Origin of the sequence: Bdellovibrio sp., from assembly GCF_036384735.1 — a bacterium.
In the GTDB taxonomy this organism is placed as follows: Bacteria; Bdellovibrionota; Bdellovibrionia; order Bdellovibrionales; family Bdellovibrionaceae; genus Bdellovibrio.
In genome coordinates this window covers 288,357-346,027 of record NZ_DASVLT010000007.1, presented here as the reverse complement: position 1 = coordinate 346,027, position 57,671 = coordinate 288,357, and the positions used below count along the sequence as shown (strand labels likewise).

50 protein-coding genes (1 of these 50 only partly in view) are annotated in these 57,671 nt (G+C 45.0%); 20 read left to right on the top strand and 30 right to left on the bottom strand.

Translation table 11 applies throughout. The features are described from left to right. The first annotated feature begins 60 nt into the window (after positions 1-60). The 5 genes from VF412_RS02215 (at position 61) to VF412_RS02195 (ending at position 4,153) form a co-directional block, all read left to right on the top strand. Positions 61-1,485 carry a S8 family peptidase gene (locus tag VF412_RS02215; protein WP_331337566.1) on the top strand — a complete coding sequence of 475 codons (1,425 nt, stop codon included), beginning with the start codon at positions 61-63 and terminating at the stop codon, positions 1,483-1,485. 185 nt (positions 1,486-1,670) lie between these two features. After that, entirely contained in the window at positions 1,671-2,258 is a 588-nt protein-coding gene (locus tag VF412_RS02210) for a YceI family protein (protein WP_331337565.1), read from the top strand. A 20-nt stretch (positions 2,259-2,278) separates the two neighbouring features. Continuing rightward, on the top strand, positions 2,279-2,563 hold the full coding sequence (locus tag VF412_RS02205; protein ID WP_331337564.1) for a hypothetical protein: 285 nt from the start codon (positions 2,279-2,281) through the stop codon (positions 2,561-2,563). Further along, the gene (locus VF412_RS02200) at positions 2,563-3,417 is read left to right on the top strand and encodes a DUF692 domain-containing protein (RefSeq protein ID WP_331337563.1); all 855 of its coding nucleotides are present in this window, start codon (positions 2,563-2,565) and stop codon (positions 3,415-3,417) included. The genes VF412_RS02205 and VF412_RS02200 overlap by 1 nt, the downstream gene beginning before the upstream one ends. Further along, positions 3,386-4,153: a DNA-binding domain-containing protein gene (locus tag VF412_RS02195; RefSeq protein WP_331337562.1), complete on the top strand. Its 768-nt coding sequence runs from the start codon at positions 3,386-3,388 to the stop codon at positions 4,151-4,153. Before VF412_RS02200 ends, VF412_RS02195 begins: the two co-directional genes overlap by 32 nt. Here the strand turns inward: VF412_RS02195 and VF412_RS02190 are convergent. From VF412_RS02190 to VF412_RS02170, 5 genes are all read right to left on the bottom strand, one after another. Further along, positions 4,148-4,546, bottom strand: coding sequence for a four-helix bundle copper-binding protein (locus VF412_RS02190; RefSeq protein ID WP_331337561.1), 399 nt, complete (start codon positions 4,544-4,546; stop codon positions 4,148-4,150). The two genes, VF412_RS02195 and VF412_RS02190, sit on opposite strands and share 6 nt — an antisense overlap. A 95-nt stretch (positions 4,547-4,641) precedes the next feature. After that, the gene (locus VF412_RS02185; RefSeq protein WP_331337560.1) at positions 4,642-5,166 is read right to left on the bottom strand and encodes a MarR family transcriptional regulator; all 525 of its coding nucleotides are present in this window, start codon (positions 5,164-5,166) and stop codon (positions 4,642-4,644) included. 133 nt (positions 5,167-5,299) lie between these two features. Further along, entirely contained in the window at positions 5,300-6,586 is a 1,287-nt protein-coding gene (locus VF412_RS02180) for an NAD(P)/FAD-dependent oxidoreductase (RefSeq protein ID WP_331337559.1), read from the bottom strand. Next, positions 6,558-9,794, bottom strand: a complete 3,237-nt coding sequence (locus VF412_RS02175) for an efflux RND transporter permease subunit (RefSeq protein WP_331337558.1) — start codon at positions 9,792-9,794, stop codon at positions 6,558-6,560. The genes VF412_RS02180 and VF412_RS02175 overlap by 29 nt, the downstream gene beginning before the upstream one ends. A 2-nt stretch (positions 9,795-9,796) precedes the next feature. Continuing rightward, positions 9,797-11,236, bottom strand: a complete 1,440-nt coding sequence (locus VF412_RS02170; RefSeq protein WP_331337557.1) for a TolC family protein — start codon at positions 11,234-11,236, stop codon at positions 9,797-9,799. A gap of 169 nt (positions 11,237-11,405) precedes the next feature. Here VF412_RS02170 and VF412_RS02165 point away from each other — a divergent pair, with 169 nt between their 5' ends. Next, a complete protein-coding gene (locus VF412_RS02165) occupies positions 11,406-12,056 on the top strand; it encodes a TetR/AcrR family transcriptional regulator (RefSeq protein WP_331337556.1) in 651 nt (216 codons plus the stop codon). Here the strand turns inward: VF412_RS02165 and VF412_RS02160 are convergent. Next, complete coding sequence (locus tag VF412_RS02160; protein ID WP_331337555.1) at positions 12,053-12,859, bottom strand: murein L,D-transpeptidase catalytic domain family protein; 807 nt, start codon at positions 12,857-12,859, stop codon at positions 12,053-12,055. The genes VF412_RS02165 and VF412_RS02160 overlap by 4 nt on opposite strands. A 66-nt stretch (positions 12,860-12,925) precedes the next feature. Further along, on the bottom strand, positions 12,926-13,663 hold the full coding sequence (locus tag VF412_RS02155) for a helix-turn-helix transcriptional regulator (RefSeq protein ID WP_331337554.1): 738 nt from the start codon (positions 13,661-13,663) through the stop codon (positions 12,926-12,928). 345 nt (positions 13,664-14,008) lie between these two features. On the opposite strand from VF412_RS02155, the gene VF412_RS02150 reads away from it, so the two are divergent. Beyond that, the gene (locus tag VF412_RS02150; protein ID WP_331337553.1) at positions 14,009-15,679 is read left to right on the top strand and encodes an ABC transporter ATP-binding protein; all 1,671 of its coding nucleotides are present in this window, start codon (positions 14,009-14,011) and stop codon (positions 15,677-15,679) included. Further along, complete coding sequence (locus VF412_RS02145) at positions 15,672-17,483, top strand: ABC transporter ATP-binding protein (RefSeq protein WP_331337552.1); 1,812 nt, start codon at positions 15,672-15,674, stop codon at positions 17,481-17,483. The genes VF412_RS02150 and VF412_RS02145 overlap by 8 nt, the downstream gene beginning before the upstream one ends. Here the strand turns inward: VF412_RS02145 and VF412_RS02140 are convergent. The 3 genes from VF412_RS02140 to VF412_RS02130 all read right to left on the bottom strand — a co-directional run bounded on the left by VF412_RS02140 (position 17,471) and on the right by VF412_RS02130 (position 19,631). Continuing rightward, entirely contained in the window at positions 17,471-17,704 is a 234-nt protein-coding gene (locus VF412_RS02140; RefSeq protein ID WP_331337551.1) for a hypothetical protein, read from the bottom strand. The genes VF412_RS02145 and VF412_RS02140 overlap by 13 nt on opposite strands. 119 nt (positions 17,705-17,823) lie before the next feature. Continuing rightward, positions 17,824-18,813, bottom strand: a complete 990-nt coding sequence (locus VF412_RS02135; protein WP_331337550.1) for a hypothetical protein — start codon at positions 18,811-18,813, stop codon at positions 17,824-17,826. 26 nt (positions 18,814-18,839) lie between these two features. Then, positions 18,840-19,631 carry a GYF domain-containing protein gene (locus VF412_RS02130; RefSeq protein ID WP_331337549.1) on the bottom strand — a complete coding sequence of 264 codons (792 nt, stop codon included), beginning with the start codon at positions 19,629-19,631 and terminating at the stop codon, positions 18,840-18,842. A gap of 228 nt (positions 19,632-19,859) precedes the next feature. On the opposite strand from VF412_RS02130, the gene VF412_RS02125 reads away from it, so the two are divergent. Further along, entirely contained in the window at positions 19,860-20,780 is a 921-nt protein-coding gene (locus VF412_RS02125; RefSeq protein ID WP_331337548.1) for a chemotaxis protein CheX, read from the top strand. A gap of 26 nt (positions 20,781-20,806) precedes the next feature. Here the strand turns inward: VF412_RS02125 and VF412_RS02120 are convergent, their stop codons facing one another. The 4 genes from VF412_RS02120 to VF412_RS02105 are packed head-to-tail and all read right to left on the bottom strand — an operon-like array spanning position 20,807 to position 23,914. Then, positions 20,807-21,214: an acyl-CoA thioesterase gene (locus VF412_RS02120; RefSeq protein WP_331337547.1), complete on the bottom strand. Its 408-nt coding sequence runs from the start codon at positions 21,212-21,214 to the stop codon at positions 20,807-20,809. Between the two features lie 39 nt (positions 21,215-21,253). Further along, on the bottom strand, positions 21,254-22,261 hold the full coding sequence (gene phnE / locus VF412_RS02115; RefSeq protein ID WP_331337546.1) for a phosphonate ABC transporter, permease protein PhnE: 1,008 nt from the start codon (positions 22,259-22,261) through the stop codon (positions 21,254-21,256). Next, complete coding sequence (gene phnC / locus VF412_RS02110; RefSeq protein WP_414640827.1) at positions 22,239-23,021, bottom strand: phosphonate ABC transporter ATP-binding protein; 783 nt, start codon at positions 23,019-23,021, stop codon at positions 22,239-22,241. Before phnC ends, phnE begins: the two co-directional genes overlap by 23 nt. Continuing rightward, entirely contained in the window at positions 23,018-23,914 is an 897-nt protein-coding gene (locus VF412_RS02105) for a phosphate/phosphite/phosphonate ABC transporter substrate-binding protein (RefSeq protein WP_331337544.1), read from the bottom strand. Before VF412_RS02105 ends, phnC begins: the two co-directional genes overlap by 4 nt. A 100-nt stretch (positions 23,915-24,014) precedes the next feature. Between VF412_RS02105 and VF412_RS02100 the strand changes: the two genes are divergently transcribed. Genes VF412_RS02100 through hrpB form a run of 3 tightly spaced genes read left to right on the top strand, consistent with a single transcriptional unit; the run spans position 24,015 to position 27,961 of the window. Next, entirely contained in the window at positions 24,015-24,743 is a 729-nt protein-coding gene (locus tag VF412_RS02100) for an HAD family hydrolase (protein WP_331337543.1), read from the top strand. Beyond that, complete coding sequence (locus tag VF412_RS02095; RefSeq protein WP_331337542.1) at positions 24,743-25,399, top strand: SAM-dependent methyltransferase; 657 nt, start codon at positions 24,743-24,745, stop codon at positions 25,397-25,399. Before VF412_RS02100 ends, VF412_RS02095 begins: the two co-directional genes overlap by 1 nt. Positions 25,400-25,402: 3 nt before the next feature. Further along, the gene (hrpB, locus tag VF412_RS02090) at positions 25,403-27,961 is read left to right on the top strand and encodes an ATP-dependent helicase HrpB (protein ID WP_331337541.1); all 2,559 of its coding nucleotides are present in this window, start codon (positions 25,403-25,405) and stop codon (positions 27,959-27,961) included. Between the two features lie 214 nt (positions 27,962-28,175). Here the strand turns inward: hrpB and rpsD are convergent, their stop codons facing one another. After that, positions 28,176-28,802: a 30S ribosomal protein S4 gene (rpsD, locus tag VF412_RS02085; protein ID WP_331337540.1), complete on the bottom strand. Its 627-nt coding sequence runs from the start codon at positions 28,800-28,802 to the stop codon at positions 28,176-28,178. 250 nt (positions 28,803-29,052) lie between these two features. Here rpsD and VF412_RS02080 point away from each other — a divergent pair, with 250 nt between their 5' ends. Beyond that, on the top strand, positions 29,053-29,406 hold the full coding sequence (locus VF412_RS02080; protein ID WP_331337539.1) for a hypothetical protein: 354 nt from the start codon (positions 29,053-29,055) through the stop codon (positions 29,404-29,406). 369 nt (positions 29,407-29,775) lie between these two features. Here the strand turns inward: VF412_RS02080 and VF412_RS02075 are convergent, their stop codons facing one another. Genes VF412_RS02075 through VF412_RS02025 form a run of 11 tightly spaced genes read right to left on the bottom strand, consistent with a single transcriptional unit; the run spans position 29,776 to position 41,939 of the window. After that, positions 29,776-30,195, bottom strand: coding sequence for a DUF962 domain-containing protein (locus VF412_RS02075; RefSeq protein WP_331337538.1), 420 nt, complete (start codon positions 30,193-30,195; stop codon positions 29,776-29,778). Beyond that, positions 30,192-30,707 (bottom strand): serine O-acetyltransferase, encoded by a 516-nt coding sequence (gene cysE, locus VF412_RS02070; protein ID WP_331337537.1) that lies wholly within the window; start codon positions 30,705-30,707, stop codon positions 30,192-30,194. The genes VF412_RS02075 and cysE overlap by 4 nt, the downstream gene beginning before the upstream one ends. Further along, positions 30,707-31,669, bottom strand: a complete 963-nt coding sequence (locus VF412_RS02065; protein WP_331337536.1) for a 3'-5' exoribonuclease YhaM family protein — start codon at positions 31,667-31,669, stop codon at positions 30,707-30,709. The genes cysE and VF412_RS02065 overlap by 1 nt, the downstream gene beginning before the upstream one ends. After that, on the bottom strand, positions 31,669-32,424 hold the full coding sequence (locus VF412_RS02060; protein WP_331337535.1) for a hypothetical protein: 756 nt from the start codon (positions 32,422-32,424) through the stop codon (positions 31,669-31,671). Before VF412_RS02060 ends, VF412_RS02065 begins: the two co-directional genes overlap by 1 nt. Then, positions 32,424-34,205, bottom strand: a complete 1,782-nt coding sequence (locus VF412_RS02055) for a tetratricopeptide repeat protein (protein WP_331337534.1) — start codon at positions 34,203-34,205, stop codon at positions 32,424-32,426. Before VF412_RS02055 ends, VF412_RS02060 begins: the two co-directional genes overlap by 1 nt. A gap of 4 nt (positions 34,206-34,209) precedes the next feature. Further along, on the bottom strand, positions 34,210-35,568 hold the full coding sequence (locus VF412_RS02050) for an MlaD family protein (protein ID WP_331337533.1): 1,359 nt from the start codon (positions 35,566-35,568) through the stop codon (positions 34,210-34,212). Beyond that, positions 35,565-36,332 carry an ABC transporter ATP-binding protein gene (locus tag VF412_RS02045; protein WP_331337532.1) on the bottom strand — a complete coding sequence of 256 codons (768 nt, stop codon included), beginning with the start codon at positions 36,330-36,332 and terminating at the stop codon, positions 35,565-35,567. Before VF412_RS02045 ends, VF412_RS02050 begins: the two co-directional genes overlap by 4 nt. Then, positions 36,332-37,159, bottom strand: coding sequence for an ABC transporter permease (locus tag VF412_RS02040; protein ID WP_331337531.1), 828 nt, complete (start codon positions 37,157-37,159; stop codon positions 36,332-36,334). Before VF412_RS02040 ends, VF412_RS02045 begins: the two co-directional genes overlap by 1 nt. Beyond that, positions 37,159-38,367: an alanine racemase gene (gene alr / locus VF412_RS02035; protein ID WP_331337530.1), complete on the bottom strand. Its 1,209-nt coding sequence runs from the start codon at positions 38,365-38,367 to the stop codon at positions 37,159-37,161. The genes VF412_RS02040 and alr overlap by 1 nt, the downstream gene beginning before the upstream one ends. Positions 38,368-38,378: 11 nt before the next feature. Continuing rightward, on the bottom strand, positions 38,379-39,866 hold the full coding sequence (locus tag VF412_RS02030) for a GGDEF domain-containing protein (RefSeq protein WP_331337529.1): 1,488 nt from the start codon (positions 39,864-39,866) through the stop codon (positions 38,379-38,381). Next, on the bottom strand, positions 39,867-41,939 hold the full coding sequence (locus VF412_RS02025; RefSeq protein WP_331337528.1) for a HAMP domain-containing sensor histidine kinase: 2,073 nt from the start codon (positions 41,937-41,939) through the stop codon (positions 39,867-39,869). Between the two features lie 162 nt (positions 41,940-42,101). Between VF412_RS02025 and nadB the strand changes: the two genes are divergently transcribed. From nadB to VF412_RS02010, 3 genes are read left to right on the top strand one after another with little or no spacing between them, the layout of a single operon-like run. Beyond that, positions 42,102-43,715 carry an L-aspartate oxidase gene (gene nadB / locus VF412_RS02020; RefSeq protein WP_331337527.1) on the top strand — a complete coding sequence of 538 codons (1,614 nt, stop codon included), beginning with the start codon at positions 42,102-42,104 and terminating at the stop codon, positions 43,713-43,715. Positions 43,716-43,756: 41 nt separating this feature from the next. Continuing rightward, positions 43,757-44,611, top strand: a complete 855-nt coding sequence (locus VF412_RS02015) for a lysophospholipase (RefSeq protein WP_331337526.1) — start codon at positions 43,757-43,759, stop codon at positions 44,609-44,611. Then, the gene (locus tag VF412_RS02010; RefSeq protein WP_331337525.1) at positions 44,611-45,195 is read left to right on the top strand and encodes a hypothetical protein; all 585 of its coding nucleotides are present in this window, start codon (positions 44,611-44,613) and stop codon (positions 45,193-45,195) included. Before VF412_RS02015 ends, VF412_RS02010 begins: the two co-directional genes overlap by 1 nt. A gap of 28 nt (positions 45,196-45,223) precedes the next feature. On the opposite strand, the gene VF412_RS02005 is transcribed toward VF412_RS02010, so the two are convergent. The 3 genes from VF412_RS02005 to rnhA form a co-directional block, all read right to left on the bottom strand. Continuing rightward, entirely contained in the window at positions 45,224-46,015 is a 792-nt protein-coding gene (locus VF412_RS02005) for a substrate-binding periplasmic protein (protein WP_331337524.1), read from the bottom strand. Positions 46,016-46,159: 144 nt separating this feature from the next. Then, complete coding sequence (locus tag VF412_RS02000) at positions 46,160-46,939, bottom strand: SDR family NAD(P)-dependent oxidoreductase (RefSeq protein WP_331337523.1); 780 nt, start codon at positions 46,937-46,939, stop codon at positions 46,160-46,162. 3 nt (positions 46,940-46,942) lie between these two features. Beyond that, a complete protein-coding gene (rnhA, locus tag VF412_RS01995; RefSeq protein WP_331337522.1) occupies positions 46,943-47,692 on the bottom strand; it encodes a ribonuclease HI in 750 nt (249 codons plus the stop codon). 153 nt (positions 47,693-47,845) lie between these two features. Here rnhA and VF412_RS01990 point away from each other — a divergent pair, with 153 nt between their 5' ends. The 4 genes from VF412_RS01990 (at position 47,846) to VF412_RS01975 (ending at position 55,702) form a co-directional block, all read left to right on the top strand. Beyond that, positions 47,846-48,691: a hypothetical protein gene (locus VF412_RS01990; protein WP_331337521.1), complete on the top strand. Its 846-nt coding sequence runs from the start codon at positions 47,846-47,848 to the stop codon at positions 48,689-48,691. 12 nt (positions 48,692-48,703) lie between these two features. Further along, positions 48,704-49,456 (top strand): hypothetical protein, encoded by a 753-nt coding sequence (locus VF412_RS01985; protein WP_331337520.1) that lies wholly within the window; start codon positions 48,704-48,706, stop codon positions 49,454-49,456. Positions 49,457-49,665: 209 nt separating this feature from the next. Then, entirely contained in the window at positions 49,666-54,717 is a 5,052-nt protein-coding gene (locus VF412_RS01980; RefSeq protein ID WP_331337519.1) for a zinc-dependent metalloprotease, read from the top strand. Positions 54,718-54,961: 244 nt separating this feature from the next. Next, positions 54,962-55,702, top strand: coding sequence for a hypothetical protein (locus VF412_RS01975; RefSeq protein ID WP_331337518.1), 741 nt, complete (start codon positions 54,962-54,964; stop codon positions 55,700-55,702). A 45-nt stretch (positions 55,703-55,747) separates the two neighbouring features. Here VF412_RS01975 and VF412_RS01970 read toward each other — a convergent pair whose 3' ends face one another. Further along, a protein-coding gene (locus tag VF412_RS01970) for a UvrD-helicase domain-containing protein (protein WP_331337517.1) crosses the window boundary here: on the bottom strand, positions 55,748-57,671 show its 3' portion. The gene runs 1,160 nt beyond the window's last position; only the last 1,924 of its 3,084 coding nucleotides appear in the window; the start codon falls outside the window, past its right edge; the stop codon is at positions 55,748-55,750.

Below are 57,671 nucleotides of genomic sequence, written 5' to 3'. Positions count from 1 at the left end.
TAAACTTAAGTGCTTCGATGAAGTCGGAGTGCAAACCAGTCAGCTTTAGGAGGAGAAAACATGAACAAAGTGGCCTTGTCTTTCGCATCAGCCCTTCTCGCGTTCGGTTTAACGGCCCAAGCTCAGCATAAAACACAGGATTTGCTTATTAAATTAGCACCTGGATTCACTGACTTTGAAGCTCCAGCAGGAAGCAAAGTTGAAAAACTCACAGACTCCTGGGTTCGCGTTCAAGCTCCGAAAAACTTCAGTCTCCATAACTTCACTAAAAATCCAGCGGTTGAGTTCGTCCAACCGAACTACAAAATCACCTTGATGGAAGATCACATGATTCAAGATCCGCTTCGTCGCGCAGCTCTTGCTAAAATGTTGAGCAGAAATCCACAAGAACACATGATGGCCCCTGCTGACAATCCCGCGATTCCTGACGCCCCGCAGGCTACAACTGGACCCGATCCGTTGTTCCCGAAACAATGGGGCTTGATCAATATCGGCGTTGAACAAGCGTGGAAAGTCACTCGCGGCAATCCAGATGTGATCGTTGCTGTGATCGACACAGGTGTTGATTACACTCACGAAGATCTTCTGCCAAATCTATGGAGAAATCCGAAAGAAATTCCTAACAACGGCATCGACGACGACAACAACGGTTATGTTGATGACGTGATCGGTTGGGATTTCGCATCCAATGACAACAAACCTTATGACCTTTCTGTGGATCCGCTTGATATCTTGTTCAAAGGCGGAAACCCAGGCCACGGAACTCATTGCGCTGGAACTATTGGTGCTGCTGGCGACAATGGCAAAGGTATTTCTGGTATTGCTCCGAACGTAAAAATCATGCCTTTGCGTTTCATCACTGAAAAAGGCCAGGGCACAACAGCCGATGCGATCAAAGCAATCAAGTACGCAGTAGATAATGGCGCGAAAGTTTTGAGCAACTCTTGGGGCTCAGAAGGTGAAGACCCTGCCGACGGTCAAGAGAACCAAGCTTTGCGAGATGCCGTTCAATACGCTCTTGATCACAATGTTTTATTTGTGGCAGCAGCTGGTAACGGCCACCAGGGCAAGGGCTACGATAACGATACAGATCCAAAGCCTTCTTACCCTGCGACTTATCCGCACGCGAACATCATTTCAGTAGCGGCCATCGATGCTCAAGACAACTTGGGTTCATTCTCAAACTGGGGTCAAAAGACAGTTCACATTGCCGCTCCGGGCGTCGCTGTTTTCTCGACGATGGTGGGTAACAACTACTCTGATATCGTGATCGATAAATTCGGCTTCAAAGCAACTTGGGATGGCACTTCAATGGCTTGTCCCCACGTGGCGGGTGCCGCAGCCCTTTATTGGTCCGCTCATCCGGAGAAATCATATGCCGATGTGAAAGCAGCGATCATTGGCTCAGCAAAAAAACTTCCGAATCTTTCTGATAAAACAGTGAGTGGCGGAAAGCTTGATGTAGATGCTTTGCTCAAGTTCTAGTTTTTAAAATTTCAATTTTGAATCTTTAAGGGAGTTCGTAAGAACTCCCTTTTTTTGTGTCTTAACACTTCCCCCATTCCACAAAGTCGTTTTCCGAATCGTAATTTGTAAAAGAGCCGCCTTTCAAAAAAAGTTATTAGGTCAATCATACTTCGGTGACATCGAAGTATAAGGAAGGAGTTTCCATGCGCGCTCTATTACTTCTAGTTCTTTTTGTATTCGGCAGCACGGCATTCGCCGACAAATACAACGTCGATATGCAACACACAAATGTGGCATTCACCGTACCTCACCTGGTGGTTTCCAAAGTGAAGGGCCGCTTTGATAAATTCGAAGGCAGTTTTGATTTCGATGAGAAGTCACAAAAGCTCGACAACGTCGTCGTGACAATTGAAGCCAATTCGATCAACACCAATGAAAAAGATCGCGACAAACATTTGCGCAGTCCTGATTTTTTTGACGTCGCAAAATATAAAACTCTGCAATTCAAGAGTACGAAAACAATTTACGAAGCCGCAAAGCCTAAAAAATTGGAAGGCACTCTTACAATTCGCGGTGTCACCAAGCCCGTCACTTTGGATATCGAATACAAAGGTGCCGTGACAGATCCATGGGGCAATCGACATATCGCTTTCGAAGCTTCAACGAAAATCAATCGCCAAGACTACAATCTAAAGTGGAATAAAGCTTTAGAGGCTGGCGGCTTTGTTGTGGGTGACGATGTGAAGATTGATATCGATGGCGAAGCTATGGTGGCTAACGCTAAAAAATAAAAAGGAAACAGGCGTTTTTTATGACTAAAGCAACGTTAACAAAAGCAGCTCTTTCAGGATTGATGGCAGCAAGTGCGCTGTCTATGAGCCTTCATGCAAATGCTCAAGACAAAGCCAAACCCGACGCATCCGCCGTCGAGGGTGAATGTCACGGAGTCAACTCTTGCAAAGGCAAAGGTGATTGCGGCGGCAAAGGCCACTCTTGCGCTGGAAAAAATTCCTGCAAAGGCCAGGGCTGGATCAAAATGTCGAAAGAAAAATGCGAAGCCGCTCACGGAAAATTCAAAGCCGATAAAGGTACTTAATGGGATCTCAATTTGTATCACATAAAGTGGGGATGGGTTTGCGCCCTCCCCATTATCCTTATTTAGAAGAAAATCCACAAACTGATGTCGCCTGGTTTGAAGCGATTTCAGAAAACTACATGGACTCTTTAGGGCGCCCGCTGGAATTACTTTTGAAGTTGCGCAAGGACTATCCTATCGCACTTCATGGCGTCAGCATGAACATTGGTTCGACGGCAGGAATCCGCGTCGATTACCTAGAGAAGCTTCGCAACCTCATTGATCGCGTAGAGCCCTTCATTGTTTCTGATCATATTTGCTGGACTGGTATCGGCACTCAAAACATGCACGACCTATTGCCCCTCCCCTACACAGAAGACAGTCTCCAGCAAGTTGTAGACAACATTGATTTTGTTCAAGATTATTTGCGCAGACCTCTGGCCTTAGAAAACGTCTCGACATATCTTAGCTTCCGTCATAACGAGATGCCGGAATGGGATTTCGTTTCGGAAGTTTCTAAAAGATCGGGCTGCGCTTTACTTCTCGATATCAACAATGCCTATGTGAATGGAATGAACCACGGATTTGATCCGATCAACTTCCTTCGCTCTATTCCATTGGACAGAGTGGCACAAATTCATATGGCAGGACCTTCTGATTATGGTCGCTACATGTTCGACACTCATGCGAATGAAATTCCAGAGGAAGTTTGGAGTTTATTTACACAAATGGCACCACAGATTTCCCACATTCCTATTTGTATAGAACGCGATGAAGACATTCCTGATTTTAAAACTCTTGAAACGGAAGTCATGAAGGCCGCTTATATTTTGGAGAGCTCCCATGAATCTCAGCGAAGCACAATCTTTGTTTAAACAAATGGCTCAGACTCCGTCTGCGGATTCTGATTTATTAAAGTATTTCAAACCCGCAGGTCAGTTGAACCTTAAAGAAGCTTTTGAGGTTTACCATAATGGATACAACGCTCGCCTGACAGAGGCCCTCTCGGAAACGTTTGAAGCTGTTCATTGGGTTTTGGGCGATTCAATGTTTCACGATTTAGCTCGGCATTATATTGAGTCTCAACCGTCTGTGTCCTACAACTTATCTGACTATGGCGAAAGCTTCCCAGAGTATTTGCGCATGACCTCGTTTACAAAAGGCATTCCTTTCATTTACGACTTGGCACGCTTTGAATGGATGTTTAAAGAGATCTTCCATTCACCGACACCAGATCCATTACCTGTGGAACGAATTCAAGAGCTGATGCATGCCGAAGACTTCAAAATCAGCTTCATCGAATCCATGATGCTTTTCGAAAGCCCTTATTCTGTTTATGAAATTTGGAGCCGACGTAAAAAACCGCAATACGAGTTTGAAGATATCAACTGGAGCCAGCCAGAAAACTTAATGATCTACAAAAAAGAACAAAAGATTTTTGTAAAGAAATTGAGTGAAATTGAACTCCACATCCTGGAGGAGCTGCAAGACGGTCAACCCGTCACTACAGCACTCGCAGAGTACGCAAACTCTTTGACCCAGGAAAAAATCGCCCAGCTTTTCCAGATGATGATGAAAGCTGGCATCATAGATGACGTCACAACATTATAAGTTGCCAGGTTGCGTGCTTTTCGCGCCACCTGAAATATGCACAGTCATGCCTGCCATGGCTCTGCATGTTTCAGCACAGCGACGGCATTCTTCGGCGCAACGGCTCATGATCGTATCGTCTTGATAGCGTTCACAATCCTCTGCACATCGCGTGCATAGTTCAAAACACAATTCGCAACTTTGATGATGCAGACTGATATCGGCCATCATCATTCCCGCCGACATTTGGCATGCATCTGCGCAGAACTGCAAAACAGCTAAATGCTTACCGGTGAATTTACTAATTTTCTGTGCAAGACAGTATTGAAGAGTCTCAAGACAAGTTCGGGAACAACTAAAACACGCTTTAATACATCTCGCTGTATCGCTGTCTTGTGATGGATTTGGAAGCATAAGTCCTCCTCTGTGAAGCGTTGCTTATACTTTTAAATATAAGACAAAACCTTTTAAGGAGGACCTATAGTGCCACATTGCATACGCAACGTGTGTTATTGCTCAACCTTTTGAGTTGTCGTTGCTTGAACCATGCGCTCCAAATACGAGCGTGGAGTCAACTTCTCTTCAGGATCGAACTGCCCCCAGAATTCCTTAATCATTGGATACCAACGAGGGAAGATATCACGAATGGTTTGATTGCCTTTGTCCGTTAATTTAATAACGAACGAACGACCATCTTTCGCATGCGTCTCTCTCACAACCAATTGAGCTTTTTCCAAACTGTTCAAAAGACCTGAGATCGTTGCCTGAGTCACTCCCACTTTTTGCGCAAGCACAGAAGGCATGATTCCATCTGGTGAATTCCGCAAAAGGTAAAGTAATCTGAATCGACCGCTGGACAAATTATAATCCGCCAACAAGGTGTCGAGTTTTGTTTCAAGTTCTGTCGCCACTTTCATGAATAACAGATTCGAATAAAGAATCCATGGATCTAAATCGCTGATAGCGTTCAAATCCGCAATGGATTTATGCAGTTCTTCCTGAGTAGGAAGATCCTGGAAAAACAATTTTGCCATAACGTACTCCCGTTCCTAACTATTAACATGTTTATCATTTAGCATGCTAATTATTCTTTTAAATGAAAACAAAAAATCAATATCTTAACCAAGTTCCGTTCTTTCCGCTCAGAAGCCCCTTTTATTAAAGCAGCTATGGTTTAAGCTTCCAGTCTCGCTCCGTAATCAGGCGGGAACCGCGTTTGGAAAAAATATAACTCCACGTCCATTCCGCCATCACTGTGATGCGATTTTTAAAACCGATCAGATAAAAGACGTGAACAAAAAGCCACATCATCCATGCTGTAAACCCCGTAATCCGCAGAGATTTAAACTGCGTGATCGCCTTTCTTTTTCCAATGGTCGCCATCTGACCTTTATCGACGAACTCAAAATTTTTTCGCGGTTTTCCTTCGATAGCCTCTCGAATCACTTGAGCTGCATGGCGCCCACCCTGCATCGCCGCTGGCGCAAGGCCCGGCAAAAATTTTCCCGGAGACAGCTCAAACGAGGCCATATCGCCCACAACAAAAACATCTGGATAACCAGGAACCGAGAAGTCCTTATTCACCTTAATACGTCCTGCACGATCACTTTCCACATCTGGATCTAAATGTATTTTGGAAGCCTGAACACCTGCCGCCCAAAAAACAGACTTCGTTTCAATAAAATCTGCTCCGATTTGTACTCCGGAAGCCGTGATGTTTTCGACTTTTCCATTCAAGCGAACTTCTACACCCAGCTCTTCCAGATCTTTCATGGCATGACGGCCCAACTTTTCGTCGAAAGCGCCAAGGATTTTGGGTCCCGCCTCAACAAGCATCACCCGCGCGCTAGCTGGATTAATGCGCTTAAAGTCTTTTACCAAAACCGTACGGGCGATATCAGCAATAGCGCCAGCAAGCTCAACTCCTGTAGGCCCGGCTCCAACTACAACAAAATTTAAAAGAGCCTTCTGCTTTTCAGGATCCAGTTCATTTTCGGCCTCTTCAAAGGCCGAAAGAATGCGCCGGCGAATTTCCGTGGCCTGCTCGACCGTCTTAAGCCCCGGAGCGAAATCCTCCCACTGAGGGTTCCCAAAATAGCTGTGCTGAGCACCGCACGCGAGAATCAAATAATCAAAAGACAACTCAAAGTCTTTTTCAGCAATATATTTTTCTTTCAAATGAATGGCAGAGATTCGTCCTAAGTGAACCTCGACATTGTCGGCATCTGAAAACTGCGCACGAATAGGAACTGCAATATCGGCAGGATTTAAACCTGCCGTAGCCACTTGATATAATAAGGGCTGAAACAAATGATGATTGCGCTGATCGATAAGAATCACATGAACATCTTCGTTATTCGAAAGAGCTTTGCCGGCAGCTAAACCGGCAAAGCCTCCTCCGATAATGATTACTGTCTTTTTATTCTCAGCTTTCGGATGTCGTAAGCGTCGCATAACCTTCAGCTCCATGGTGACCTTCGGAGCCTGTCGTAATCACTTCGTCTTCTTCCACAACTTCAGATTCTTTTTTTGTGGTAGTTAATTTGCCGCCAATATTATTAGCCCAAATTCTGAAACGATCGACGTATGTGAATACGGCAGGAACTACAATCAAAGTTAAAATTGTTGATGATAGGATACCACCGATGATCGCCACCCCCATAGCAGTGCGGGATTTTGAAGCCGCGTTCATGCCGATTGCCACGGGTAAAGTACCGGCAATTAAGGCGAACGATGTCATCAAAATGGGGCGAAGACGGGTCTTACCGGCCATCACTAGAGCTTCAGTACGAGTTTTGCCTTCTGTCATCATCTGCTTCGTAAAGTCGACAAGCAAGATACCGTTTTTACCGGCAACGCCGATCAACATGAAGAAGCCGAATACTGCGAACAGCGACAAGATCTCGTGAGCCAAATACAAACCGAAGAATGCACCGGCCAACGCAAGTGGCAGAGCCACCATGATTGTGATCGGAGTGATGAATGATTCATACAAGCTGGCAAGGATCAAGTAGATGAACATAACTGCAAAACCCAAAGCCAACATCGTAGAACCTGCAAGCTCTTGCATGTTCTCAGCATCACCACCGAAGTTGTAGCGCACGTTGCTTGAAAACGCTGTATCACCTGTTGTCATCATTTTTACAGCATCGTTTACAACGTCACTCAAACCCGCACCAGGTGCAAGGCCCGCAGTGATTTGGATATAACGGCCGCGGTCCATACGCTCGATGGATGCAGGACCTGAAGTCAAATCTCCATTAGCCACGTCAGATAGACGCACCAGCTTGTGATTCACGTTGGGCACATACACTTCATTAAATGTTTTCTTCAAGTCGCGTTGATCTTCAACCAAGCGAACACGAACATCGTACTCACGACCTTTTTCACGGAATTTCGCCGGAGTAAAGCCTTCCACCTGCGCACGTAATTCCTGACCCATCGTTTTCGTATTGATACCGTAGGCTTTTGCAGCACCTGGTTTCACGTGAACCTGCAATTCAGGCTTACCGGGACGGAAGTTCGAATCGACGTCTTTAAGGCGTGGATCTTTCTTCAATGCTTCAAACATTTTCGTTCCCGCAGCCTCCAGCTCTTTCGGATCCGCAGAGATAATATTCAAAATGAATGGCTGTTGCCCCATGCCGCCTGTCGCATCGTATTTTTTCACAACTGGATTTGCATAGGCATAGTTCACCAATTGCTGACGAAGCTTATCGCGGAATTGCTCTGTGGTTCCACCACGCTCTTTGCCGTCCTTCAAGCGAACGTAGTATTCGGCCTTATTGGATTCACCGTAAGTGTTACCAATAGTCATCGTTGTATATTGAACTTCTTTATTCGTGTGAATGATCTTGTCAACTTCGACACCTGTCTGATTCAAACCATCCAAGCTCGTGCCTGGCTGCATTTCAAGAGTCACAGTGATCTCGCCGCTGTCATCATCGGCAATAAAGGCCCCTGGAACTTTTGTAACTGTATAAATACTAAGGAAGAATACAGCAAGCGTTGCCACGATCGTCATCAACGGATGACGAAGAGTCACGCGAAGGAACTTTTCGTAGACGTTTTCCAGCATTGTTTGAAAGCGGTCAAACCCACGAACTAAACGCCCCAAGGTCATGCTGTAAATGGTTTTCTTTTCATGACCATGATTTGCATGACCGCCACCATGACCTGAACCACCGAAATAAGCAGTCAACATCGGAATGATTGTCATCGCCACGAACCAAGAGATGATCATCGAGAATACAACCGTGAAACCGAATTGCTTCAAGAACTGACCGATGGTTCCTGACATTGTACCCACCGGCACGAACACCGCGATCACCACTAGAGAAATCGCCATAACGGCCATTTGGATTTCTGTCGTTCCTTTTTCAGCTGCGGTAATCGAATCCTCACCCAACTCCATACGACGATAGATATTTTCCACGACCACGATGGCATCGTCGATCAGAAGACCGACCGCCAAAGTCAAAGCAAGCATTGATACCAGATTGATCGAAAATCCTGCGATCTTCATCAACATAAAGGCACCGATCAAAGACACTGGAAGCGAGAACGCTGTAATCAAAGTCGTGCGAGCACTTCCCAAGAAGAAGAACACTGTAATAACTGTCAAAACGATACCGATGATGATCGTTTCATTCACGTCCTCGACGTTATCTTTAATTTTTTGAGAGGCATCGATCACAACTTTCAAAGTTGGCTTGCCTTCCATTTTTTCTAGTTCTGGAGATATTTTATTAAGCTGTTTCATCACGTCTTCGGCCACTTTCACAGTGTTTGAACCAGACTGACGATACACCTGCAAGAAGATGGATTTTTCACCGTTTACGAAACCACGGGATTTCTCATCTTCTAATGTGTCTTTCACAACACCAAGATCCGCCACACGAGTTGGCACTTCATTTCCGTAGAGGTTCACAAGAGTATCAGAGATCTCTTGCACATCTCGAAACTCACCAAGGCCACGGAATGTTAATTCTTTGCCACCTTGATTTACTTTACCGCTTGGGATGTTCTCTCCCATAGCGCCGACCTGGCTTGAAACTTGAGTCACAGAAATTTCACGATTGCGAAGCTTGTTGCGATCTAGAAGGACATGGACTTCTCTTTTACGACCGCCCAGAATTTCAATCGCACCCACGTTGTTCACCTGTTCAAGACGAGGCTTCACAATTTGGTCCGCGATATCGTAAAGCTGCGCATCCCCGATAGATGGACCCGTTAAAGAGATCATCAAGATTGGTGTATCAGACGGGTCGAACTTTTTAATAACCGGATCTTCTACTTCATCTGGAAGTTTTGGCTTTGCGATATTTACTTTATCGCGTACCTGTTGTTCCGCATATTTAGAGTCAACACTTGATACAAACTCTACGATAACTTGCGAGACACCTTCCATGTTTTTAGAAGTCATACGTTTGATACCAGAAATCGTACTGACTTCATCTTCGATAGGACGACTGACAAGAGTTTCGATTTCAGAGGGACCCGCACCTTTATAAGTTGTTTGAACTGTCACAACCGGTACGCTGACGTCAGGGAATAAGTCGACGCTCATCGCCTTAAAGCAAGCCCAACCCACAACCACAATGGCCAAGGTCACACACGTAATGAAAATCGGTCTGCTAATGGATATTTTAGGTAAGCTCATGACTACTTCCCTCCTTCAGGAGAGTTTTGGTAAAGTTTAACTTGCGTTTGCAAAGCCAAGATATTCGCAGCTGATTTGACACGAGTCAGAGCCGCTTGAGAGTAATCCTGTTCAAACAACAACACTTGGTAGGTAGTTGTTCTGCCCTGACGAAGACGTGTTCTTTCAACATCCAGTTTTGTTTTCTGCGCAGATTCAATGCGGGAAAGTAAACGAAGATTGTCACGAGCATCAGTCAGATTACGAGTTAAATTAATCCAGTCTTGCTCTTGGGCATACAAAGCGTATTGACGATTGTATTCCGCCGCACGCACAGATTTTAAAGCACCGGCTTTAGCATCAGATGTCGCTGAAAGATTCAATGGCATGTTGAAACGAAATCCAATGTAACCTGTGTCTGTATCCGTGTAGCCGGCATTTTTCATGGCTTCAACTTCGGCAGAGTCACGACCATTCAGGGCATAGCTACCATACACGTCGAATGTAGGACGATTGCGCTCTTCAACTAACTGAGAAGACGCTTTCGCTGTCGCAACTTGGGCTTCAGTGGCTCTGACATCGTAACGATCGCCAGGACGTTTTTCTGGAACGACAATATTTTCAAGAGTGGCGTAGTTCACCGGCTCAAGATCGCTGACGGGATCTTCCGCGTTGCGATTGATATACTTATTAAAACTGCGAAGAGCTTCACGCTGTTCATTGCGAGCCACCTGCAATTCTAGATTGCGCGATTCAACCAAGGCACGGGCCTGAACAACGTCAGCGTCCTCACCAAGGTTCATTTTCTTTTTCTTACTTACGTAATCCAAAATATTTTGGGCGGACTGTAAAGCAGTCTCTTGGATTCTGACGACGTCACTCCAGGCAGACAATTTCCAATAAGCAGCCTCTGCCTCTGCCAGGAAACCTGCTGACTGCGCTTTGTTGCTGAACTGATCTGCGATGTTTTGCTCACGAGTCAATTGCTCGTTGGCTTGAGCCGTACGACCAAATCCACCACCCCATAATGGCATCGTCAGTTCAATCTTTGGAGTCGCATCCCAATAATCAGGTGTTGTGATAAATAAAGTGTTAGCACCGACGAAACGAGTTCTATCCAAACTATAAGAAAGCTTAGACTGCAAACCGAAATCAAACTGCTGGCTGATACCTAGACTGTATGCTTCGGTATCAATTCGGTCCGCTGTTTTCGGCACAGTTGGTTTGCCATCGTGGCCAACATTGGCTTCAGCAAAAAATTGCGGCGTAAAAATCAAATCGGCTTCCCGAGATTTTAGCGCAGCTCCTTCGGACTGTTCACTTGTCCCTTTGTAGGACGAGCTATCGGATTTAACTTTATCTAGATATTCATTCAATGTGAGGGCAAAGGTATTTGCGCTCACCAGGCTGATTCCGAGCGCGAGAACCAGCTTTGAGGTGTTAAGAACGCTCTTAGATTTCATGGAGGATCTCCTGGCCTTGAACATTATTAAGTAATCACTTACATACTTATTATTACGGCATTTCAACAAAGTACTCAAGTGATTACTTATTGCTGGACTTGAAGTTTTATGATACATTTAATATAATTAAGTCCTATCGGATATTTAGGCGCCTTTAACGGAGGTCATTATGGATGAGACAGCTCAACAAAATTCGGGATCACATAAGAATGCGGCTCGTTCTAAGCCGAAAAAGCGAGATAGATCCGCATCTGAAGAGCGTTTGCTCAAAGCTGCCGAAGAAATCTTCTCGAAGCATGGCTTTAAAGGAACAACCACCCGCATGATCGCGCAAAAGGCGAAAGTTAATGAATCCCTGATTGGTCGCTACTTTGACGGTAAAATGGGTTTGCTTGTTTCATTGATTGAATCACACATGGAAGAGTTTCCTTTAAAGGAGCTTACTTATCCAGCCCAGCCAACCGTGCGCGAAGAACTCACGATGTTCATAGATATTCTTTTTGCCAAGCATTGCGATAAGGACGAAGAATTCTTTAAGATCGTCATGTCCCAAGCTTTGACGGACCCAAAATTCTTAAAACGCATTCGCGAATTGATCCCCAAAGAAAATCATCCAGGACTTGTTCAGCGCATGGAAGATCTGCAAGCGAAAGGAAGAATCAAGAAAGACATCGATATTCAGATGGTGCTAGGAACTTTAGATACCTACTTCCACGGCACGATGCTTTTTGATCGCATCTGCATGGGACTTTCCGATAAGGAAGTCGAAGAAAGCCTGCGCTTTGCAGTTGATATGTACTGTCGCGCGATCGAGTCTTAAAGATCTAACGGCGAAACCAGCGCAGGTGTTGACAGCGTCTCAGCAAAGTTCGCTGGCAGGTCTTGACCACCGCCCTCTCCGGGCATGCGACGCGTGTTCACTCCTGGCGGAATCACTTCATTTCCCATTAGCTCCTGGTCATTAGGATATTGTTTCGAATAAGCAAGCAAGTCCTTTTGATACGAGAAAATGATACTTCCCGACTGCAAAATATTAATGATGTAGTTTGTTGATTCCATAGGAACAGCAAAGCAACCCTCGCTCCACCCCAAACGACCATTTTGTGTGATGAAATCTTCGCCCGCATACTTTGCTCCATGCAAAACGATATTGCGTGCTCGAGCTGCATTATTTGAGCGATCAATTCCATCCAAATACAAAGACAGGCCGTTTTTTTGACTGGTGTAAATGCCCTTTGCGAAATAGAAACCGATAGAGCTTTTCCATGAGTCGAGCAGATTAGAAAAACTGCGCGTTTGAATCACACCGGATTTAATTCCGTGGGACACATAGAATCGCTCGACCACACCGTTTGTGAAATTCATCAAATACAACCGCTTCTGAGTTGACGGCAAAGAGTAATCCACAATCACGGCATAATTGGTATTAGGAATGCGCCCCTGATTGTAGTCGAACATTCTAAAGACAAGGTCCAACGGTTCGCGCGGAATCCCCTGATCCAACAAAGTTTCGAAAAGATATTGGCCTGTCGGAATTTTACGATCGTACATCGACGCTGCATCAGCAAAAAAACCCGACAACAAAATGAAAAGGGAGATCGAGAACCACTGGAGTGCTTTCATGGACTCAGAGTCCTCAAATATCCCTACGAGAGCAAATTAAGAGTTTGAAAACCCGCGATACGCAATCTACTCAATCTTTTTCTTAATCGCGCCCATGTAGGAATACTGCCATGGACGGAATGCAAGCAAAACACCCGTGTCAACGACGGGAACATTATGCTCACCTTCAAAGCGCGCTTCTTCTTGTAGATCTAGCATCAGACGATCAAACTTCGCTTTGTACTTTGCCAAAGTAGGCGGACTGACTTTCAACAAGGTGAAACGAATGTAGTCTTCAGGCTTAAACTCATAAGACAGATAGCTTGCCTTGGTTTGTTCGAAGAGCGCCTTCCCCACTGGGCCGTCACGACGGAATCGCAGAAAGCCTTGTTTTTTTAATTTCACTTTATCACGAGGATGAAGCTCAATCAGGTTCAAGCGATCTAACTGAAATAAAAACTTCTGTGATTCGATGCGGTTGATTTGATATTCCTTTTCGATTTTCTGCGGAGTCTTCCCATCCTGCAACATCATGAAGTAGTGAAGCAATCTGGCATTTTCACCCAAAGCTTTTTCCTGCTCGTCCGTCAGAAGCATGACTTGATTGGTGTCTTCAAGATTCGCAGTTTTAACCACTTCTGAAAAACTGATATCAGCGATACGGCAGATCTCTTCAAGGCGTTCAAGGCTTAAGCTTTTACTAGAAAGAATGCGCTTCACGCTGGATTCGCTCAATCCTAAATTCTTCGCTAAATCTTTATAGAGAATATTTTTCGCCTTTAAAGATCTTTTGAGTGCTACTAGAAATTGATCTATCTGGGACATCTCGGCCTCCGAAACCAGGGTATTACAATATAGTACTCTTAGCAAGGGTATTGAATTATAGGCCCTTCTTGCCGATTCTAAAAAGGTCTACACAGGAGGACGTATGAGCTTTCTCAAGAACATTTTTCTGCGACTGACCACCGAGCGAACCTTCTTTTACAGCTGGGAGCAACGAGCCTATGAACGACGCCAAGAGCAATTCCATCAGAGCGTCCAATTCGCTTGTCGATTGGGACGAGATTAACTACAGTTTTTAACTGCATGCAAACTGCTTCAGATTCGAGTCTCTTTAAAAGACCCCTTTGGTTTTACATTAAAAACAATCCCCGAGCTTTTAGCTTGGGGATGCTTTTTTTATTTCTGACAAACGCTTTAGACGGTGTGTATCCGCTGATTATGAAGCAAGCCATCGATCAAATCGAAGGTCATATCAATCTGTCAGATATCGGTAAGACCTGCACGATCTTCTTTATCGTCATGACAAGCCTGTCGGTCACACGCTATGGCTGGCGTCGCTATTTCGGCGAGTTTCACACCTACGCGGCCGAACACATTCGCCAAAAACTTTTTGGTCACGTCACCTCCCTAGGCCCTAACTTCTTTGGAAAAAATCAAGTGGGTGAATTGATGAGTCTTCTGACCAATGACGTTCAATCCTTCCGGCAAGCGATTGGCCCGGGCCTGTTGATTCTTGCCGACGGAATTATGATCATAATAGTAATTCTGCCAATTATGATTACTATGAATTGGTCGTGGACTTGGAAGACGTTAATTTTCCTTCCGCTAGTGCCTTTCCTTATTTGGAAAGTGATGAAGCTAATTCATCTTAACTATAAAACTCAACAAGATCGCTTTTCCGAGTTAACAGGTGTTGCTCAAGAAACTGTGGGCGGCATTCGGGTCATCAAAAGCTTCGCCCAAGAAGACAATCGAACGAAATTATTTAACGGAGTCAGTGCGGCGTTTGAAAAAGCCTGCAACAAAGTTGCACGTATCGATGCCTTATTCGTCCCTGTCATGGAGTTCGGTGTGACTTCAGGCTCGGTGATTCTTTTGTTTGTTGCGAAAGATGATCTTTATTCCGGAGCTGTGACCATCGGGACATTTGTCGCCTTTCATCGCTACATCCAAAAAATGGTATGGCCTATGACGGCTTTAGGAATGGGATTTTCATTCTTCCAAAAAGGTTACGCTTCTTTTGATCGCATGAAAGAGGTTTTAAAAACCGAAACAGACATTCCTGATCTTGGAAAAATGGAACTTCAAAAATTTGAAAGTCTTGAATTTAGAAATGTCTCGTTCAAACACAAAGACAGTTCCGTCTATGTTCTGAAAAACATATCTTTCAAGATGCTCGCGGGGCAAAGCCTGGGAATCATGGGCCCGGTCGGCGCGGGCAAGACAACTCTTCTTTATTTGCTGACGCGTTTATATCCGTTGGAAGAAGGTCAGATCCTGGTAAATGGAATCCCACTGGAAAACATCACACAGGAATCTTTGCGTCGCACTTTCTTGCTGGTTCCCCAGGAAGCTTTCCTATTTAGCGAAAGCATTTCTGAAAATTTAAGTTTTGGCTTAGCTGAACAAGCTGCCGAAAATGAGATCATGCGTATGACTGAAATCGTGGATCTTACGAATGAGATCAACGCCCTTCCAGAGAAATTCCAATCTCAATTGGGCGAGCGTGGCGTGAATCTATCCGGTGGTCAGAAGCAACGCCTGACCATAGCACGAGGCCTGATTATGCGAACTCCGGTTTTAATCTTAGATGACTCTTTAAGTGCTGTGGATACACGGACTGAAAAAGCCATTGAAACCGAGCTTTCAAAAGGTGCCGGAACATTTAGCCGCATTATCGTCGCTCACCGTCTGTCTTCGTTAAAGACTGTCGATCATTTGTTGATTTTAAAAGACGGTCAGGTTGAAGCCTGGGGCACGCATCAAGAAGTCTTGAAAACAAGCCCCACGTTCCAAAAGATTGTTCAGATCCAAGGACAGGAGAAGCACCATGAGTGATAATTTCATGAATGAAGACTTGGTTAAAACCACCGTCACTTATCCTGTTTTATTCAAGCGCTTGTGGCCTTATGCAAGAAAAGAAAAGTTTCTGCTTTTCTCTGCGATTTTTGCAGTGGCTGGTGGTGCCGCTGTCGCCCGTATTATACCAAGCTTGATTGGTTACGCGATCGATCACGGCGTGAAAGAACATAACTATCAAATTTTTACGCAAGTAGCTTTGGTCTATCTTGCCCTCGAGATTTGTCGCTCCAGCTTTTCATTTGCCAACGTCTTTTTATTCCAACTTTTCGGCAATCGCATGCTCTTCCATTTGCGCGAAGATTTGATGAGTCACGTACAAAGACTTCCTTTGCAGTTCTTTAATAAGACACCTACAGGACGAATTGTAACGCGCCTAACGAATGACGTGGCCTCTTTAGGTGAGCTTTTTACAGATGGTGTGATCTCAGTATTCACACAGTTTGTGATCATTTGCTCTGTCGTTGTGGCATTGGCATTGATTTCATGGAAGTTAACATTGGTTTCGTTAGTGCTAGCTCCATTCTTTATCTGGGGATCTTTTTACCTAAGCAATAAGATTCGCGACATCTTGCGCGAGCAGAAGCAAAAACTTTCCATTATCAATGCCTTTTTGGCCGAAAATTTAAACGGCATTCGCGTTGTTCAATTGTACAATCGCGTGCGTAGAAATCGCGACAAGTTCAAAGCTTTATCCGTAGACTATCGCGAAACGAATATGCGATCGATCAAATCCTATGCCCTTATGCAGCCGATTATGAATCTATTTAATGCCGTAACGATCACTTCGGCATTGTATTTCGGTGGTTTCTTAAGCGCACAAAACTCCATCGCAATTGGCTCGCTTGTGGCGTTCTTGATGAACATTCAAGATTTTATCCCCCCACTTCGCGAGATCTTAGAAAAATACCAACAGTTTCAAAACTCATTAACGAGTGCAGAACGTATTTTCACATTGATGGACGAATCCAAAGAATTCGAATTGGATTCTTTGCAAAGCCATCACGTTGTAAGTGGTGATATAGAGATTCGCAACCTGAGCTTCCGCTATGAGCCTCATTTGCCGTTGGTTTTGAAAAATGTGAATTTGCATTTTAAAGCAGGCGAATCTATCGCCTTGGTGGGGCGCACGGGAAGTGGAAAATCAACTTTCATTTCGCTACTTCAAAGATTCTATGATGCCCCTGAAAAAACGATTTTTGTCGACGGTGTCCCTATCGAACGCACTGCCCGCGAAGAAATTCGGCACCATGTGGGCGTTGTTCAACAGGATAACTTTATTTTCCGAGGCACTGTTCGTGACAATATCGGCTTGGGGGATCCAAAGATAAGTGACGAGCAGATCCGCATCGCCTGTGAAAAAACCGGATACCTTTCTTTGCTTGAACGCACTGGCAGAAATCTTTTAAGCCCTGTGGATGAACGTGGCGCCAACCTTTCCGTGGGCGAACGTCAATTGATCGCGTTTGCTAGAATTTTAGCTTTTAATCCCGATATTTTAATTTTGGATGAAGCGACTGCGAATATTGATTCTGAAAGTGAACATATTATCCAAACAGCCACCAAAGAAATCACGAAAGGTCGCACAAGCATCATCATCGCGCATCGTCTTTCGACAATTCAGCAATGCGATCGTATTGTGGTCTTGAATCAAGGCGAAGTCGCCGAGGTGGGGTCTCACGAAGAGCTTATGAAGGCTCAGGGCATGTATTATCAATATGCCTCGGCCGGATTAAACTCTCCGGTTCTTGATTCAGTGTCTCCAGATACTCAATCTTCATAAATGGTGTAGTAAGAGCTTTCAAAATCGGGATGCTCTTTCGCGACCTCGCCAAAAACTAAGCTCCATTTTGCAGATGTCGGATCCTCAGGATTTTCGTATTCGTGAATGTATTCCTCCGCAGGCCCTTCTGGGGTGTGACGCTGCTTCGGTTCTTGCCGAGTTGAGTCTTTAGCCGTTGATTGAAATTTCTGCTTCAATGCGTCTCTTGGCATTTCTTTCATAAACACCTCTGAAAGATATTTTCCCTCTATCATTTTGTGGAGACAACTCGCAGAAAAATAAAAACGCCGCTATTAAAGCGGCGTTTGAAATACCTTCTTTGTTCTAGTGTCGATTTACATTACGAGGCTGAGGCCGGAGTAAAATTCACCACGATAGAGGCATCCGCAGCCGGCACCGCCGTGCCATTGAAACGGATCACATTTTTATCTGGAATGTATTGCCATCCATTCGTCGCATCTTGTGGAATCACCTGGCCGTTGATCTTTACGACAATGGTTGAAAGATTCGGGACACTGCTAAGTTTAAAGTCGGTCAGAATCTGCATCACGCGAGCACTGATACCAGAAACTGCCACCGACAAATCCGCAGAACAGATTGATGCTTTAGTACCATTCGACGCATCTGCCAAACTCATGAACGCGTAACCCGGAGCTTTATAATCTGTCCCCGTTGTTGCGCACGCTCCACTATCAGTCAAAATACCTAGGAAGTTGAATGTCCAGGAACGAGTGCCGTCAGCCCATGGAGCTTTCACGCTATCTAAAAAATTAGTGTAGTAAGTCGCATCGTCAGCGGCAGGCGTGCGACTTTGGTCATCTTCATTTGATAAAGCAATCACAACAAGCAAAGCATCGGAACGAAGAAACCCTTTTCCGTCATTTGCAAGATATGTCGGAGAAAGAACCGTCTCCATAGAATAAAGACCACGTTCTAAGTTTGAGCCATTTTCACCCACCACAAGACGTGATGCCAATTGCGAGGAAAGATCTGCGGTGGAATTTGTCATGATTCTTGGTGAGCCAATAAACTGTCCACCATTCGCAACAGTGCCCCCCATACTAGTTGTAATGACAGCCATTTGATAATCCATCTTGAGCGAATTCAACTTCGACACAAGAGCTGGAATTTGGGCGCTGAGATTTTGCTGATGCTTCTGCATGGACTCAGAGTTATCCATGATCCACAAAATATCGACTTTATTATTGTATGAGATGTTTTGATCAAAGTTGTTACTAGTCGATGGCAAAGTAAATTTTACGCCTGGATTACATGCCATCAACAATGTCGATGACACGACCATAAGGCCCAGTCCGAAGACCTTTAGCATGAAATGTTCTCCCCGTGTCTACCGAGTTATGCAACCTTCGCTGTCGTGTAGTTTCTGATGCTCTCGCGAACGGACTGACTGAGCGTAGTAAACTTCACACCATACTTAACTGGGTCGGAAGCGGAGGGACCCTCTTTCACGAACTGTTTGCTTACGATCTGGCAAACAGCATTGAATGGAGGAACACCGTCTCCGGGTTGAAAATGCAAGAAGAGAGACTGACCTGGTTGAAGATTGGGATTATCAATTAAAACTCCCGCACCACCGGCGCTGATTTCCAGCGCTTGGCCGCGGAAGACTGTTTTATTATTGTGAACGATCAATGAAGCACCGTAAGACGCACGAGCGTGACGGCGACGGAAGAAGATTTCTGAAAGCTCCGCTTCAGAGGAATCTTTCATTGAACGAATTTTTGGAGCCGCAAAGTCTTCTACTTCCGCAACACGTTTCCACGCAGGCAATTTTGCATGCCATACGTAATCGTACTCGAACAATGTTTTCTCTTGCAGCATTTGGACAAGTTCAACTTGGCTGAACGGGCCGTAGTTATTACCCTCTTTAAGGATGAACCACTCTTTGTCTTTGAATGACTCCGGTGATTTTTTTGCTGGAGCTCCTACTGGTCTTACCGCTGGTTTTCCTGATAATTTTGCGGAAAATTCTGGATGTTCAAGAAGCATCACCCACTCACCAACAGCTTCATCATAAACGTAATCTGTCCACTGATTCTCACGAGCTTCAATCTTTTTAAGCACAGTCTCAAGACTGTACGGTCCGATGTGAGTCCCATTGTTGGATAGATAGTATTGTTTATTCATGTTCAAGTACTCCTTAGAGAGCCTATCGGCGCATTCAAGACCTGACTTAACTGTAGGAATTTAGACATTTTCCTGAACTTTTGTTTTAAATTTATCGTCGAACTTTTAGTCAAAAAGATGTGGTTAAGTCTCTTCATGGAAATCCGATAAAATTACAATGCAATGGTGGTTCCTTAAGGAATGACCGGTAAAAACCGATAACAGTTTATGGTGTTTGAACAACGAGATATGAAACTTCGAAAAAACATCCTCATCGTAGATAATAACTGCGAGCTTGAACAGCTCGTTAAAGAGCCGTTGTTAAAGCAGCTCAAAGATTCCGGCGTTTCTCCCGTTGTCATACGCGCCAAAGATGGCGCCGAAGCGGCCATCAAGTCTGAAAATCAAAAATTTGATATGGTCCTGATTGATACCGAAGTCCCCCGCCTGATGGATGGTGGATTCGTATATGGCTTGCATAGTTATAAAAATACACAAGATGCCGATCTTATCGTCGTCAGCCATCGAGAAGCGGCCGATCTTCCCGAAAATCTTCAAAACTGCAAATTCTTTAAAAAACCGGTAAGTCCTGCAGAGTTGATCAACGCCATGATCACAGTGTTGAACGCTCAACACCATGGTGTTGTTAAAGACATTCCGGCCACCGCGGCGGCAGCAGCAAAACACGCAGTTGACGTGCGCGTAATCAACGCCGTTATCAAAGCCACTACTAATGTGCTTGGACAGTTTGGCGTCACCAGCGTAAAAATGGAAAAGGCTGGACCTAAGTCCCCTCACGATCCTTTGATGGGTGAGGTTTCATCGGTCGTCGATATTAAGAGTGAATCTTTCCAGGGCTTCCTGTGCGTATCGTTCGATAAAGGCAGCTATTTAGAAGTTGTTTCGACAATGTTGATGGAAGAACAGACCGAGCTTAATGCTGACAACCAAGATGCCGTTGGTGAAATCAATAACATCATTTTTGGTAACGCCAAGGCCGAGATTACTAACTTTGGCGTGCAGATGACAGTGCCCAAGGTATTACTTGGTGCAAATCAGATTGTACCTTGCTCGCAAGGTTCTGCCGGAATGATGATTCCGTTCAGTACCGCTAAAGGAAAATTCTATATCACCGTATGCGCCCTGCCCGTGGCAGCGAAAGCCGCATAAAAAAGGGAGCTCGTTAGCTCCCTTTTTTATTCAGCACCGATGGCCTGCTTCCATTCTGGTGTCGCATCAATCAATTTTCTTTTTTCCATATCAAAAAGACCGAACGTAAAGACTGCTTCGCTTGCAACCGTGCCGTCTTCTTTGACCATCCTCTGAAGCATCTGACCCACTTTGCCTTTGTAATTTAAAAGCTCCAGCGTGATTGTTATTGTTTCTCGCAAACGAATCTCTTTCATGAACTTCAAATTCACATCAAGAATCACCGGGCCTTTTTTCAATTTATGAATTTCATAAAAACCATAACCGCGTGGAGTGATAGACTCCCAACGAGCTTCTTCATAAAGAGTCAGATACATTGCATTGTTCACATGACCATAAGAATCGATATGAGATTCTTTGATCGTCACTTTGTATTCAAACGGAGCTGTCGCCATAATATCCTTCTATTCTTACGAAGCTGGAGTATAAACCAGCTACTTCAATGCTTCACGAATGTACGCCGATGCTTGATCCAGAGCCCACACCACCACAGCAATCACCACGATAATGCAACCCACTTCGCGCCACATACCCTGCCCCTGATATTGCACAAGCATCGTACCGATACCACCACCACCGACAAGACCAATCACTGTTGCCATGCGCACATTGATGTCCCAGCGATAAACGGTAAATGAAATATACGGCAGAAGCACTTGAGGAACAATCGCATACCAAATGGTCTGAAGTTTATTAGCTCCCGTCGATTCAATCGCCTCAATAGGTCCTTCATCGACGCCTTCCACCATTTCAGAATATTGCTTTGCTAAGGAGGCCACAGAATGAATCATCAATGCCAGCATTCCCGCAAAAGGACCGATTCCCACCCACACCGAAAAAATTATGGCCCAAATCAATGCTTCAATCGATCGAGTGACATTCAAAATTGTTCGAAGAGTTAAATAGATCGAATAAGCCGTCGGCCCCTTCATAATGTTTTTTGCACAGAAAAAACTGAGTAAGAACGCCGCTGGAATTGCCAGTGTTGTTGCAAGGAAGGCCATGAAAATAGTTTCGATGATGTTTAAAATCGCTCGTGGTAAAACATCCCAATTGGGATGAAATAATCCATTGAATAAACGAACGGCCCCCGCAAAACCATTTTGATCCAGCAACTCCACAAATGAAAACTGAGTCTTCACGACAGCTACAATCAATGCCAGCACAAGGCTTATCACTAACTGCCATCCCCAAAAACCTTTATACCAAGAGGGAATTTTTTCGACTGAGACAGTCTTGAAAAGAACATCCCCTAAGGTCACGATCTTCATTTGGCGGAAAAGAAGACTGACACCTATGCCAACAGCCAAGAATGCGATGACAGCCCCAAGATCTCGAACAAGGTTTAGCAATTGATCTTCAGTTGTTACAAAGCACGCAACCGCTAAAATCGAAAGAACAAAGGCGATCAAGACGCTATCAAAGACCGTCCGTCGAAACATCTTGCGCTCCCTCTCCATAAATTTTCTGGAACCATTCTTGAGTGATTTCTTCTGGTCGCCCTGTGAAGACGATTTGACCTTCTTTAAGAGCAATCACCCGGGTTGCATATTTTCTAACTAAAGAAAGGAAATGCAGATTGGCGATAACAGTGATTCCTAATTCTTGATTTACTTTCTTTAGATAATCCATCACCACATGACAAGTTGCTGGATCTAAGGATGCCACCGGTTCATCAGCTAATAGCACTGAAGGCTTTTGCATTAATGCGCGAGCAATAGCCACACGTTGCTTCTGTCCACCTGACATTTGATCGGCGCGAAGCAAAGCTTTATCTGCAATCCCCACAAGTTTTAAATTTTGCAAAGCCTCTTGCTTTTCTTCCTCTGAAAAAATCCCTAAGATACTCTGGAAGTTGCTCTTTTGCCCCAATCGTCCCATCAAAACATTTTTCAAAACGTTTTGACGTGGAATCAAATTGAAGTGCTGAAAGATCATTCCCATTTTTCTGCGCAAAGCTCGAATTTCAGAGCTTTTTTGAATCTTTCCGATGTCTTGCCCTTGGAAAAAGATTTCACCTGCTGTGGGTTCTTGCAGGCGATTTAGACAGCGCATCAATGTCGACTTGCCTGATCCGCTCAAACCGATAACCACAAGAAACTCTCCTTGCTCCACATCAAAGCTAACACCTTTAAGGGCTTGAACTCCGTTGCCATAGGTCTTTTTCAAATTGCGGATCGAGAGAAATTTTTCTGTCACTATTTTTTCTCCGGCACCATGGTTTTAAGCATTTCGCGTACCGTATCGTAATCTGCATCCGAAGAACGCTTTAGGTTTGTCGCACCCAACATCAAATCCATGGACTTTCTTCCCTCGGGAGTCGCCACGAACTGCAAAAGGGCATCACAGATTTTTTCTTTCATCTCTTCCGGCATGTCCTTGCGGAACACAATCGGATCATTTGGAATTGGCTCTGACAATTCAATGATCCTTACTTTTTGTTCCACATCAGGATACTGCAATTTCACCAAACGACGAGCATCTTCGATCTGACCATCTTGTGGTGGACTGTAATAGGTGGCACCTGCATCCACCTGTCTTTGATAGATCATTGTCACTACAGCATCGTGATTCATCGCAAATACTGTCGCCTTCGGCTCGATCTTTTTATCGCGCAATGTCTTTAACGGAAGCAAGTAACCCGACATAGAAGCCGGATCAACAAATGCCACTTTTTTTCCCTGCAAATCCTTTAGAGTTTTGATCTTGCTATCAGCGCGTGCCAAGAATTGAGATTGATAAGTCGCCAATCCATAACGAATCACAGTCAAGCGTGCCTCGACGTCATAGGCCTTATGGGCCATGTAATATCCGTATGTATTGATTGCTGCCACATCCGCACGCTGAGTGCCAAAGGATTCCACCACCGCAACAAAAGACTGAGGAATTGTAATCTGAAACTTATACGGAGTATGCAACTCAAGATAAGCCTTCAGTACTTTGGAATTGTCAGACAAAACTTTCGCATCTACTGAAGGAACCAAGTGAAACTTGATCGGATTTTGCTCAGTACCAAGCACTTCTTTTTTGAAATGACAGCCCGCTTGCGAAAGCGCGATGCCAATTACACAAAGAGCAAAAAGTTGTCTAACCATGAAGCCTCCGAAGCACATGAAAATCATTATAGAAAATCGCCTCTCGAGAGCAAGAAAAGTCTTTGCTTTAACCAGACCCTCAAAGATAGAATGACCACGTATGTTAGCGGCACTTCTTGTCAATATTCAAAACACGATCGCGTCGGGCAAAAAGTGCCTGATCGTTTTCGATTTAGATTCAACGTTGTTCGATGTAAGTCCTCGTCTAGAGCGAATACTTCTCGATTTTGCTGCGGAACCGGAATTTCAAAAACGCTTTCCTGAACAAGTCGCACTTTTCAGGAATATCAAAACACTTCACACGGATTGGGGCATCACAGGTGCTCTTCAACGGATTGGTCTTGATAACGCACATTTGGAATTCAAGGAAGCTGTCATGGATTACTGGCATGAGCGCTTTTTCTCGAACCATTACTTGCAATATGATCAACCCACCCCTGGTGCCGTTGAGTTCGTTCACGAGGTCGAAAAACTTGGCGCCCATATCGCCTACGTCACGGGTCGGGATGTGCAACGTATGGGCGTTGGTTCGAAAGAAGTTCTATTGAAATGGGGTCTTCCTATTCATGAAAATGCAGAGCTTGTCTTAAAACCGAACAAAGCTCTGGACGACGCGGAATTTAAGACGGACTGGTTCATTGCTGCTCGCAAAAGGGATTACGAGCGCGTGTATTTCTTCGACAACGAACCCGTGATTCTTCATTTGATGGAAAAGAAATGCCCTGAAGTTGAATGCTACTTCTTAGATAGCACTCACTCGGGCAAGGCAGCTCCGCCGGAAAACTTGCCTCGTCTTTTGAACTTCCTTTACAACACCGAGGAGTCTTAATGTTGTACCTTGTGGCGACTCCTATCGGAGATAACAACGAAATTTCTTTGCGCGCCCTCGATATTTTACGCGAGGCTGAAGTGGTTATCTGTGAAAGTACGAAAGAGGCTTCAAAACTTCTTCGCTCGCATGGAATCACGGGAAAGAAATTCGAAATCTTGGATGAACATTCGACCCCAGATGATAAAGCGGCGCTGGTTCCCATTTGCGCAGAAAAAAAGGTCGCGCTGGTTACTGACTGCGGAACGCCAGGCTTCTGTGATCCAGGTGCAGACCTTGTTCGCTTATGTCGCCAAAAAAATGTTTCTGTGAAATCAATCCTGGGCCCATCGGCTTTGATGGGTTTGCTTTCACTAAGTGGTCAACGTTTGGACGAATTTGTTTTCCGTGGCTTCCTGCCAGCGGAAACAGAAGCTCGCGGTCGCGCATTAAAAGAACTTACTAAAGAGCGTCGTGCGATCATTATCATGGACACCCCCTATCGTATGAAGAAAACTTTGAACGATATGAAAGAGCACTTCGCTAACCGCCGCTTCCTTTTAACGATAAATCTTTCCCAAGAAGATGAAACTGTTCTTGAAGGCAACATAGATCATTTGATTAGCAAACTGCCATTCGAAAAAGCAGAATTCATGCTGCTCATTTATCCGAGCTAAAACATGCAACGCACACCATCGCAAAAAGGTACGGCGTACCTTCAGTTGCCGGTTGATGATTTTCTTCCTGACATTGAAAGGAAAATGTCTGAGGGAACTAATCTTGTTATTACGGCAGCTCCGGGGGCGGGTAAGACCACGCGTTTGCCGCCAGCTTTGTTAAATGTTGTTTCGAAAAAGATCATTGTCCTGGAACCACGTCGTATGGCTGCTATTGCAGCGGCACATCGTATCGCTGAAGAGTGTGGCTGGACTGTGGGTGAAGAGGTTGGTTATCAGGTTCGCTTTGCTAATAAGACATCTGCAAAGACACGTTTGATTTTTATGACCGAAGCCTTGCTGGCAAGGCAAATGCTGGACGACCCAGAATTGGCGGATGTGGATCTTGTCATTCTGGATGAGTTCCATGAAAGATCCATGCATGTCGATTTGGCATTGGGGCTTTTACGCGAATTGCAAGAGCTAGGTCGCGATATCAAACTTCTTGTGATGTCGGCGACACTAGAAGCCGAAAAGATTTCTGCTTATTTGGGCAATTGCCCCATCATCAACGTTCCGGGAAAATTGTTTGAACTAGAAGTTGTCTATCAAAAGAACTCGCAGCATTTGCAGACCTTTCCGCAGTTCTATGACAACTTATTTCAAACAATCAAAGAGGCCCAAGCGAAAGCCCATAATAAAGATATCCTGGTTTTCCTTCCCGGCGTCGGTGAAATTGATCGCACGCGCGAGACGATTTCAGCTTGGGCTGATTCAAAAAATATCGATCTTGTAGTTCTTCATGGCTCTTTGGGATTGGATGATCAAAGAAAGGCTCTGCAAAAAGGATCACGACAAAGAATTATTCTTTCTACAAATATCGCAGAGTCTTCTGTGACATTGGATGGAGTGAACACGGTCATTGATTCAGGCTTAGCGAAAAACATGAAGCAAGATTATCGCACGGGATTTTCCAGACTGGAACTGACTCGCATCAGTCTTTCCAGCGCGATTCAAAGAGCAGGTCGCGCCGCTCGTCAGTTTCCCGGTGTTGCTTACCGCCTGTGGAATAAAATGGACGAACTTTCATTCACCAAAAGCGAGATTGCAGAAATCCAACGCGTGGATCTGACGGAAAGTTTATTATTTCTTGCAGCCCAGGGTGTTTCTGACTTCCAAAACTTTTCATGGTTCGAAAAACCAAATCCTATTGCCATCAATAAAGCTCTTCAATATCTGCAACTGGCCGGCGCTTTAGAAAAGAATAATAAAATCACAGAAGACGGAAAAAGAATTCTGCACTTCCCGCTTCCAGTGCGTTTGGCAAAGTTGATGTTAGTGTCTTTAGAGCGTGGCTCCGCAGAACTAGGATCTGACCTTACTGCGATCCTGCAGGAGCGTGATTTTCTGCGCAGGGATTCCATCAGTTCTTTTTTGGGAGACAAAACAGAATGCGATGTAACTGTCAGATTAGATATTCTTCATCAATATCGCAGGTCTGCTAAAGCCCCCCGCGAAGCAAGCTTCTATGGCTTGCAAACTACAGAACAGGCGGCAAAGCAGATTCTATCGCTCGCACGCAAGATGAAGGCTGTTTCCAACAATAAAGCTGAAGAAGAAAAATCAGAGCTTCGCACACTCTTGCTGAAAGCATTTCCAGATCGTCTCTGCCGTCGCCGTGGATCTTCAGAACGCGCCTTGATGGTTGGCGGTCGTGGTGTGAAGCTGCAACCGGAATCGCTAGTAAAATCCTCGGAATTTTTTGTGGCTCTTAACGGTGTTGAGGGCAATAGTGACGCCGAAACCTTAGTGAGCCTTGCCTGTGGTTTTTCGAAGGAATTTATTCTTTCTCACTTCAAAGAGGACATTCAAAGAATTCGCGACGTCACTTTCCTTGAAGAAAAAGGTCAGTTCTTCATTCGTGAATATAAATCTCTTTTCGGCCTCCCCCTGGAAGAGCCAAGCTTGCTTCCGGCATCGCAACAGGATGTCGCCGAGAAATTGCCACAGGTCCTTGTTGAGAAATGGGACTTGGTTTTAAAAAATAATGAAAACCTAGCTCATTGGTGGACTCGCGTTGAGTTCTATCGCCGTCATGAGGGCCTGGATTTCGAAGCTCAAGTTGAACAACTTAAACTTGAAGCCTTTAATCAAGCCTGCATGGGCGAAAACAAAATGCAGAGTGTTTTTGAAAAAGATCTGGTCTTCTTTTTTGAAAACGTCTTTCCTCAAAACTTTGTTCAAACTCTTAGAAAAGAACTTCCGGATCGTATCGAAGTTCCAAGTGGAAGCCGTATTAAGATCTTCTATCCAGAAGATAAACCTCCATATCTGGAAGTGCGTATTCAAGAGGTCTTCGGTCTACAAGAAACGCCAAAAGTTTTATTCGGTAAAATTCCAGTGACATTCCACCTGCTCGGACCGAATTTCCGTCCCGTGCAAGTGACTTCAAACTTAGAAAGCTTTTGGAAGAATGGTTATCCGGAGGTTCGTAAAGAGCTGCGAATCAAATATCCGAAACATCAATGGCCAGAAAACCCCGAAGATGGAGTTCCTGAGGCGAAAGGTCGTCGCAGACAATAAGGCCTATTTTCTTCACAAGCGTCTTCTTCTCGTCGCTCTATGTGAGCAAGTAAAGCGGCGAAGCGAAAAGAAATGTCGTACAAAGTATCCACGTCCATAACAAACTTTTCGCCTGCCAGCGTGACAGAGATCCACTCGTCGCTCACTTCTTCAAGAGCGATTTCCTCAGCATCAAGAAACTTTGTGTTTTTCACGGCAGTCTCCCCTTAAAAAATTATCCACGCAAAGAATAATAGCTGATCACCAGCCCTGGTTCGAATGTGAATGGCACGGCTTCGATGTTTGGCTCGTCGGTCAAACGACCCGTTTCTAAACCGCCCTTTTCTTCTTTTGTCATAAACGTTGGAAGAGGCAGACGCGGATTCTGTTTCGCCTGAAGATAAACCTGGTTTTGATATGCGTCTTCCTTAAGGCTTACGATATCGCCGACTCTGATCACTTGAGATGAAATCGTCACGCGTTTTCCGTTTAACAAAACCTTTCCGTGAGAAACCAATTGTTTCGCCGCCGGAATGCTTGGAGCAAAGCCAAGACGGAACACCACATTGTCCAAACGCTTTTCAAGCAAGTTCACCAAAGACTCAACCCAGTTCGAGTTAGAGGATTTTTGTGCCTTGCCGATGATGCGACGGAATTGCTCTTCGCGAATGCCATAGTGGAAACGAAGTTTTTGTTTTTCTTCGAGTTGCAAACCAAATTCAGAATATTTGCGACGTTGCTGACCATGTTGACCCGGAGGATACGGCTTTCTTTCCATGGCTCCGGCTTTACCCATGCCAGGAAGCTCCATCAGCAAACGTCTTTGTTTTTTGAATCGAGGTGTTTTACCTTTTCTATTCATTGCATGTCCTTTTTCGAAATCGTCCACAGTGATAAGCCCCGAAATTTCCCGTGAACAGCAAATCCGTGAAAATTCTTTGTGGTGAAAGGTCAGTGAAAGTTGTTTGATAGACCACTGAGAATGCAAATGAAGCGATAAAGGACTCCGTACTTTTCCGCCCAAATCACTTTTGTAGCGCGTTGCCTATCATTTTGCTTTCAACTCGGCCAACGCTTTGCTAGAACCCGGTTTCACATTCCGAGGAGACTCAATGAAGGCCGTGTTTGCAGCGACTGCAATTCTTTTTTCTAGCTTGATGGCTCAAGCGGAAGTAAAGACGTTGCTTTATTGCAAGAACATCGCCCAAGGCGATTTGAAGTATATCGTTATTCGTGAACTTGAAGGCTTAAAACCCAAAGGCATCGTTGAGCTGCAAGAATTTCCCGGGGACGGCAGCTCCATCACACGTACGATGACCATCAAAGACTACAAAGACGGCTATATCTCTATCAGCAAGCAAGACTCTGGAGATGAGCGCACCCTTGTCCGTAGGAACGGCCATTGGGAAGTGTTATCAATTGTCGGGGATTATAAAGCTTACTCCCACGCAGACTGCGAAGAGTAAAAACCTAAACGGGTTCAGAAATGGCAAATGAAGATCGCTTCACGGGCAATTCCACAATTGCCATTTCTGAGGCCGTTTTTTACCAAGCTGCTAGCTGGCGGCGGCGGCGATTTCTCTTACGAACTGGAGTACTTGTACTAGTACTTTCAACTTGTGTTGTGTTCGTTGGAGTCGTCTCCAATTTATCTACCTGTTTCATAGCCGAACTCCTTTCGTGCTAGATTAAGGACTCCACTATTGTCTCAGAGATGCGACGCATAAAGCGACGCTTTTAATATTAGTTTTCAATCATGAAAACAGAGTGATAACTGAGTCTAGTTTATAGCTCGACGTGCTATTTATAGTCGTTTTCAGAGGGAAATTTGATCTTTAGTGAGTCCAAACCCACAAAGGGCCGATGAGCAAAAACTGTAAGTCTTTGAAGAATGAAGGCTTTTTTCCCTCAATTTTGTGGCCATAAAACTGCCCCATCCAGGCAATGACAAAGATAATCGCTAAGGCAATCGCCGGATTCATGAGATGGCCGACGAAATAGAGCAATATATAAGAGGCTATGACCTGACCGAATATCATCAAAAAAGATTTGAAGCCAAGCGTCAAATACCAGCCTAAGGCGACAGCAATAATAAGCTCCCCGAAGCGAATGGGGCCTAAATGAAGCGGAATCAAAATCAGAAAACCAACGACTGAGAAGAAAATCGCAGGCACGCAGATCTTGTGGATCTTGCGATTCGTAGGATTTTGATGGCTTTCACTATATTCGGCATACCACTGATCCAGCGTTTTCATTGCGACCCTTTCGGTTGAGCAAGTGGCGCGACCATTCTGACTCCCGGTGGAACATCACGCACCACTACAGAGTTCGCACCAATGATCGCACCATCACCAATCGTGATAGGACCCAAAACTTTTGCGCCTGTTCCGATCAAAACTTTATTTCCAACTGTCGGGTGTCTTTTCACCGGATCGAACTTTGTTCCGCCTAAAGTCACTCCGTGGAAGATGATGCAATCATCACCGATCACAGCTGTCTCGCCGATGACAACGCCAACACCGTGATCGATCACCAAGCGGCGACCGATCGTTGCACCCGGGTGAATTTCGATGCCGGTCATCCAACGCGAGATCTCTGCTACTAGACGAGCTAAAAAGAAAAACTTTTCCGCATAAAGAAAATGCGCAATGCGATGACATAGCATCGCTTTCGGTCCCGGATAAAGTAAAGCGATCTCCCACAAGGATTTCGCTGCGGGATCGTAGCTTTTGTATGTCTTAAGAAAATCAGTAATTCGTGCAAACATTAATATTTCTCATTCAAATCATCTAATAGGAAGTAACGATCAAAGAGTTCGTTATAACGAGACCACTTTTCGCCGGAACCTTTTTCCCCGTCGATGAGAGTTTTAACAGTCGCGACTTTGCTATCAAAGTCATCAATCATGGCAACAACCATGGCTTCTAAAAATTTCGGGCGTTTCGGAGAACCATACTCCAGTCTTCCGTGATGACTTAAGATGATGTGCTTGCAAATGTCACGAAGCTCGTCATCAAAACCCAAAATGCGTGATGATTTTTTATCAATCAACTCACAAGCAATCTGCATGTGCCCGATCAAACGGCCTTTGTCTGTGTAAGAAATTCCGTTGTCATAGGAAAGCTCCCACACTTTGCCAATGTCGTGGAAAATGGCGCCGAACAAAAGCAGATCCCGATTCAAGAACGGATAGTGTGTTCCCATGAAATCCATGATCTTACAAATCGAAAGGATGTGCTCAAGCAACCCCCCGACCCACGCATGGTGAATGGATTTCGCTGCAGGCGCACGCAAGATTTTTGGACGAATTTCAGGATCTTCCAATGTATCTAAGATTAATTGGCGAAGATTATCATTTCTCATCGTACGCACCATCTGGGTCAGCTCTGCCAGCATGTCCTCAGTATTGCGTGAAGCCTTCGGAATAAATTCTTCGAAATTTACAGTGGAAGAGTCCACTCGCTCTAACTTGTGTACAATCAATTGCTTGCGATTTTGGAAAAGCTGAACTTGGCCTTTGACCTTGAGGACGTCACCAATTTCAAACTCGCGAGAAAGTTCATCCACGCGGTCCCACAAACGTGCATCGATGGTGCCTGTGCTGTCACCCAACTGCAGCCCCATGAACGGTCGTCCATTCTTCCCGATGGCGACGGTTTTTTCCTTCACTAGAAATAATGAATCGACATTTTCTTTGTCTTTAAGACTTTGAACAGTTTGTCTTTCCATTATGGCCCCTCACAGAAAAGGTTTTGGTGCTTGGAATCCTTGAAAGTTACTTGGGAAATAGAAATGCCTGTTGGCTTTTGGGCCGCAAAGAAGAAAGTTCCGCCCAAAACCGTGATATAGCGTTCACGAACGGTGTTAACTTTCAAACCTTCCTTGGTCATGGCTTTCATGAATGTCGTCGTAATATCCAAAACTTGGTTGCAACCACTTCCCAAAACTTTATCGTCTACCTTGCGACGTCGAGTTTTGCTCATGAACAAAACTTTTTGCGCCGTAGAGTCCTTGAACTCTGGGAAATCAAAACCCACATAGAAAGAACCCTTGGCATCCGTGATATATTGGGAAAGATCGATTTCGCCGCCGCCTTTTGGTAACGAGATTTTTACAGCTTCATCTTTCACGATGCCGTCATTTTTCTCGACGAGGAAAACTGTGATTTCAGCAAAATTGACATCTTTGGCGACTCCGCCCTCTTTGCCCTTTTCGCCTTCCTCTTTCTTCTCTTCCTTTTTACCTTCTTTAGCTTCGCCTTCTTTTTTTTCTTCTTTACCGCCCTCGCGAGATTCTTCTTTTTTCTCGGCAACGACAGGTTTGAATTCTAAAAGATCCCAAACTACAGAAGGAATACGGACATCTTCGGCAATATCTTCGAATTTTACTTCTTTATATTTTTCAACGTGAAAGCCGGGCTCCTTCGTACAGGCTCCCAGTGCGAAAAACATCCAGAGTGAAAAGATCTGGACGAACTTTTTCATTACTCAGACTCCAATTGGTCCCTTAGTTCAAGAAGCGGAACGTAATTTGGTTCTGCCTCTAAACCGGCACGAACATAGTCATAGGCAGCCGCACGATCTTTTTTGCGAACCGCACTCCAAGCCATGCCGTATAAAGCAGCCACATCACTTCTATTTGATTGATACAATTGCGAGAAGCTTTGTTGCGCGCAAGGAATATCAAGCGTTGTAATACAAATATCGCCTAACAAATGATTTTTAACTTTTAAATTTGTGAGTTCTGGCATTTTCAAGATCGCTGTCGCCTCTGGTAAACGCGACGCCTTGACCAGATAACCGGCTTGGGCCGCTAACACGTAAGGATCTTTAGGCCCTTCAGTTAAAGCTTCTTGCAACATCTTTTGCGCTTCACTGTCACGATTCACTTCCATTAAACAGACAGATCGAAGCGCTTTCATCTCAGCTGTCTGAATGCTTTTTTCAAACAGTTCAGAGCAATACTTTTCAATATAATCCCATTGTGTAAAACGCCAATCTACCATCAAGGGATGTGTATAACGGTCCGCCATACCTGGTTCGGTGTCGAGAAACTGAACGACGGCTTGATTTACAGCATCCGTATCGCCGATCAAGCTTTGCGCATATATCAGAAACAAGTTCAGCTCTTGGCGAAGGTAGCTTGTGCGCTCAAGACTGGCTTTGATGTCGGTAACTAAAGGTTTTAGAAATGAACGATCTTGTGTCGTCTTTGCAAATTCCATCGCTGCCATGGCACGACCGAATAAGGCGATCACCGAGTTTGGATTTTTGCGGTACACAGATTCAAATTCGCGCATCGCCTCGCCATAACTGCCCTTTTTCATTTGCACAATGGCCAAATTCACAAGAGCTGATATGTTGGCTGGATCATAACCAACCGCTTTTTGAAGAGTATCTTCCGCCTCTTTCAAATCGCCATCCATCATATAAGATACAGATATTCCAAGATAAGCATCCACAAGGTCTTGGCGTGAACGGCCATCTTGGGAAAGAGATCTTTCCAAGATACGACGTCCTTGCAAACTTTGACGATCTTCCGAAATCAAAACCGGAGCCATTTGAGTTTGCGTCTCTGAATCAGGCTCTTTCATCACGGCTGCTTTTTTATAAGCCGCTAATGATTTTTCATAAAGCCCAAGGCTTTTATAACGAATGGCTTGATTCAAAAGCTCTTCATAACCGATGTTTTTGCGACGATCTTTTAATAACAAACCCGCCACTATGCCGATGGCCGCTAGACCCGCGATACCAATCAAAGCCCAACGAAGGGTATTAGATTGCTTCTGCATTTTTCCACGAACACGGGAATCAACAGAAGAACCGTAACTTTTTGCTCCTGCTTCCTTGGCCAAAGAACGAGTGCTTAAAGTTCTTTCCACTGAAGGAGTCACGTCTTTAAAATCCCCTGCCGTCGGTGGCGGCGGAGGTTCAAAAGCAGGAACCGGCGTTGGCGTCAGCTCATCGTTAAATGTCTGCGTCAGCGCATCCGTTTTTGTGAACGTATGCTGAGCAATTGACTGAGTCATTGTATTTTCAGAAGTTGCATCTTGTTCTTCACGGATATTGCGAACAATCTCCATGAACATTTGGCTTTCGCGGATATATGCCCAACGCCCTTGTGGTTGGCGAACCTCGTCGATGATCGAGATCTGCTTGCTCGCCAACATCTGCGTCACTTCATCTAAAGTGAATGGCCCAAGAATCCTCGTAGAGGATTTTACGAGCCAATTCTTCTCGGAAGGGTTGGCAGGTTGTGGCATCATGCTGTTAGAGTCCTCGAGTTAAGAGTAGTTTGAGATCGTCGTTGGTAAGGTAAAGACCCGCACCCACGAAACCGGAACGAGTGGAGTTCTTATTAAGAGTATCGTTGATACCGGCGTCTACATAAAGACCGCGATAGAAGTACCAAGTTGCATAGGAACGCCAATTTGTTCTTGTGAAGTCGAACGCCTCTGTCGTGAACTTCAACTTACGACGTAGGAAGAAATAATCCACGCCGAAGCCGCCACCATTTTCGATGATACCGCCACGCAAAGTCAGATCCCAGAAGTTCTTAGCAAACATTAAAGTCAGCTTGATTCTGTTTTGATAAGTTGCTGTCTGAGTAATATCCGAAGTTGTTGTACCGCTTGTTTGAGTACGAGTTGTCTCGACCACACCGGCAGGATCATCCACGACACCCAAATAATAGTAACGATCTAGACCCGGTTGAATCACGACACCGATAGAAGATTTCCAACTTCCAACTGTGCCCAAGTATTCCGTCCTGAAATCGAATGCTGTCTGCATACGGCTTGCTACACCCACAAGATCGCTGATCCCGTCGATAGCAGAGTCCACTTTCTCAGCCGTTGATTCGTCGCTAACAAGCTTGCCAATTGTACCTTCACCGCGGTTGATTTTCGCCGTAACATCATCCAGGTTTTTAACTGTGGCAGAAAGATGCTCCCACGTTTTTTTGAAACCTTTATCACTGTTATCATTCGCGATAGCTTGCAAAGAAGAAGTTACATCATGGATTTCATCTACGATCTCGCCGATCTTATCTTTGTTTTCTGAAGTTACGTGAGCCAAGTCATCTGTGATCGTTTCAATATTTTTAACGATACGACCTAAGATGTGTTTACGAGTTCCGTCTTCGCTTGTCGCTTCTTCAAGATTCTTCGCTACAACTTTAAGCGAAGATGCCACGTCACCCACTTCGGCCATCAATGTATCCAAAGAACCTTTGGATTTGATGTTCAAGATTTGTGCGCCCTCTGGAAGTGGAGCATCCGTCGGAGAACCTGGATAAACCTCAACGTGAGAATCACCCAAGATACCTTGAGCTTTGATCTCGATCGCTGCCGAAGTTGTTAATGGGATATCAGATTTAACCGTGATATCGATACGAGCTTGGCCATCTTGTAAACGGATGTCTTTAATAACACCTACTGGAATACCGGCAGACCGAACCGCAGAGTTCTTAACAAGTCCACCCGCATTTGGAAGAAGGAACCAGGCTTTCTTTGAACGGCCTAGATAAGAAGGATCGTCGCTGACTTGCATGGACATGACGGCGATCAAAGATCCCACCACGATCACAAACAAACCAACTTTAAATTCCGCTACACGAAGCCAATTCATTGATGTCTCATCCCTTTATTCACAAACTTCTTCACCAGTTCGATATCTGTATTGAAGAAGTCTTCTGGAGTACCAAAAAGTAAAACCCGGCCACTATCTAACATTGCGATATGATCGGCAATCCTAAACGCAGCGGACAAATCATGCGATACCATAATCGACGTTGTCCCAGGTCTTGATTTGTGAGTACTCAGAATCAAATTATCCACCATTTCAGTCAGAATGGGATCTAAACCAGTAGTTGGTTCATCGTATATCAAAATTTCTGGATCTAGGGCGAGAGCTCGCGCCAAACCCGTTCTCTTCTGCATACCACCTGAAATCTGAGAAGGTAGTTTGTTATTATGTTTTGGGTCCAAACCGACTTCTTTGAGTTTCTCTTCGGCTATACGAAGGACCTGTGCCTCTTTCAAATCGCGACGATGTTCAAACAAAGGAAAACAAACATTTTCCAAAACAGTCATATCATCAAAAAGAGCTGCAGATTGAAAAAGAACTCCGAACTTGCGGCGGAATTCAGTCAGTTGATTATCGTCCAAAGTTGCAAGGTCTGTTCCTAATACTTCAACGGTTCCCGAGGTTGGTTTGTAAAGACCCAGAAGATGCTTCAACACGACACTCTTACCAGTTCCAGAGAAACCAATAATCGCAGTCAAAGAGCCTTTGGGAATTTCCAAATTGACCCCCTTCAAAACGAAGTCTTTGCCACCGTCGAAGGATTTTTTTACGTCTCGCATGACAACTGCATTGGAAGTATTCGCCATTACGAAATCCCCGCGATGTTGTAGTAAAGACGAATCAAGTTTGTCAGGAAGTAATCAAGAATGATGATCGCGACCATGCTTTGAACGACGCCTTGGTTGGTTGCGTCGCCTACGCCTTTTGCGCCACCCGTTGTATTGAAGCCACGGTATGTACAGATCAAGGCGAAGAATAGGCCAAAAACAGCAGATTTAAAAAGACCTTCGTTGATATGTTTTACTTCGATAAGGTCTCTGATTTTTTGCCAGAAGATAGCTTCATCAAGTTGCACCATCTTCACACACAAGAACCAGCTTCCCAGCATTGCAACGAAATCGAAAACCGCAGTCAAAAGCGGCATACAAATCAACGCTGCCAACATACGTGGAGAGATTAAATATTGTTTTGTGTTCACACCCATCACATCGAGGGCATCAATTTGCTCATTCACACGCATGGTTCCCAATCGTGCAGCCATCGCCCCACCCGCACGAGCAGCAACGATCAAACCTGTGAGCACAGGTCCCAATTCACGAGTGATGCCTAAAGCAACAACGGGCCCTACCATGTTCACGGCATTAAACATTTTAAAGCCAAGATAGATTTGTAAAGAAAGAGCTAGTCCTGTGAAGGCCCCTGTCAAACTGATGATCGCAATGGATTCGTTACCGATGAACTCCATGTGCTTGATAACCTCAGGAAAGCGCGAAGGCTTTGAGAAAATCAAACGTGCACTTTCAGAGAAGAAGATCATAACTTTGCCGGTTTCCTCGACAAATCTTCTGGTCTTTCCGATAAAGAAGTCGCCGACCCAGCTGACTGCGCCTGCGGCTTTATCTACTACTGCCATTATTCTCCCCCAACGTTCTCTAACAACGAGTCTGCTTCGCTGCCGACGTAAACTCGTGGTACGCGCTCGCCAACACTTGTGAGCATTTCCCAAGTGATGCTTTTCGCTTTCCCTGCCAATTCTTCCGGCGACAAGAAATTCCCATGAGAATCGTAACCAAATAAAATAACCTGTTTATCTTGCAACTGTGCGAGGTCTTGCCCCTTCACTGCATCTGTCACATCCAACATCAAGTAGTCCATGCAGACGCTTCCAACAACAGGAACGCGAGCTCCGTTAAATAAAGCATAAGCTTGGTTGGATAAAATGCGATGATACCCATCCGCATATCCAATCGGCACAATCGCGATCACAGAGTCGCGCTGGGCCTTCCAAGTTCCACCGTAAGAAACTTTCTCGCCAGGTTTTAAATGGCGGAAGGTATTTACCACGGATTTTAGAGACATCACAGGCTTTAAATCGCAAAGATCTTTGGACTCCAACGGATTGTAACCGTAGATCATAAGCCCCGGGCGCAATCCCCAGTTCTGCAGTAAAAGCGGATGAGTGCCGTGCTGACCGCCGCCCTTCTGCTGAATTTGCAACAAGCTTAAAATTCCTGCGGAGTTCAAAGCATGACAGAAAATATTGAAAGGTTTAAAAACTTGGCTGACGTGATGAAGCTTGCGAAGTTGTTCCGCACTGTCACCATTTTCAGAAATAGCATCCTCACCGTTATACAAGTGAGTGACTAATGCTTTCACACGGATTTTTTTATTCTGCCACAGACGCTCGTAAAGTTTCTGAGCCTCTTCAGGACGAAAACCCAAACGATTCATTCCTGTATCAAATTTCAAATGAATGCCCACAGGATCGTCAGCGACTTCTTCAAGATATTGAATCTGCTCCCACGTCGTCACGACCGGAGTCATACGATACTGAAGAATTTTTTCTGCCCCCTCGCGGTCAAATCCACGGAAGACTAAAATTTCGGCTTTCACTCCGAAATTGCGAAGCAAAAGACCTTCTTCAATCAAACACACGCCAAGATGTTGCACGCCTAAAGTTTCAAGGAAACACGCCAATTGCACGTCGCCATGACCGTAGGCATTGGCCTTCACCATCGGGCAAAGGAACGGCGCCTGAGGAAATAACTTCTGCAAGGCACGAATGTTGTGTGCCAAGTTATCAAGATTAATTTCTGCAAAAGTGCGGCGATACATGTCCATCTTTAAATTCTCTATTCAGCAGGAACTTCAAACTCCGGACGATGAGTCTCTGGAGCTTTATACAAGCAAATTTTATTTCCACCCTTGTCAACGATGTGACTCAAAGCTTTCGTCGCTGACTCGTCCAATGTCTTCGCAGAATCACACAGGGACGGATACTCACTGATCCCCAAGCTGATAGAAACTTTCATGCCGTTATCTAGGAATGAAGTTCCTTCGATGATTCGGCGAAGTCGCTCGGCCCGCAAAGCTGCACCTTTTCGCGAGCAGTGCGGAAGAATCATTGCCATTTCATTGGCAGCCGTTCTGCAACTTTGATCGTTAGATCGGCTGGTCTTAGCAATGACCGTAGCAACAGATTTAAGCAACTCATCTCTCACCGCTTCACCTAAAGATGACTCGATCTCATAAAAGTCATCCATAGCAACTTTTACGACAGAGACAGGCTGTTTCAGACGACGCGCTCGCGACACTTCGTCACCGAGAAGCTTAACATAGTAATTTCGGTTATAAAGTTCAGTGACAAAATCTTGGACCTCGAGCGAATCCACTTTCTTTTCCAGAACCAAATATGAGTAACACAAAGAGAAGAGCGCAAACTCCTCCGTCAATTGTGAGGCCGCGTGTTTTTCCAATCCACCCGAATACACGAAAACGCCTTCAAGATTTTGAGCGCCGTACAACGGAAGTGCTTTAGGCGGATTGAAATGGAAAGCCTCGACCAACATCTCATTAAAGCGCGCTGGCAAAAGCCCCATCGCAAGCTGAGTGCCCAGATCCTTCACATCTGCGGATTCAAGCTGACAGCCCACGCCCTGTATTTGCTGCCCTTCCACACCGTTCGCATGTGTCGCCACGAAAGAGCGAACCGAAGGCAAAAATTTGAAGAACACACACAAAGTACCCGCGATATTGTTCAAATATTTTTGAATCATATCTTCTTTGCTTTGGGCCGAACGATACTGACCGATCTTTGTTGAAACCGCTATCGTATCAGAAACCTCAGGGGCTGCCTTCATACTTGTGACTGCCGCTTTGTGAACTTCTTCGACCTGTTGTTTGCTTGTCTGCAAATCATCAAAGAGCTGTTCGTTCTGATAAGTCAGATATAATTTTTCGCAGGCCCGATCCACAGCCCACACAATGCGCGATTCTAGCGCCGCCGGTTCGTCAGAGATCACATCAACAAAACCGAAGTTGTTGTACTGAGCCAAAATATCAAATTGCGAAATCGCCGTGATGGCAATGAAACGAATGTCATCGTTGATACCCTGAACGTGAGTGACAAAATCACTCAATGCCCCACCCAACGCGGCCGTCGAGAAAATCAAAATATGCGGAGCATTTTCTTTCAAACGCGTTTCAAGAGCTTCAGGGTCCTGGAAGAAATAGGCATCATAACCCGCTTGTGAAAGATATACTTTCGCAGAGGCGCCCTGATCCACATCCGTGGTAAAAATATAAATCGTAAACTGAGAGCTATGATCGCGAATATTCAATTAAACCCTCTTTCCAGGTCTGCGAATCTCGACATGGTAACTATCAAGTTTTGAAGTTTTTTGTTTTGCTTCCATCTTCGGCGCATTCACGAAACTGACTGGAGTCAATTCGTCATCCATGGGTGCAAGCTCGGCCCCCATTGGCCCCTGCGATTCCGCAGAGGCTTGAGCCATTTCCATCACCGGAGTTTTTTCATCATTCAACATTTCTTCTTTCACCTCTGGCATTGCCGGAAGCTCCAAAAGATTTTCGATATTCACATCAAGTGGCGATTGCGGAGCCGGCTCTGGCATCGAAGCTTGAACTTCAGCAAATTCCTGTTCGGCTTCCTTACGAGCTGGAGATTCATCTTTCAACTGTGGCAACTCACGAGCAATTACAACTTCTTCCACTTTTTCTACGCTTTCTTGCGGCGCACGCAAAACCGACGCCACTTCCTGTTTCTTGAATAGCACCGTGACCTTCGTCCCTTGGCCACGCTCTGAACTGACTTGCACCTCTGCGTTGTGCTCCTTCAAAACACCAAACGCTACAGACAGACCCAACCCCATATGGTTATGGAAAGACCTTGTTGTGAAGAACGGATCGAAAATCTTTTGCAGGTTTGCGCCGTCAATACCTTCACCCGAATCCTCGATTGTCAGATGAATCGCTTTTTCATCTTCAAACAGATCGATCTTGATTTCCTTCTTCGGCATTCTTTCCATCGCTTCTACGCTGTTGGTAAGAATGTTTTCGATGGCTTTCGTCAAAGCTTCAACATGCAACTCAACCGGAGATGTCTCTTGGAAGTTTCTTGTGATCTTGACACCTTTGCTTTGCATCAGACTTTCAAGATTTTTCAAAGCGCGGGCAAGAGGCCCTTCCACTTTCATCGAGTTCTTATCTTTGATCTCTTCACCGGCATAACCTAGAAGTTTATCAAGAACACCTCGAGCGGCTCTTGTTTCACGCAAGATCGATTCTGTGCTGCTGACCACTTCATTGTTTGGGCTCTGACCCAAGATCATTTGCGAATAGCCAAGAATTGAAGTGAGGGGGCCGCGCATTTCATGAGCCAAGGCCGAAGCCACACGCATTGAAGCTTGAACTTTGTCTTTTTGTGCAGCCTCTGCATCAACTGTCACTGCTTTTTCAATCACAGGAGCCGCTACGACTTTCATTTTCGCCGCTGCCAATTGCTCTTCCAAATTTTCAATTTCTTTTTCCGCAGGAGAGATCACCCACAACGAAGCCGCTGTCCCCACAAGCACAAGGCCCGCGCCTAATAACAAGAACTGCCACCACAAACCGGTGCGGCCTTTCATTGCCTCTGCCAAAGGTGCTGAAGAAATCACAAGCAAGTTGCTTTGCGGAATCTGCTCGTACATGCCGTACAACTCTTGACCATTGGGAAGCTTGAAAGTCCCGCCCCCATGAGGCGAGGAAGTTTTTTGTGCTTCTTTAAAGAACGGATCATCGCGCATCACCGTGCCCAAATATTCAGGAATTGTGTGGCCTACCGTCAAACCCGTCGAAGTCACAACCGAAAACGAACTGAGCGAACCACGTTGCGCATCGATCAGCGACTGAAAAATTTCACCATTACCAAAAAGAGCGTAAGCTTTATTTCCCTCGAGGAAAACAAGAGCGACATAGCGACCGCGGTTGCTGTCTTGGAATGGCTTTACAAAAAATCTTAAGTCACTGGTGCGATCTGTGACTTTACCTAAAGCAGACTTGACGAACTCTTTGCTCCAGCTGGCTGCTTTTGAATTGTCTTTCGTAATCAATGTCTGAGGATCTAATTCACCGTTCGTTACAAGGAACGATGCCGCTGCATAGTAAGGCGTCACTGACGACCATGCGAATTTTTCTTTTTTAAAATTGTCGGCGTTGAAAGTTGAGACAATTCTTTGCAGAGATTTTAATTCGACGGCCAATGCATGATCAATCGCACCAAGCTGTGTGCGTGTTTGTGCTTCGACCCAACTCATACGATCGCCGTAAACAAAGCTGTCTGTGCGCCACAAAACTGCGCCAATAAAAATGGCGGAGACGGCGATCAGAACTGCAAGAAGTTTCACTTTCATCGAGGCTGTTCCTTCCTAGGTGGTCTACCCTCCGAATCCGTCGGAGGTGAGCTAACTTAAAACGTGTGAGCCCTTTGATTTCATTGTACTTTTAGAAAGTGATAAGAATCAAGCAAGACTCCCTTTGCCAAACAGATTTAAAGAGCGTAGAAAGTTGAAATTATGAGTATTCACCGCTGCGATGTTTTGATTATCGGCTCCGGCACTGCCGGTCTTTCTCTCGCTCTGAAAATGGCTCCTCTGGGAAATGTGATCATTCTCGCCAAAGAGAAAATGACAGACTCCAATTCAGAAATGTCCCAAGGGGGCATCGCTGCCGTGATGTCTGAATCCGACAGTTTTGAATCTCACATTCAGGATACCTTGATCGCAGGTGCGGGGCTCTGCCACGAAACTGTAGTTCGCAATTATGTCGAACAAGCTCCTGATCGTATTCAGGAATTAATAAACTGGGGTGTTCATTTTGACCTTCGCAAAAAAGGCGGAGAAGAAACCGATGAGATTGATTTGACGCGCGAAGGCGGACACAGTTTCCGTCGCATTCTGCACTTCGAAGATCAGACGGGCTTGGAAATTCATCGCAAACTTTTGTCACGCGTTCGCCAAACTCCAAATATCAAAATCATGGAACGCTTCAATGCCATCGACCTCATCGTGAACAAAGAGGTCGACATTTCCGATATGGCCCCAACAAATTGCGTAGGCTGTTATGCCCTGGCCGTGGACTCTGGCGAGGTGCATACTTTTGTGGCAAAAACAACCGTGCTTGCTACGGGCGGCGCAGGAAAAGTTTATCTCTACACCTCCAACTGGAGCGGCTCAACAGGTGACGGCATTGCCATGGCCTACCGTGTGGGCGCTCGTATTGCGAATCTTGAATTCATGCAATTCCATCCGACATGTTTGTATCATCGCGACGCTCGCAATTTCCTTATTTCAGAAGCATTGCGCGGCGAAGGCGGGGAATTAATTAACTCGAAAGGCGAAGCCTTCATGAAGAAGTATCACAAGCTAGGCTCGCTGGCTCCTCGTGATATTGTCGCTCGTTCGATTGATAATGAAATGAAACGCGCCGGTTCTGAGTGTGTCTATCTTGATATGACGAAGCTTGATGCGGATTTCCTTCGCAACAGATTTCCAACAATCTACAATACGTGCTTGCAGTTCGGAATTGATTTCACAAAGCAGCCGATTCCTGTTGTTCCTGCGGCTCACTATTTATGTGGCGGGGTTGTGACCGATGAAAACGGCCGCACCGACATCCCTGGCTTGTGGGCCATTGGCGAGACCGCTTGTACTGGCCTGCATGGGGCGAATCGCCTGGCCTCGAACTCTTTGCTAGAGTGTTTAACGACGGCACACAACTGCTCTGAGCAATTGAAAAGCTCTTGGAGTTCGCTGCACATTTATCCGAAAGATCCAAAACCTTGGACTCACCCGGAAGAATCCAATGACGACGAAATGATCGTGATCACAGCAATGTGGGAAGAGCTTCGTCGCCTAATGTGGAATTATATGGGAATTGTCCGCTCTAACAAACGTCTAGAACGTGCTCAACACCGTCTGAAAAATATTTTAGATGAAGTGAAAGAGTACTATTCGAATATGAAGATCCACTCTGACATTTTGGAGCTGCGTAACATCGCTATTGTCGCGGATTTGTCTGTAGAGTGCGCTCTTCGCCGTCATGAGTCCCGTGGAATTCACTACAACATCGATTATCCAGATAAAGAACCAGATCCAAAGGACACCATCGTCGTCCGCGGTCTGACTTAATCGCTCTTGCACTGGGTAGTTTTTAACGGCAATCTAGGTTCATGTATAAAAGATCCGAAGGTTTCTTTAAAGGCTACCAAGACATCAACTTGTTCTTTCAACTTTGGGAAAATCCAAATGCCAAAGGAACAATCATCTTTACTCACGGTCATGGTGAGCATTCAGGCTCTTACAACCGCTTGATCAAGGCGTTTGAAAATGACTCTTGGAATTTTTATGGTTGGGATTTACGTGGCCACGGAAAATCTGACGGTCGCAGAGGTTTCGCTGAATACTTCGATGATTATTGCCGCGATTATAAAATCTTTTTGGACATGGTTTTAAAGGATCCAAAAGTTGCTGGCAAAGGTCCCGTAATCTTGCTTTGTCACTCTATGGGCGCCTTGATCGAGTTGAAAGCTCTGATTCGCAATCCTGATTTACAGTACGACGGAATCGTTGTGAGCTCTCCGCTTTTGGGCCTTGCCATGGAAGTTCCGCAGATTAAAGCAAAAGCTGCTGGTATCTTGAATAAGCTTTTGCCACAACTGACATTAGGCAACGAGATCAGCAACTCGATGCTAACAAGTGACCCTGAAGTGATTCGAGAATTTGAACAGGATTCCTTACGCCATACGCGCATGTCTTCCGGTGTTTTTGTTGGAATGTTGGAATCTTGGGGGTATGTCCGTCCTCGCGCCAATGAGCTGAAAAAGCCTGCTTTATTCTTGCTACCTGAGCACGATCCGGTGTGCAGCACTCCCGATGCAAAAGCATTCTTCGAAAAGATGAGCAGCAAACGCAAGGAAATCTACATCTATCCAAACGCAAAGCACGAAGTATTTAACGACGTGATGAGAAATACCGTCTTTGCTGATTTGAAAAAGTTTTTAGATAGTTTTTTGGAGTCTAAATAATGAAATACCTAATTGCCTTGAGTCTTTTGGCACTTTCTGCATGTGCCACCTATGAAGTGACACCAGGGGGTCGCGCGATCCGCACTGAATCTGAATATTTTAAAGAGATCGATGCTCACTCTGACCAATTGACCCGCTACTCTGGTCTGTACAACTTGCTGGATATGCAAGCGACGGTTTTAAACTCGAAAGTGCGTGAAGCACAAATGGATCAGTTGACTCGCATCTATCAATGGGACGAGAAAAAATACCAAGAGGAAAAAGCCAAGAATCAAGCTTCGCTTAATAGCGAAACGCAAATCTTCTTGGGCTTCTATACGCCAGAGCGAAAAAGCGACAACTTGGATAAGCCATCCAATCAATGGCGTGTATTTATGGATGTCGGTGGCAAACGTTATGATGGTAAGGTCACAAAAATCAGAGTGGCAACCCCAGAACTAACAAGCCTGTATCCTTCTTACAACCGCTTCTATACGCCTTATACCGTCACCTTCAATGTGCCTATGAAATCCATTGAAGATCAACCTCTGAAAATCACTGTCACTGGCGCCGTTGGGTCTGGCGTTTTAACACTGCAACCTTAAATAAAAAAGGGACCGACTGGTCCCTTTTTTATTTCATTTTAACTCGCCTACTTGCTTCTTCTTCACCCATATACTTCACAAGGATATCGTGCAGACTTCCATCGGCTTTAATTTTCTCTAAAGCCTGACGAAGCATTTTTTCCTCATCCGAGTTCAGACGACGTTTCGAATAATAGACACCAACTTCGGCTGGAACCTCGCTGTCTTTAATACTGACTACTTTTCCCTCTAGCTTCATCTTTTTTAAATAGTACTCAGTCAAGAAAAACGAAAACAACACAGCCTGCACGCGCCCCTGCTTTAACAATCGGAATGCGCCTTCGGGATCTGGAACACCAATAATTCTTCCAGCTAACAGAAGTCTTCTTTGCTCCTCTTCGCTCCATACCGTTTTGGTTCCAATCAACTGCGCAAACTTCACTTTGCGATCTGCAAGATAGTCACTCACAGTTTTTTTCGGATCATAATTGCTCGTCAAGACTGTCAACCGTCGGGTGGTAGTATACAGCCCCTGGAAGTTGCCTGAAGAGCTGTATTCGTTTCCTTTGATCACCAACATCACTATGTCAAGATGACCTCTTTTAAGTTCTTCAACACTCGAAGGGCGAGGGACTTCTTCTTCAAGAAACTGGCAGCTGGTGTTCTTGGCAAGATCATTAACAATATCGTGAGCCAACCCCTGCAACTTGCCATTCTCGCGAAAAGCAAAAGGCGCATAATTATTGAGACCTACGACAAATTTTCTGTCGCAAGTTTGTCGTTCTGTGGTGTGAGCCCACAAGAAACAGGCTGGGATCATGAGAAATAGCAACGCCTTCATGATCCCATTCTATGTAACTCAACACAAAAAATCTTATTTTTATGAGAGTATTACAGGGAAATAAAGGTCGTCAGAGCCTTTCAACGAGTTTCAAATATTTCTCGCGAATTCCCTCATCTTTCAGAGGAGATTTCAGAATCTTTATTAGGAATTGCGACGAAATCTGCGAGAAATCTCAAAATCAAACAAAGGCTTGATGAACTTCGCAACCTTCAATCCAACACCTGTTAGACCTGCGGGCTCCAACGTTGGAAGGTCATGAAGAACAGCCTCACGAATCATCTGCGCATATTTAGCAGGTGACATGGATTCTTGGGGAACTTGGAAGTTTTTCCCATATAAGGTTTCAATTTCATCAAACATGCGTGTCTTAATTGCCGGCGTAATCAATAAGAGAGTCGTAACACCTGCATCTTTCAACTCAAGATGAAGACAGTTAGTGAACGCCGCCACGGCAGCCTTAGATGCGGCATAGGTCGAAGCGCACGGAAAATTCATATATGCCGAAACACTGGAGTTATTGATGATCTTTCCGCGTTTGCGAGAAAGCATCCCCGGCAAAATTCCGTGAGTTAATTGCACCAATGCATTGATGTTCACTTGAAACATTTGATAGATGTTATCGATGGGTTGATCTTCTAGTAAACCACCAGTCAAAATACCCGCGTTGTTAAAAAGAATATCCACAGGCACATCACGAAGTTGCGCCAGCAAACCATCAACGCTTTCACGAGAGCTCAAATCAGCTTCATAGATTGTCACGGATTTAGCACCAGCCTCTTGAAGTTCCTTAACGATCTCCTCATCTCTTTGACGAAGAACAATGTGTAAGAAAGCTTTATCTTGTGCGCAGACTTTCGCAAAAGCGCGACCAATTCCGCGACTTGCCCCCGTGATTAAAATTTGACGATTTGCTATTTCCACTTTCTACCCCTCTTTGATTTCCGTGGCGGCACCTAGGCCCCAGGATTTCAAGATCTCGATTTCCTCCGCAGCTGATCCGGCTTTTTTAAACTTAGCTCCGGATTTTCCGCTGACGCGACGCTGGCAGGAAGGCCAATCTTTATGGCGATAAACCAAGCCACCAATGTTGCTCAAGTAACTGTGCGCCACCTTCTTTTCACCAGGCGATTTCATGTCTGGCAACGCTGTGTCCTTGGGAAGTTCTAAGATATTTACTGGATAATGCCTTAATGTACCTTCATACAAATCGATACCGGCATTTTTTGAATAAGCAACAGCGATCTCATCGCAACGTTCATTGCCGGGAATACCGATGTGGCCGCGACTGTAGTGCCATTCGATTTTATTTTGCGGCCCGCGAGCTTGCACGAGTTTCGAGATTTCTTCCCACAGATCCTTGTTAGAAACATCAGCACCTTCTGCGGTCTTCCATCCGCGCTTTTTCCAACCCCAAATCCACTGAGTGATTCCACGAATCACATAGGTTGAATCTGTGTAGAAATTGATTTTTCCAGGATGCTCTTCCAAAGTACGAAGAGACTCAAGCACTGCTGTCATCTCCATACGATTATTGGTGGTTTGTGGATCTCCACCACCAAGTTCTAGAACCTGATCTGACGGAAACAAAAGAACAGCGCCCCAACCGCCAGGACCGGGGTTTCCAGAGCATGCGCCATCGGAAAAAATCTGAATATAATCTCTCGCGTTTTTCACACTGGGATCGTCGCGGGTCAGGAAGGCGAAGTCAAGATGCGCCTGCTGTCTAAAGCTTAAACATGGGGACAAGCCCATCTTCTTTATATTTCAATTCGGCCATACATTTTGTGGCACCTCCTTCGCAATAAATACAAAACCGGAGGCCTATCTATGAAATTTAAAGTTCAAGCACTTGTTGGATTTCTGGCGACTTTATTATTAGCGTCTCCGTCATTTGCCAATAATGCGTCAGCCGCATCTTCAACAACAGTCGTGCAAGATCCCCATGGAGACCTTTTGAACGGCTTCGTACAGCTAGCGCGTTCAACGAGTCTTTATGACTTTCAAGATGGCACTCGTAAAGACGGCATGGATTATGTCGCACGTTTCAATTTGAATTTGTCAAAACAATACCTAGTTCGTGTAGACGGTTCTTTCTCGCAAGATCTTAATAATTCAGACAACAACGATGTCAGTGATACTTATATATCTTTCGTGCGCAATCCATCACCTGTGGGTCGTTGGGTGATGCTAGGATACTCATTGGGCGCCGTCGCACCGACTTCCAAGGATTCACACACCCGTCAGAACCTTGAGGGAGCGACATCCGCAGCCATGATAGCGATGATCAATCCTGATCGTCTCATTCCGGGATTTGCGGTTGTCGGTGGCATTTCGATCAGAAAAAACTTCCACTCTTATGACACAGATATCAACGGCAATGTGAATACAGAATATTCTTCTGCACAGTCTATTTCTGTAGGTTACGACTTTGCTTCAGGCATCAGCTTGTCAGCGCAGTTCGTTCATAAAAATGGTCTGACTTATCAAAACAACATCCTTGAATCATTCGAACATTCTGAGGAAATTGACTACGGAATCAATCAAAACGTCGCCATTGCAATTGGTCACACCAATGCCGGCAGCGTTTTGAAAGCAAATGGAGTTGACTCTAATATTGCCTTGATCGACGAAAACGCCTCTCTTGTCTATGCTTCTTTAACGGTCGCTTTCTAGAGGGAAAATAACATGAAGCTCTTCCTGGCAGGCTTACTCTTAACATTGAGTTTCCTCGGAAGAGCCATCGCCTCCCAGTCCCCGTCACAACCCATCGACATTATCTTTGATATCGATTGGACAACTTTCTACACCATCAATCCAACCGATCCAAATCAAGCAGATTCCAACATCATCTGGGTCGAGGGAAAAGCTTATCGCCCGACTGAGCACCTAGGTGAAGTTCTCGAATCTCTTTTACAACATCCAGAAGTTCGCGTTAGCTTTTTCAGCGGCGGTGAAAGATCCCGCAATGAAGCTTTGTTAAAAGCATTCAGGCTTCCGTCAGGTCGGTCGGCCTTTGATGTATCCTACCGTGTCTTTTCGAAAGAGGATCTTTCTGTGGTCTCTACTGATGCCACCATGCCATTCTCAAAGCGATACAAAAAATCCCTCGAGGGTCTTTTACCCAATGCAACTCCAGAGCGCGCAGTTTTGATTGACGATCAGCCCGAGTTTGCGAAAGCTCCGTGGGTCGGTGTTTCTTCATTGGGACGTTTTAACTTTCAGAAAAATTTCGATGCATCAAAGATCCCTATGAGCTTCTTCCCTGAAAATCGCGAGCAATGGATGGCAGAAAAGGACAAAGCTTTAATGTGGAAAACCCTTCTTGAAGAAGCGATTTCTTCCTCGGAAAAATCCGAAACATCTTTTGCACAGATTGTTTCCTCCGTGTGGTCCGCGAAGTCTCAAAACGCTCTTTGTAAAAATCTATTTAGCTTCTAAATGCGCGTATCATTTTAAGAATACGCGATTTGTCCTCTGTCTAATCTGTCGACATTCAAGATTCGTTAAAACCAAATAATAGACATTAAGGAAATTTCTTCATGGCACTTTCAGTGCATTGTTAGTCCCTCAGAGAGAGTCTCTGCCAGTGCCCTCAGTGTATTCGATTTGAGGCGCAAGACAGTGACAATTAAGGAATGGAGAGAAAAATGGCTCACAAACCTCAATATACGAAAGCCTTCACAGCTTTGTTGTCCCTGGCGCTTATGGCTTCAGGTTGCACAAAGAAACGTGATGCTGCTTTAACAGATGCAGATGCATTGCAAACTTTTGCAATCTCTGAATTCGGAACTGCTGACAGTTCGGGATTTAAAGCATCTTTGAAATCCAGCGTGCGCGAGCAATCTGCTGCGGGAATTCAAGGTAATAAAGCCACTGAAGAAAAAGGCCTGGTCGCGATTGATGCCGACAACTCCTCCATCCCTCAACGTCTTCGTTTCATGTTCAATAACTTAGAGGTTTCTGGACAAGAAGGACAAGACTTCAAAATCGTGTTCAGCGTCGACTCTAAATTCGTGACAGCTTATAAGCTTACAAATAACGTGTCAGTTCTATCTAAATTAGAAAAGCAACTTGCCGTATCTGCTGGCGAGGTTCAACTTTCTATCGACCTACAAAAGGCAACCACTCCTGCCGCAAAGAAGGCCGTCGTAGCCAAAATGGCTGCTGCACAAAAAGCTCGTGTGATGTCTCTCTCTAACAACACAGCTGCAAATGTGCTTGTTCCTCTATTCAAATATGAAATCCAAGAAAAAGGTGTTCTTGAAAGAACTAAGAATGAACTTCGTGAAAGCACTTCAACTTTGATGATGCGTGATACTGAGTTCAGCCAAGCAACTCATATCAAAATCAAAACGACTTCTGACGACCGTAAAGACATCGGCAGCGTAGAGCAAAAGAAAGAATTAGATCAAATCTTCACAACTGAAGGTTTGGACAACAAGGTTTCTACTGCTTCTGATCTTCAGGCAAAATACAACTTCAACATGAAGTTCGTTGCTGATGATACAAAAGTTTTGACTAAGCTTGATAGCGACAACATGAAAGTTTACGAGATCACGTCCATGGCAAACCTGTCTAAAGACGAACAACGTCTTGTGACTACAGGCCGTGCAAATGGCGAGCTTTTCCACTGTGCTGACTCATCAGTTGCTTCTAATGATAAAAACTGCGTCTTGCGCCTGGTAGCAACAGTGCCGGTGACTTACCAAAAGCTTAGCTTGAACTTGGCTGACTCTAAAGACAACACAAGCAATGCTTTGCAAATCGATAAAGTCACTAAGGCTGAATCAACAGGTCTTGTTGAAATCGCCCGCGAAGTTCGTGCAGAACGCGCGCGCCCTACCGGCATCATCGACCCATTGAACACAATCAAAGTCACTGATTTGGCGGGTGAGTTCTATTTCAGAAGAACTTTCGAAGACGCTTCGAACATGATGGTTGTTGGTCAAACAGGTACGAGCGGCGACATCTCTATCGTTAAATTTGAACTTGAAAGAGATCGCCTAGTCGTTCGCAATCAAAAATCTCTGATTCAATACGTGGGGCAAGGTGCAAAAGACCGCGAGGAACTCATCAGCGTTCCTGTTAAATACTTCAAACTTGAAAAAGTAGATGCTGACGGCGTTGCCGTGACAGTTCCTAAATTGATCGATGCTCAAAAAGAAGATGCTGAATATCTGGAGATCGACTGGACTAAAAACACAATTCCAGTAGCGAACTCTCCACTTTCATTCTTCGAAGTTGGTACTTGCTGGGAAGCTCAAACATCTCAACAAGTGACTGATATGGACATGCGTTTGGCTAACGACGGTATGTTGCAGTTCTCTTTGGCTGGTTCTTATACCGTGAAGCCAGGTTGTGCGAACCAAACTGAAGACAAAGCACAATTCAACTATAACGTTGTAGAGCGTCTTTCATTCAAGAAAAGAACTCATGCGCAAGAAGACGATACTCAGTTTGCACCAAATATTTCTTTGAATGCTCAAAGCTCAATGAATTTTGCGATCTTCACAATGTCTGACGCCGTGACTGATCCGACTGTTCGCCCAGGTCGTCAAGCAAGCCAGGTTTACCACCCTGTGATCCATGACTTCCGCAATGGCAAAACATTGCACTATTGGGTGGGTGGTCTTGCGAACTCTCCAAAAGAAAGAAGAGCTTTGATCGAGCAAGCGGCGGCAGAAGTTATTGCAGAGTGGAATGATGCATTCCACAAAGCTTTCAAAGGTACTTCTTTGGATCGTTCTGGTGACTTCATCGTCCTAGAACATGAAGACGACGCTACTCGTGGCCACTTGGGCGACTTGGACCGCAACTATTTGTGGTTCATGGACATGCCAGCTGAAAACGGATTACTGGGTGTTGCTCAGTTCGCACCAAATCCATACTCTGGTACAATCGTAGCGAATAACGTTATCGTTTACTCTGGTAACTCTGAGACAGAAGTTCGTAGCTTCCTGAACAGCTACGGCGAGTCTCGCGCCTACGAAAAATTGTTGGACGAAGCAAAACAAGAAGCTTTAGCAGACTTCCAAAAACAACAAGCTGATGAAAAAGCACAAGCTCAAGGTCAATCTGCAGGTGCTGGTGTAAGCACTGGCAACGCTGCTGGTGACCAGGTCGCGGCAGGTGCAAGAACTTATGGCAATTTCTTGAAGAAGTTGATCTTGTCTGCTCGCCCAGCAGCACAAACTCAAAGAATGTCTTCAAAATACACTTCAATGCTTGAGACTCGTAAAGCTGGAAAATCATTAAACCAAAAAGCATTGCTTGGTCGTACACAGGTGAGTGACGTTAACATCACTTCTTCAAAAGACTTTACTCGTAAAGTTTTGACTGAAGCATTGTCGGGCGATTTCAAGGACGATCCAATGATGTTGGATGCAATCATTTCCCGCGAGCTGGCTCGTACTGAAAAAGGTATGTCTGCTCAAATGAGAGACCTTTTGATCCAACAAGCTCGTGCGAAAGAAATGACGGCGAAATTCAATGCAGCCGCAAGAAAACGCGGTGGTTGCTTCATGTACGCTCGTGAGGAGTACAATGACAAGTTCTTGGAAACCGATTTCAATACTTTGTTCAAAAAGGAAATCAAAGCGACTCTCTTGCATGAGGTAGGTCACGCTTTGGGTCTTCGCCACAACTTCAAAGCCTCTTACGACAAAGAGAACTTTAACTTCCCGGGCGAAAACACGAACCGCAACTACACTTCGATCATGGACTACATCGCTTCCCCAGAGATGGAATACCAAGGCCCAGGTACATACGACGTGCATGCATTGCGCGCAATCTACACAGGCTTGGTTGAAGCTTCTGAGAAAGCGAAACAAGTTGCTGCTAAAAACGGCGGTGCTTTGACAAACTCAGACAAAGTATCTGTGAACTTGATCAATGGTACATACCTGCAACTTGATGACGTTAAGAAATTCCTTGGCGTGACAAACTGGGTTGATATGCAAAAACAAGTTGTTGATAAAACAGGCTTGTTAAAGCACTACAGCCAATGTCATGACGAATTAGTTGGTGTAGAGCCAGCGTGTGCTCCATACGATAGCGGTGCCTCTGCGACAGAAATCGTTAAGAACGCGATCCAAGACTACAATCGTTCTTATGCAACTTCTTATCATGCAGCCGACCGTATTAACTTCGGCTGGCCACAAAAAGTTGCGGTGATCCGTAACTCTATCACGAAGTTCCAGTCGATCCGTCGTTTCCTTGATGACTACTTCAAGATGGTTATCTACCGCTCTGCTTTGAACAATGCAGAGTTGGCAGACTTCCGCGAGGCAGCTTACCTTGGATATGACTTCTTCCATACTGTTCTTCGTATCCCAGATACGAACTACGGTTTCGGCAGCAGTGCTGAAGAAATCAAGCAACGTCTGATCCCAGTACCTTATGTTTTGAAAACTCCAGTATTGAATGCGGACGGCTCACAGGCAGCTGATGCTCAAGGCAATCCGAAATTCTCTGAGAAACAAGACATCAAAATTTTGGAAGCGCGTGGTGTTTACGACTCTTCAGCCGCTCCAACAGGCGATCGCTTGGATACGTTAGGTATCGGTTATGACAAGCAGTTTGCTCTTCAGTTCTTGTTGACTGCAAACCCTGCAGCTCTGACTGACGACTCTCAAACTGGTTGGATTGGTTACAATGAATTCGAACAATACTTCTTGGGTGTTGAGGATGCGAGCCAATCGCAAAACATGATGACTTTGCTAGAGATCATGACTGGCAACTTGAAAGTTGGTTTCGTCGATGCAGCTCACAACCTTCAAGAAGTTGATTCTCCGGTGAACGTGAATAGAAACTTGCTTGATTCAGCGACTTTGGGTGGCTTAGCTGACACAAACCAATATCGCTTCATGGGCTTGGATACTTTCGCTGAGTTCTTCAAAGTAGGCACACTGAAAGGTGGCAATAGCTTGAAAGATCGTTTGTCTGTAGCTCGCTACGGTCAAAGCTCTAAATCAGGTGCGGGTGTGAAATTCTATGCTGTAGACAACGCGATGGGTGCGAACTACCTAGTGTCTCACGCTGCTAGAAAATCTGTATTGCTAGAGAATAAAACAGCTTTGGCAAATGGAATGGTTGCGATGATCAATGCAGATATCACTTTGCAAGGAAAAATGGCCCAGGCAGTTGCTGCGAATGCGGCTCTAAAAGGTAAGTCACAAGCCGAGATCGTTGCTACCAGCGATGACTTAAAGGCAGCTCAAGCAGCGAGTGACAAAGCGGCCCAAGACCTTACTAAGGCTTTGACTGACTTGAACGTTAACGGAGTTCTAGTAACTGCCGGTGAGATCAAGTCGAATCCAAACTTGGCTCTGGATAAGCAAGTGACGATGTTGAGAGGCATGATGGGTCGATCTATGTTGCTTCTTCTTCAAGCGAAGCCACAACTTGAGCAAATTCCATTGGATAAGCTTGAGAATGTATTGAAAACACTTGCCGCTCAAAAAGAGACAAATGCGCAACTTGCTCAATTGGATCTATTGGCTCTTGGTCAGGAAGTATTGACTCAGTTGTCATCACAAATCCAAATCAAGTTAGCTGGTCAAGGTGTTGTGACTGCTGATAAGGTTATGAACTTAATGATGGATGACACTCCATTGACATCAGGTCAGCAAAGCTTGATGTACACGATCGAAGACCTTGCTCGTTACACAAGCCAATTGAATCCGGAATACACTTACTAATTATTAGCATCGCTAGTAGTTACACAAACTAACAAACTCAAGAGGGAAGACTGCGGTCTTCCCTCTTGAGTTTAGTGCTGCGAACGGACGACACTTTACGTCCGATTTCACGAATTCGACAGTGTTTTCAATTATGTAAGCGCTTCAACAATCATTTAATTTCATTCAAGATCGCGCAGTTATCGGAAGGTGGTACAGTCGGCCTGTGTTTAGCATTTAGAAAAATCATCACTGGAGGTCCAAGATGAAGTCTCAATGCTTAAAGGCTCTATCGATCGTTGCCATCGTAGGTCTTGTGGGATGCAATAAAGTTCAGTTCTCTGCACTGGACAGCACCGCGGCTTCCACAGGTGTTACAACAACTACTACTACAACGACGACCACGACAACAACGTCGACTGATACCACAGCGTCCGCTTGCTACAGCACGAACACTGTCCCGCTCACAATTGCATCTACTGCAACACTGGGCAACTATGCTGAGCAAACATTGTATGCGCCATACAACATCACAACGACAATTGCTATGCACAACAATGGTGACGGCCATTATTATGGCACCGTACAAGTTTCTTATATTGATAACGGCGTATCCCATGGAGGGGTTCTCTCTGCACCTGCAGGAAATAACGTGTCTATCGACTCCCTGAAGGACAACGGCACTGTCACTTCAGTTTATAACTATTGGTACAATAGCAACCAAAATTTCTCGGGCTATGTGCAAGATTCTTATGGTGCGATCGTTCTTAGTATTACAAGCGTAAACTCAAATGGTTGTGCGACAGGAAATCTGTACTACAAAAACTTCTCTATCGGTCTTGCGACAAATATCCAATCGCCTTACCGCGAGTGCTGGTTCATCTACTCGGGACCTTATGTTTGCGGCTCCTCGACGATCAACAATAAGTCATCTTTAGTTCCAAGCGATGGTTATACATTCCTTGGGTCATTCACTGGATTGCCTGTCAGCACAGCCTTCCAATAAAATAATTTCCCCGGGGAAGTCGGAGCGGAGAGGGTTCCGGCTTCCCTATTTTTTGGCTAGATATTCGTGAATTTGATTCTCAAGTTTCTTATCGAGATGGCCGAGGTCTTTAATCTCTTCGATCTTCACCACTTCATCCATCGGATAGACCACGGCAAGCTTCACACTTTCCACGCCGTCAGTGTATTTCATGCGATGTAAAGCCCAAGTGTAGGCCTCAAGCTGTCTGAATGCTGTGTCTGAATATCTTTGCGAACCGGTTTTATAATCAACCATCCAAAGCGTTTTATCGACAACGCCCCACAAGTCGATCTGTCCCTGCATCAAAGAGTTTCTAAACGACAAAGCAAACCCCCACTCGACATAACCTTTGTTGATAATATCAAGCATCGGAATTTTCTCTGTGCTGGCCAAAAATTGCAGTGGTTTTTTCAAATCACTATCGGCGATTTTAGAAAGTTCATCGTGGCTTGTATATTTCAAGGCCTCGAACAAGCGATGGGCATTCGTTCCTTGCTGCGCCCGAGCTAGTCCTGGTGCCAATTGAGATACTTTCGCCTGATATTCGGCTCCGGCAACACCTTCTGGTGTCACTAGTTCTGTGACAGAAATATATTTTCTTCGCTCTTCTGCCTGCGGGGCCTGCCACAACGGGCGAAGAGTTTTCTTTTGCAAATCCTCTTCCGCCATTCTGACTGGACGAGGATTTTCACTGCGTACGACATACGAGAAGTCTTTTTCTTCATGAAGACCCTCTTCTAAATTCAATGGACACTGAGCTGCCCAAGATTTCTTACCAACCTTATGGTCCCACAAAAGAGTCACGCCGTGCTTTGCACGCGTTAAGGCAACATACAGAACACGATTGAATTCCTCGGATTCACGCTTACGAAGTTCCTCGACGATTTCGTCAGCAAGCAAGCTTCCCGCCATGCCTTGAGATTCTTCATCGCGGACTTTCAAAGTCCACTGTCCTGTTTTTTCAACAAAGCTGATAACCGGAGCAAAGCTGGCCCTTGGATCTTTACCCATACCAGGCAGGATCACATGATCAAACTGTAAACCTTTAGAAGCATGGACCGTCATAAAGTTCACCCGCTTAGGTTCAATCACCGGGGTCGCATCCGAGTCCTCACCACCTTCATCTGTCGATAAAGTTTCAAGGCTCGTATCTAAAAAGTCGAGGAAGTTAAATCCTGGACGACGTTCTTCAGCACTTAACATCGCAACCACTTTCCATAAGTTCGCCTCTCGACGTCCGGTGGAATCAATGCGCGCAGAATAATCAAACAGTCCAAGTTCGATCAAAGCTTTCTTCAGAGTCCAAGAAAGACCTTTTTCTTCAGCCGAATTTTGCAATTGCTTTAAAACATGCAAAGGATGATTGCTCGGCTTTTCATCTAGACTTTTCAGTGCCTCTTTCCAGAAAGAATGCTTGAAGCTATGACAATAAGCTAATAACTCTGAATCAGAAACATGCAGCCACGGGGAACGAAGAAGCGCCACAAAGTTGGCGTTATCGTGCGGATTCACCATGAACTTTAGAATTGCCAAAACATCTAGAACTTCACGACGCTCATAGAAGCCGCTTCCACTATGAAGTTGCAAAGGCACGCCGTATTCTTGGGCGACCTTGGCGATATCTTCCAAAGTTCGATGAGTCCGACTTAAAATACAAATTTGTTCGGGGCTTACGCCTTGTTGTAAAAGCTCCTGAATGCGAGCGACGGCCGCTAACGTTTCCGCAGATGTTTCATCATCTTCTCCCGTTTCCGTTAAAAGAACTTGAACAACAGGATCTTCCGGGCCTTTTTTTTCTTTTTGCGGATCCGGGGTCATTGCCGCAAACTGAGAACTTAATTTCGTGAAATAGTGATTGAAGAACTCTAAAATTTCCGGCGACGAACGATAATTCACAAGCTTCACTTGCACATCACCATCTTGCGCCTCAATCTCGTTCACTTTGTCC

What these genes read in the sequence shown, in the direction of transcription:
- VF412_RS02175 (WP_331337558.1), bottom strand. Translation starts at nt 9,794, where the DNA reads ATGAGCTTACCTAAAATATCCATTAGCAGACCGATTTTCATTACGTGT.
- VF412_RS01990 (WP_331337521.1), top strand. Translation starts at nt 47,846, where the DNA reads ATGAAATTTAAAGTTCAAGCACTTGTTGGATTTCTGGCGACTTTATTA.
- VF412_RS02050 (WP_331337533.1), bottom strand. Translation starts at nt 35,568, where the DNA reads ATGAATTGGCTTCGTGTAGCGGAATTTAAAGTTGGTTTGTTTGTGATC.
- nadB (WP_331337527.1), top strand. Translation starts at nt 42,102, where the DNA reads ATGAGTATTCACCGCTGCGATGTTTTGATTATCGGCTCCGGCACTGCC.
- VF412_RS02185 (WP_331337560.1), bottom strand. Translation starts at nt 5,166, where the DNA reads ATGGCAAAATTGTTTTTCCAGGATCTTCCTACTCAGGAAGAACTGCAT.
- VF412_RS01980 (WP_331337519.1), top strand. Translation starts at nt 49,666, where the DNA reads ATGGCTCACAAACCTCAATATACGAAAGCCTTCACAGCTTTGTTGTCC.
- VF412_RS02060 (WP_331337535.1), bottom strand. Translation starts at nt 32,424, where the DNA reads ATGAAAAAGTTCGTCCAGATCTTTTCACTCTGGATGTTTTTCGCACTG.
- VF412_RS02215 (WP_331337566.1), top strand. Translation starts at nt 61, where the DNA reads ATGAACAAAGTGGCCTTGTCTTTCGCATCAGCCCTTCTCGCGTTCGGT.
- VF412_RS02190 (WP_331337561.1), bottom strand. Translation starts at nt 4,546, where the DNA reads ATGCTTCCAAATCCATCACAAGACAGCGATACAGCGAGATGTATTAAA.
- VF412_RS02025 (WP_331337528.1), bottom strand. Translation starts at nt 41,939, where the DNA reads ATGAAAGTGAAACTTCTTGCAGTTCTGATCGCCGTCTCCGCCATTTTT.
- VF412_RS02145 (WP_331337552.1), top strand. Translation starts at nt 15,672, where the DNA reads ATGAGTGATAATTTCATGAATGAAGACTTGGTTAAAACCACCGTCACT.
- VF412_RS02135 (WP_331337550.1), bottom strand. Translation starts at nt 18,813, where the DNA reads ATGCTAAAGGTCTTCGGACTGGGCCTTATGGTCGTGTCATCGACATTG.
- hrpB (WP_331337541.1), top strand. Translation starts at nt 25,403, where the DNA reads ATGCAACGCACACCATCGCAAAAAGGTACGGCGTACCTTCAGTTGCCG.
- VF412_RS02100 (WP_331337543.1), top strand. Translation starts at nt 24,015, where the DNA reads ATGTTAGCGGCACTTCTTGTCAATATTCAAAACACGATCGCGTCGGGC.
- VF412_RS02095 (WP_331337542.1), top strand. Translation starts at nt 24,743, where the DNA reads ATGTTGTACCTTGTGGCGACTCCTATCGGAGATAACAACGAAATTTCT.
- VF412_RS02055 (WP_331337534.1), bottom strand. Translation starts at nt 34,205, where the DNA reads ATGATGCCACAACCTGCCAACCCTTCCGAGAAGAATTGGCTCGTAAAA.
- VF412_RS01985 (WP_331337520.1), top strand. Translation starts at nt 48,704, where the DNA reads ATGAAGCTCTTCCTGGCAGGCTTACTCTTAACATTGAGTTTCCTCGGA.
- VF412_RS02080 (WP_331337539.1), top strand. Translation starts at nt 29,053, where the DNA reads ATGAAGGCCGTGTTTGCAGCGACTGCAATTCTTTTTTCTAGCTTGATG.
- VF412_RS02130 (WP_331337549.1), bottom strand. Translation starts at nt 19,631, where the DNA reads ATGAATAAACAATACTATCTATCCAACAATGGGACTCACATCGGACCG.
- VF412_RS02160 (WP_331337555.1), bottom strand. Translation starts at nt 12,859, where the DNA reads ATGAAAGCACTCCAGTGGTTCTCGATCTCCCTTTTCATTTTGTTGTCG.
- VF412_RS02015 (WP_331337526.1), top strand. Translation starts at nt 43,757, where the DNA reads ATGTATAAAAGATCCGAAGGTTTCTTTAAAGGCTACCAAGACATCAAC.
- VF412_RS02210 (WP_331337565.1), top strand. Translation starts at nt 1,671, where the DNA reads ATGCGCGCTCTATTACTTCTAGTTCTTTTTGTATTCGGCAGCACGGCA.
- VF412_RS02170 (WP_331337557.1), bottom strand. Translation starts at nt 11,236, where the DNA reads ATGAAATCTAAGAGCGTTCTTAACACCTCAAAGCTGGTTCTCGCGCTC.
- VF412_RS02120 (WP_331337547.1), bottom strand. Translation starts at nt 21,214, where the DNA reads ATGGCGACAGCTCCGTTTGAATACAAAGTGACGATCAAAGAATCTCAT.
- VF412_RS02045 (WP_331337532.1), bottom strand. Translation starts at nt 36,332, where the DNA reads ATGGCGAATACTTCCAATGCAGTTGTCATGCGAGACGTAAAAAAATCC.
- VF412_RS02040 (WP_331337531.1), bottom strand. Translation starts at nt 37,159, where the DNA reads ATGGCAGTAGTAGATAAAGCCGCAGGCGCAGTCAGCTGGGTCGGCGAC.
- VF412_RS02065 (WP_331337536.1), bottom strand. Translation starts at nt 31,669, where the DNA reads ATGGAAAGACAAACTGTTCAAAGTCTTAAAGACAAAGAAAATGTCGAT.
- VF412_RS02165 (WP_331337556.1), top strand. Translation starts at nt 11,406, where the DNA reads ATGGATGAGACAGCTCAACAAAATTCGGGATCACATAAGAATGCGGCT.
- VF412_RS02150 (WP_331337553.1), top strand. Translation starts at nt 14,009, where the DNA reads ATGCTTTTTTTATTTCTGACAAACGCTTTAGACGGTGTGTATCCGCTG.
- VF412_RS02200 (WP_331337563.1), top strand. Translation starts at nt 2,563, where the DNA reads ATGGGATCTCAATTTGTATCACATAAAGTGGGGATGGGTTTGCGCCCT.
- VF412_RS02205 (WP_331337564.1), top strand. Translation starts at nt 2,279, where the DNA reads ATGACTAAAGCAACGTTAACAAAAGCAGCTCTTTCAGGATTGATGGCA.
- VF412_RS02005 (WP_331337524.1), bottom strand. Translation starts at nt 46,015, where the DNA reads ATGAAGGCGTTGCTATTTCTCATGATCCCAGCCTGTTTCTTGTGGGCT.
- cysE (WP_331337537.1), bottom strand. Translation starts at nt 30,707, where the DNA reads ATGTTTGCACGAATTACTGATTTTCTTAAGACATACAAAAGCTACGAT.
- VF412_RS02195 (WP_331337562.1), top strand. Translation starts at nt 3,386, where the DNA reads ATGAATCTCAGCGAAGCACAATCTTTGTTTAAACAAATGGCTCAGACT.
- VF412_RS02180 (WP_331337559.1), bottom strand. Translation starts at nt 6,586, where the DNA reads ATGCGACGCTTACGACATCCGAAAGCTGAGAATAAAAAGACAGTAATC.
- rpsD (WP_331337540.1), bottom strand. Translation starts at nt 28,802, where the DNA reads ATGAATAGAAAAGGTAAAACACCTCGATTCAAAAAACAAAGACGTTTG.
- VF412_RS01975 (WP_331337518.1), top strand. Translation starts at nt 54,962, where the DNA reads ATGAAGTCTCAATGCTTAAAGGCTCTATCGATCGTTGCCATCGTAGGT.
- VF412_RS02140 (WP_331337551.1), bottom strand. Translation starts at nt 17,704, where the DNA reads ATGAAAGAAATGCCAAGAGACGCATTGAAGCAGAAATTTCAATCAACG.
- phnE (WP_331337546.1), bottom strand. Translation starts at nt 22,261, where the DNA reads ATGTTTCGACGGACGGTCTTTGATAGCGTCTTGATCGCCTTTGTTCTT.
- VF412_RS02155 (WP_331337554.1), bottom strand. Translation starts at nt 13,663, where the DNA reads ATGTCCCAGATAGATCAATTTCTAGTAGCACTCAAAAGATCTTTAAAG.
- VF412_RS02010 (WP_331337525.1), top strand. Translation starts at nt 44,611, where the DNA reads ATGAAATACCTAATTGCCTTGAGTCTTTTGGCACTTTCTGCATGTGCC.
- VF412_RS02105 (WP_331337544.1), bottom strand. Translation starts at nt 23,914, where the DNA reads ATGGTTAGACAACTTTTTGCTCTTTGTGTAATTGGCATCGCGCTTTCG.
- VF412_RS02075 (WP_331337538.1), bottom strand. Translation starts at nt 30,195, where the DNA reads ATGAAAACGCTGGATCAGTGGTATGCCGAATATAGTGAAAGCCATCAA.
- alr (WP_331337530.1), bottom strand. Translation starts at nt 38,367, where the DNA reads ATGGACATGTATCGCCGCACTTTTGCAGAAATTAATCTTGATAACTTG.
- VF412_RS02125 (WP_331337548.1), top strand. Translation starts at nt 19,860, where the DNA reads ATGAAACTTCGAAAAAACATCCTCATCGTAGATAATAACTGCGAGCTT.